Below are 57,671 nucleotides of genomic sequence, written 5' to 3' on the forward strand. Positions count from 1 at the left end.
CTTCACTTTTCAAAGTTACGAAACTATTTTTCCGATATATGCATTACTTTCCGATTTTATGCGTTACTTTTCCCCAGTTATGTGCCACTTTTGAATTTTATGCGCCACTTGTTGGTCTGACGGCACTCTGGTCAAAATAGGAATTTCCCCTTCCTACATCAATGTCGAAACAGGCTTCATTGCCTCAAAAGGGTTCCGGCAGGATTTACAGTACAAAATACTGCGGCATGCAGTCGGCCCGAAGAGGTTATCCATCGTGGTGTAGGCCGATCCGCAAAAAGGGCACTCAACATGCCATTCCCCGGTTTCGCTGATCCATTCAGGTGGCGGGGCAATACCGAATTCTTTTAGCTGGATTCTTCCCCTTTTTGTAACCCTATCAGAGGTCCATGGCGGATGATAGATAAACTGGACTTCTACTTTCTCAAAGATACCGAGCTTTCCTAGTTCGGCTTCTACATTCTTCCGAATAATGTCCAGCGCGGGGCAGCCCATAAAAGTTGGCAGAAGCTCCACCATGATTGCATTTTCTTCCACCTTCAAATGCTCAACCATACCCAAATCAACAATTGAAATAGAGTCTATTTCAGGGTCCTTCACATTATGAAGCGCTTCTAAAGCTGCTTTTTCCAATACTTGAATTTGCTCCATATTCATCATCCCTTAAAAAAACTTACCAGCTTGCAGCCGGATCTACGTTATACACTTCGCTTAAAGTGGATAAAGCGGCATCAAGGTCAGCTGTATGTTCCCCTTTGCGGCCATTTCCATTTTTCATCGCAAAATCAGACTCAGATACCGATAGATTTACAGATTCAAAGACAGGCTTCATCATAAAGAGCCAGCGCTGTATTAATCTCTCTTCAGCTTCAATCAGACCTTGCTCTGCTATTTCATTCCCGAGCGGTCCTAACGTAAGCACTCCTTCAAATTCGCCAAGAACCTTTTTGATTGCAGCTTCCATTCTCGGCCTTGCTTCACCGCCTGCCTGCATGAGCTGAACAAACCAGGTTTTCCAATGAAGGAGATGATAGTAAAGCTCCATATTTACCTTTAATGCCACATCGGCTAACGGCTGATATAATGAAGTTTTCAATGAGTCCATTCGGACCTTCTTGGCCTGTACGTAAAAATAGTTTCTTACAACAGCGAAAGCCCAGTCGTATTGAGCTGTGGATAAGTAATGCCCCGGGCCATTTACCATTTCCAGCAAAACGGCATTTTTACGTTCGGACGCTTCCCGTCCATGGGCAAGGCTGTCTACATTTCCTTCTCCTAGATCCTCAAGGAGCTGATAAAACATCGCGGCGTGGCCCATAGTGTCCTGGCTGATTGATGAGAAAGCCACATCCTCCTCAATATGCGGGGCAAGGCCAAGCCATTCAGAACCGCGGTAGGCAAGGATGAAGTCATCATCAGCAAGCTGGTACAATATAGATGTCAGAGCTGATTTCATAGCGGGATTGAGTGGCGTATTCTCTTGTTTATTCACTTTTCTTCATCCCTCCCCATGATAGGATTTCCTTTTCGTCCAGCATTTCCTGTTCATAGTGGCGCCACTTCTTTTTCAAGTAGCCGTACCCTTTTGTAGTCCGATATTCTTTATTATCCAGCCGCATGAGTGATTGCTTTTCCTCCGGGGTCATTTTCCTTACATCGGACCGTTTAACAACCCAAATGTCTGCGACCGGTTCTCTCCTCATAAAATTTTCCTGTGCCATGACGAGGGCAAGCTCCCGATTTGGCGCCAGCAGCGAAAATTGATACTGCAGAGGAGAGGTATCTGTTCTTTTGCTGAACACTTCAAATTCCTGATAAAATCCTTCGCTTCCCAAAGCGTTCCCTCCAATCTGATCCGGTTATTTTGCTGTATTAAGAGCATCGCGCACCCATTCGTTTGTATCATAAGCAGTTTGGCGCAGACCGAGGCGCTCCTTTGATTTCGGTCCATTATTTTTAATAATGTCCTTAAATTTGTTCCAGTCCGGCTGTTTATAGACCCAAAGATTCTGTTGCTGATCGAAATGCATCGTTTCATCAGGAACGCTTAGGCCGAGCGAGAGAACACGCGGAATATACTTTGTAAAGAAATCCTGCCTTAGTTCTTCGTTCGTCTTTGTCCGGATTTTATATTTGATAGTTGTATCCTGCTTGGAGGTGCCTGTTGTGGTAGCATCTCCCGGTCCAAAGAACATTAGCAAAGCCTCCCACCAGCGATTTACAGCATCCTGGACCATGGCTCTTTGCTCATTGGTCCCTTCTGCTAACGCCATGATAATCGCTTCTCCATGCTGGGCATGGAATACTTCCTCAGCACAAATTCTTTTGAGTGCACGGGCATAAGGGCCATAAGAGGCATTAAGCATATTGGTCTGAGTAATGATGGCTGCACCGTCAACCAGCCACCCAATCAATCCAGCATCTCCCCATGTAGGCGCCTCCATATGAAAGACGTTGTGGAACTTAAGCCTGCCGCTGAATAGATCCTGCATGATGTCCTCACGCGTCTTACCGAGCGGCTTCATTAAGTCCTCTGCGACACGCAGCAGCAGCTGTCCATGACCCATCTCATCCTGTACCTTTGCCATAATTCCAAGCTTGCGTTTTAAAGAGGGAGCTTTCGGCACCCATTCTTTTTCCGGCAGTGCCCCCATAATTTCACTGATTCCGTGCATGGAAATCAACTTAATTAAGGTCATCCGGTAATCTTCAGGCATCCAGTCATCCGCTTCAATTTTTTCGCCTGCCTCGATGCGCCTCATAAAATGCTCATATTTTTGTTCCTCAGTCCATTGCTGATAAGAAATTACTTCAGACAAAAGGTTCACCCCCTGTTTTGTTGCCAATCTAACAAATCCTATTAAATAACTGCATTTTCCTTCGTTCGATTCACTACCCTTACAGCTTTCCCTTCCGACCTTGGCAAGGTTTTTGGCGGATGGACTTCAAGCTGAATGGTTATGAAAAAATGCTGCTTCAAAGCATGCTGAATCTTCCTTTTTATCGAATCTGCGTCAATGATTTCCTTGAAGATCCTTCGCTCCATTCTGCATGAAGCTCCAATGATTTGAGGCTTCCATTTTGCAGTAAATGAATCTGGTAATGAGGGGCAAGTTCCGGAATCTGCAAAAGACAATGCTCTATTTCGGATGGAAATATTTTCACACCATTTACATTCAGCATATCGTCAATCCGGCCTTTTACCCTGCTCATGCGAATCGTAGTTCTTCCGCAGCTGCACCTCTCTTTTGAAAGGGAGGCAATATCACCTGTTCGGTAGCGAATCACAGGAAAGGCTTCCTTTGTTAAGCTGGTGAAAACCAATTCACCCTCCTCACCGTTTGGAAGCGGTTTCATATTTACTGGATCAATAACCTCGGCTAAAAAATGATCTTCGGCTATATGCAATCCATCCTGCGCATCGTGGCACTCCATGGATACTCCTGGTCCCAACACTTCACTTAGCCCATAAATATCGCATGCTTTAATGCCCAGTTTTTTTTCTAACGTAAGCCGCATCTCCTCCGACCATGGTTCGGCACCAAAAATGCCGTACTTTAAAGAAGTTTTTGAAGGATCTAAACCCTTTTCTTCCATTTTTTCAGCCAAATTCAATATATACGACGGTGTACCGCAAATAACCTCAGGCTCAAAGTCCTGTATCAGCATAATCTGCCTGTCAGTATTACCGCCAGATACAGGGACAGTGGCCATTCCAAGCAGTTCACTCCCATAATGGAGCCCCAGCCCTCCGGTAAACAATCCATATCCGTAAGCATTATGCAAGATCTGTCCCGGCTGGCCTCCACCGATCGCAATCGCTCTGGCAACAAGATTCCCCCACATCTCGGTATCATTGCGTGTATACCCAACAACAGTCGGCTTACCGCTTGTTCCAGAGGAAGCATGAACCCGGACAATATCCTTCTTTTCCACGGCAAAAAGCCCGAATGGGTAATGTTCACGCAAATCTGCTTTAACGGTAAACGGCAGCTTCCAAATATCCTCCAGGCTGTTAATATTCTCAGGTCCAATATTACTTTCCAAAAACTTTTTCCGATAAAAAGGTACTTTGTTAAATACTCTCTCCGCTGTCTCCTTGAGCCGGTTCAACTGCAATTCCTCTATAAAATCGCGGCTTTCCGTTTCAATATCATGCAGGATCAAGCCAAAACCTCCCAGAAAATTATCATTTTAAGATAACACTTTTATATAACGTTTATATATCGTTATATATAATAAGTGTCATATATTTAACACAAAGATACCGTGTAAATAGGAAAAAGTCAACTTATTTTCAGAAAATTTACTAATTTATTTTTTCAGTTAACGGAGCAATTCTCTGAGCGAAAAGCAAAAAAAAGCCTACAAGAACGTAACGGGTTCCGTTTCAAGGTGCTTTCGAAAAATCATATTAATTAATACTTGTTTTTTAAAGAAAAGAGGGTGTCCCAAAAGTAGCTTTGGGCACCCTCTTTTTTCCAAGACAATAGCTCTATAAAATTGGCCTGTTGGTTTCGCTCCAGGGACTCAGCGAACGCGGGCGGTCCGACGCTCCTTGGTGCATCAAATTTTATTGCCATTCCTTCAACTTCCTTATAATATTATTCTTCCAAAGTGAAATAAAAGTCTCTTCTCCTTTTGCTGTTTTTTGTTTCTGCCATTCGTTATAACTTGCGACAGTGATGAGAAGCGAGCCGGCAATTAAGAGATAAGCCCACCAAGGGAGGTTGCCCCAATATGGTCTTGTCTGAAGCAGTACGTTTAGCAAAAGTACTCCTGAACCGACAAAGAAATATGCTTTTATTCGGAAGAAAGTCCCTGCCAGCATGGAAAGCAGCGAAAGCGTGCCGACAATTAGCGCATCATAAACAGTGTTGCTTGCAAGCCCATCCTGTACGAGCAGCAATGAAACAATGCTGAGAACAGCCCATTGCAGCCTATTTGTAAGCTTGCCATATCTGCCTTTGAGAATTTTTCTTGTAAATATAATCAGGGCAATCCATGGCAGCACATAAAGCTCCCTTGTTATTAGCGCAGAAATTTCAATATTGCTCAGTAATGTATAATATGGTTCCAACAGGACAACACCTGTAAGCAATTCCGCCACCCAGGAATAATTAGAAGATATTCTTTTGTGCTGCCAATAAATAAGCATACTAATTAATAAGCCTGGAATTACTTTAGCCCATAAAGAAACTACCGGGAAAAGATAGATTGAAAGGATAAATAAAAAGGCTATAAATGTATAGCTGTCTGCCTGTTTCCTATTGCCTTCGAATGATACAGTCCGGTTGTAAATGGTTTTGCCGATAATAGCTAGGGTTAGACCAAATCCAGCTGCTGTAAGAGTCTTAACCTCAGGTGAGATTTGATTGATGTACAGGAATTTCATTGTGCTAATGTATATTAAAAACAGCGGAAATCCTGACAATATATCTAATTTCAATCTGTGTAAGTAAGCAACTAAGCCAGCTGCATATAAAACAGAAACGACATACGGAACCCACCCAAATGGATAAGCTGAAAGTAATGCCAAAATGCCGACTATAGACCAAGGAATAAGAAAAAAGATACTTCTCTGTTTATCGGCTTTGTCTGCATTAATCCAAAATGCAAAAATAATACAGCTTACCAGCAAGGATGCAAATTCACTGTACTCACCATCCCAAATATGATACATTCCAGTCAAAATCGCCATGAAAAGTGCAAGGAACGCGCTATATAAGAAGCTTTTCACTTTCCACTCTTTTCGGGAAACTCTCGAACTGATCCAATAAACGGCCAAAGCGCCAAGAAAATTCAAAAGGCTATTTTCTCTATATATGAAGAGGGTCAGTAACAATCCGAAAGGCAGGTATACATGTCCCACCCATGATAAGCCATTTGCCAGTACTGAATCTCTTTTCACAAAGAAATATGCATTAGCAAGCAGGATGAATGCACCTAGCGGGAACTGAATCCAAGTGAAATATTCATAATTAACCCCCTTAAGCTTTAAACTGTTAATGATAGAGAAATAGGCAAGCAAAGAAACCGCTGCCGCAATAAACGGTACCCATTTTTGTTTGATCGCATAATATAGTGCCAGATACATAGCCACACCGCCTATTAGCACTGCTGGCCTCATCCAAGCACCATCGATTGGCAATACAATTGCTGTGAATATTGAAATTGAATAAAAGCCCTGTGCGATGAAAAAAGCATGGCTGGCAGCGGGTTTCTTCTTTATTTTTAAAACATAAGTGAATAGCAAGAGAATAGCACTTGCCAAAACCGTATTCATTGCCATTCCCAGTGAATAATGATAAAAACGATTGTTACCCCGCAATTCTTCTCCAAAGAACATAAAAGAGAACCCGATAGTTAATGGGATGGCCCATGGTGCTGCATCCGTATAGAAGCTTCTTTTTTCAACATTATTAATCAGAAACATAACAAAGCTAAAGATTAAAAGCATGGTTCCGGCTGCCATCCAATCCAACAGGCCTATAGCGACCAATATGGAAAACACCATAATACAATTCCCAACATCGCGTGAGCTTGACTCGATGACTTTTAGCATTTGATGCTTCACTAAATATCCCATGCTAATAAAAAGCGCAAAACCGATAAAGAAAACTGGAAGAATAAAATTCTTAAAATCAATTGCCCGATCCACCATGAGCATAAACTCAAATAGTGCAGAAGCTATAAAAATTGGAGCAAAGTACGCAAAAAGCACGTTAGCCATCACTTTTGCCAAATAAATAAACTGTACCGCAATAATAATATACGCCAAAAGCAATGCAGCGGACGGTTCATTCATCCTAAGAAGTATGCCTTCAACCGAAATATAGAGAAACGCTAGGATTGAGACAATTGAACTCGTGACCCTAAACACTTTTTCCCAAGAATCATGCTGATCCATTACCCTCGGCACTAACAGAAAACCTGTTCCAACCAGCGCATAGAATACCGGACCAGCCACAACTAAAACGGAATGCTCAATAAGCTGGTAGGCACCATAAACAATCAATAAACTGAAAACAAAGTGGAATTCCTTTTTACCAGTAACAAAGACCATTGATAAATAGATAACTGCAGTTACCAAAATATTTACGCTGTAAAAAACATGGCTATTATAGAAAGCGAGCATCAAAACTGTAGACAGCACCAGATTAATTTGTGCAAAACAAACAAGCTCTTTTGAAAACAGCTTTAAGTCTGCACGGTTTTTAATTTTATGATAGAAAGCTGCAAGCAAAGCGTTAAAAAGCATGAGGCCTAAATAGAAGCCATCTTTTTCAAGCTTGAATGCTGCCAATGTATATCCCGCACTCGTACTAAGGGCAATATAAGCTAACCAGACAAATAGACGTGAACTTAACTTTTTTGCAAGAATGCTGTATATCGGCACAATTAGAGAACTTCCTGCCGCTCCAAGTATGTATCGTCCTTCTCCATAAAAAGAAAAAAACGGTCCAAGCAATTCAAACCATCCAACAGATAAAATATAGATCGGCATGAATAAGCTGCCGAGAACAATAAAGGCAAATGATGTTCTCTCAATTTTTAATACCTTCTTTGAAATATAGGAAATGCCATAAAAAAGCAGCGAAACAAAAGCAATCGAACCGCTCTTCATCCAGTTGGACATTGTATTCCAGTTGCTGGTAGCAACAAACAGCCCGCCAATCAAGAGAAGAATCACTCCGATATTTAATAGCCAGGAGATGTTTCTTTCCCTGACTTCTTCTGGTGATAACCTCTTTTTTGGTTTAACCGCCTGCTGGACAGGCTGCTTTTTATTTTGTTTAATGACAACAGCCTGTGTATGCTCATGCTCCTGCCTCTTTTCGTTAAGGTCAGAGTAATATTTGTTATAAGCATCCATTGTTATTTCAAAATGTTCATCTGTTATATAGTCTTTTTCTTTAAGTTTTGCCAATTCAAATTGGAAAATGCTTTTATGGTATTTTTCAGTTTGATAATCCATTCCATCACCTCTTTTAAATATAGAAATTATCGGAAATGCAATTATTTTATACTTTTGGTGTAATTTTACACATAATTAATCTAATAATCAATCCCCTTTTTGGTAAAATTTAAAAGTTTATCCTGCATAATCTACTTATCGTATTTTTATATCAGATACAGGCAACTTGACTAACCGACAGAAATGAAAATAGCCGGGTCGGAAACTTATTTATTTAAATGCAGGAAATTAAGGAATGAAAAGGAAATTTCCCCTTACTTCCGAGCATTGTTATTCAACTGTTAATGATTAAACCCTTGGAAAATGCACATTTCTTAGGTTATTTACCCTATTAAAAAAGGCCTATTATTATATCCGATAAATTTCTGAATAACAATTCTATCCGAAAAATATTTTTTACATTATATTATTCTAGAAATTTATTAATTTTTACGGAGGAATCACCTTTGAAAAGACTGCAACTATTATTATTAACTTCTGTTCTATTATTCGGTTTTTTCCCTGGAGTAAGCTATGCAGCTCCAAACGAGGAAGAACTGGCTGCATTTTTACAGGAAATAAATTGGACTGAAGAAGGTCTAATTGACCACCTTGAATATTTCTGGGATGTAAGTTTAGAAGATTTTGAAACGATGGAAGATTTAATTGAGTTCCTGGGTGAGCCAATTACTGAAGAAAATCTGCAGCAGCTCTTGGCTGACTATGGTTTCGAGAATGAGGAAGAATTAACAGCAATGCTTGTTGAAAATGGAGAAATGGAAGCAAATGAAAATGTTCGTGACGTTTTCAAATATATTGACGCTTTGGATTCGACAACTTCTTTTCTGACATATACAGGTACAGAAATTAATGCAGAAACTCTTCAGCAGCTGCTTGAAGACTACGGCCTTACTATGGAAGAACTTAACGCTCTCCTTGAGGAAAACGAAGATGCTTTGGAAAACTATGAGTATATTGAAGACCTGGATATCATGGTTTCCATTTATCTAGGTGCAGATGAAATGCCAGGTGAAGATGAGCTGACTCAAATGCTTGCAGATATCAGTCTTACTGACGAAGAACTTGAAGCATTAATGACACACTTTATGACTTTGGATTTTGAATATTCAGCCCTTCTTGACAAAATGATGAACCTGGAAAGCCGCTTAATGGCGTTTGGCGATTTTGAAAGTGCTGAGGAACTGAACGAAGAACAAATTGCTGAACTTATTAGCATTATGCAGGAAATGATGGATCTGTTCCAGCTAGATGCAGAGTTTTATCTCGTTAAAGGCAATGAAAAAATTCATTTAACAACAGAGGAAATGATGGTATTAGAAGAGACAAATGGCTTTGACTTATTGATCGAGCTGTTCAATACACAAGGCGAATTTCTTGCTGATATGATCATTACAGCTGATATGTTCAGTTCAGAGCTGATTGAAGATACAGTAGGCGATTTAAACCAGGCTGAAACGGTTATTAAAAAACAGGAACCAGTTAAAGCCAAGTCTGCTCCGAAGAGTGTAAAAACAGTTAAAGGCGGCAAGCTGCCAAATACTGCCGGCAATTATGCTGAAGGCATTCTTGCCGGAATGGGTCTAATTGTATTAGGAGCGTTCATTTTCCGCAAACGAAAAGTGAAATCTGTGTGAACAATAAGACTATATTAAAGACCGTTCTTGGGTCAACAGTTATTATTATAGGAATTTGGCTTGTATTTTCAAATATACAGCCCTTTTTCTATGCTGAACAAACTACAGCCCAAATTGATCAGAAACCTATAGAGCAACAAAATCATCAGCATATGTCAAAGGCAGAGAAAACTGATGGATCCACCTTGTATCCGGTAAGACCTGCAACAGGGGAAGAGATCGGCGAACTGTCAATACCAAAAATATCAGCAAGCCTCCCGATTTTCCATGGTACCAACGAAGATGAACTGGAAAAAGGGGTCGGTCATTTTGCGGGAAGTGTACTCCCTGGCGAAGCTGACAACTCTGTCCTTTCCGGCCACCGGGATACCGTATTCCAAAAGCTTGGCGAAGTAACAGTAGGCGATTTGCTGGTAGTCAACACGTCTGAAGGCAAGTTTACCTACAAAGTCCGCAAAGTAAGAATAGTTGATGCAGACGACAGAACAGTCATCGTACCTAAGCAGAGAGCAACACTGACTGTTACAACTTGTTATCCGTTTAATTATGTTGGGGATGCACCACAGCGATATGTACTTGTCGGCGATTTAGTGAGAAAATAAAAAAGCCCGCTTATTATGCGGGCTTTTAAATGAGAAGGCCATTTAAGGGTCTTCTTTTTTATTGAGTAATTGTCACTAATTTGACGTCTGCAAAGTCAAAGCGGTGGTAATTATCATCAGAGTCAGTAACTTCAACGAATCCTTCGAGATCCTTAATCTTTCCAATAACCTCGGATTTATTTTCTGCTTCAACCAATTCAGTAACTGTTACGTCTTTTTCGAATGTGTAAATAATCTTAAACGAATTCATTTGTGTAAAACTCTCCTTTCGCAATATTTTTTCCCGATAATACAGAGTTTAAACTAGCAATTTTTTGAAGTGAAAATTCAAATTCAGTCTTTTAACTTAGAAACCCTGCAATAAAAAGAAAACTTTACAACCCAGCAAAAAGAAAGTGAGTGCTAGCACTACGCTATCCGACAAATATCAACCTCTATCAACAATCTTATAACTGACTTCGTCTAATTCACTGATAAAAGGACAAGCTTCTCCTAGTGTAAATAAACTTAAACGGTGCATGGCTCTTGTACAAGCAGTATAAAAAAGCTTCCTTTCTCTTTCTTTCTTATAAACGGAAGCATTGTAGATAACGACAGCATCAAATTCAATCCCTTTAGCCAGATACGATGGAATGATTACTATACCGCTTTCATAGGATACTGTGCCTTTTTCTATTAGCCTTACGTCCAGTTTATCTTTTAAATTATTATAAACTTCAAGGCTTTCCTTTGTCGTTTTAGAAATGACCGCAACGGTTTTATGGCCATCCTTTTGCAATGCTTCTACCTCTTTAACCAGTTCAAGGTTAAGCACTTTCTCACTGCCGACTTTTATCAGTATAGGCATTTCTCCACTCCTGTTAAAGGCTTCTATCTTTTCCCCATCTGGTATCAAACCTCTTGTAAATTCGACAATTTGTTTGGTTGAGCGGTAACTCTTCATAAGTATAAAAGTCTCTTTTTCGTCTTCCTCAATAGTCTTATAAATGGATGAATTTTCTGCCTGCTGCAAGTAAATAGCCTGATTGATATCTCCAAGCAGCGTCATCTTACTGTAGGGGAAAAGTTCACAGATATATGCAAACTGGAAGGCTGAATAATCCTGTGCTTCATCAATAAACACATGCCTGATAGAAGTATTTGATTTCTTGCCTTCTATTTTATCCTGCAAATACAAATATGGCGTGGCGTCTTCATAAGGCATTTCAGAGTTTCTAATCTTTTCAATTGTTTGTTTGCTAATCTTATCCCATTTCTCAGATGCCCCGCCTATAAAGTGCTCATACAAACCTTCATAAATGGCTGGAATGTCTAAGAATTTATATTGTTTTATTTTCTTCTTTACTGGCTTAAATTTCTTGCTAACAACCCATTTAGCGAGATATTTTTCCTCCATCTTATGATCATCAAACGTATAGTCCTCTTTCCCTTGTTTTCTTTGGCGTTGTCTAAAAGCTTCCAAATAATCTTCCTTTTCCAAGTAACCAATTGCTTCAACTACCCAGTCTTTTTTCCGCTCCTGCTTTTCCTGGCGCCTAATCTCGTTCATCAGCCAATCCTGCAGCAGCTGGATGCGATTGGGAATAGGATATGAGGGATCAAGAGAATAAAATTGCTCGGAGATTTGCATGCTGGATATCAGTGTATTTCCTTTTAGGACGATATCAAGAAATCGCATTCCTTTTTTTGATAAAAGCCGCAAATATTGGTCAATCTTTTCTTTAAAATCCAAATCTGATTTATAGGCAATGCCCATCATTCTGGTACGAATAGCCTGATTTTCTGAAGAAGTTAGGATTTCCTCCAGCTGGGAGAATGGGTCTTCCACTTGAAAATCCGCTCCAAGCCGTTGGTTCAAATATTCCTGAAATGTCGTTTGCCTCATATTTTCTTCTCCCAGCTCCGGAAGAACGGTTGCAACATAACTGTTGAAAAGCGGATTTGGGGAAAAAAGCATAATATTTTCAGAGTTAAGTGTTTCTCTGTATCTATAAAGCAAAAATGCTGCACGCTGAAGCGCTGCGGATGTTTTGCCGCTGCCAGCAACACCCTGCACCACAAGGATTTTGCTGCGTTCATTTCGGATAATAGCATTTTGTTCTTTTTGAATGGTAGCTACAATGCTCTTCATCTGTGAATTAGCCTGGTTTCCAAGTACCTCCTGAAGCATTTGGTCACCAATGGTTACTCCTGTATCAAACAGACCTTCTATTAAACCATTGCGTATGATAAATTGCCGTTTTAATGTCATCTCACCACAAATAGTACCGGTGGGTGTGCGATACTTGGCAGCCCCAGGGGAGTAATCATAATAAAGGCTTGAAATTGGAGCTCGCCAATCGTATATAATAAAATTTTCATCGTTCTCGTCCATAAGAGAAGCAATACCTAAATAAATCGGCTCTGGTTCCAGTTCAGCTTCTTCTTTAAAATCTATTCTGCCAAAATACGGGGATTTTTCCAGCCGGTCAAGCACTTTTAGCTGATTGTCCAAATGACCTTTGCTTCTTTCCCGTTCGGAGAGCAATTCTGCCTGCTGCTTAATACTTGTAAAAGTTTCGATAACATCATCTGGTTCATCAAGGTTGACTGTAACGTCATCCCAAAAAGTTTGCCGTAATTCCAATGCCTGAGAGCCAACATTTTGAGTCTTTTCCAAGTATGAACCCTTTTTGTCCTGAATTAAATTAATTACTGAATCTACTCTTTTTTGTTCTGCAGACTTGGTTTGCATTTCATTCATAAAACCACTCCCCAAAAAAATTGCGGTCATTAATTTGACAATCAAACGCTAATGTGATAATGTTATATTAGATAATTATATACTCAACCAAAATTAAGTATTAGACCTCGGTTTTCATTTTAACATGTTTCCTGCCCTCTTCACAATCAATTTCCTGTAAAAATTGTATTATATGCGCTTTTAAAATGCGATGCGCATTTTTCAATACTAATATTTTTTGTTTACATAATTATATTATTAGCCACTCGGTACTATTCCAAAAAAGGAGTCCATCATTTAATCTGGACTCCTTTCTTGATTCTTATTCACCTAAGTCTACATTATGGTAAACCCGTTGAACATCTTCCAGATTTCTAGGGCATCAATCAGCTTTTCAAATTGTGCTTGTGCATCAGAATCCAGTGTTACCTCATTTTGAGGAAGCATCGTTAATTCTGCAACCGTAAACTCTGTAATACCTTCTTCTTTAAAGGCTTCCTGAATAGCATGAAATTGATCCGGTTCCGCGTAGACGATTACAGTACCATCTTCTTCTAAAATATCACGGGCGTCTACGTCTTCTTCCATTAGGATTTCAAGCACTTCCTCTTCGGATTTGCCTTCAAGGCCAATTACAGCAGTTGAGTCGAACATATATGCTACTGAACCGCTCACTCCCATATTCCCGCCATTTTTACCAAATGCAGCACGTACATTGGAAGCAGTGCGGTTTACGTTGTTTGTCAGCGCATCAACAATGATCATGGAACCGCTTGGCCCGAATCCTTCGTAGCGAAGGTCGTCATAATTTTCTTCTGCTCCGCCTTTGGCTTTTTCAATCGCACGATCAATGATATTTCTTGGCACATTATATGTTTTTGCACGTTCAAGTACAAATTTTAAAGCCTGGTTCGCTTCGGGATCAGGCTCGCCCTGTTTGGCAACTACATAAATTTCAAGTGCGAACTTGGAATAAACACGACTTGTATTAGCATCCTTTGAAGCTTTTTTTTCTTTAATATTGTTCCATTTACGGCCCATGTGTCCCACTCTCTTTCAACTTTGGATCTATAAATAATTAATTATATGTAATGGAGTCCTTCTTCCACTGAAGAACTCATACCCCCTTATTATACATTAAGTGATGGGACTTTTTCGAGTATATACTTTATTTCCATTTAATCAAGGGAACCCCCCGTTCGCTGAGCTTCTTGAATAGAAATCAACAAGCAAGTTTAGTAGAGCCAAAAGAAAAAAACCAATACAATATGTATTGACTTTATCCTTTTGGCAAATTTTTGGCTTAAATAAATGCAGCTGGCAATGTTTTCGATTGGTTTCTTTTCAAGTATAGACACAATATAAAGAAAACTCCGGCACTTGATCCCCTTAGTATCGTTGATACGAGCATCGCTATATCGATGCTCGTTTGCTCCAGGAGATAGACGCCGAATTGCGGAGCAACAAAGGCAACCAGTGCGAGCAAAATATTATAATTGGAAATAAAGACACTCCTCTTCTCTTCCTCAGTTACCTCAAGTAACTGGTTAAACAGGATAAGAACTGTACCAGACACAAACAGCCCGCTAAAGCCGTTCACTAAAACAAGATAGATCATATTCGGAGAAAGGATTGTTAAAACAGGTGCGCTTGCCATTCCAGCAGAGACAAGGACCATCATTTTTGCATTGCTATGTTTATCAGCCATTCTCCCCCACCATTTGTAGCTGACAATTTGCGCGAGTTGGTTTGCTACAGTAAATAAACTGATCCACAGTGCTGTTGCTCCTGCATACTTAATCTGATAGATGCTAAATAATGACCAAGCCATCTGCCAGCCAAAGTTAAAAAAGAGGCTGCAAAGTAAAAAGTATAGAAAAGGCTTATGCTTGAAAACCTCCAGCCCCAATGATAATCGCTTTTTCTCACTCTTCTTTTCCTTCTTCTCTTCCTTATGCTTCAGCAAGTAGTAAACCTCTATTAAGCCGAAAAGAAACGCTGAGATAAACAACACTTGAAAAGGGAATGGATTTATTTTATCAAATTGCTGGAGAAGAAGGCCTATCAAAAGTGTTGAAAACATACCCACAATCGTAAGAATTTTATTTCGTTGGCTAAAAAATCCGCTTCTCCGGTCATCAGGGATCAGATCGCCTATAAAACTCTGCCAGCTCAAATTTGCGAAGGACCCCGGCAGATTCATAAAGCCAACAAGAAGAACAAAAGCCCAGCTTCTATATTCAGCCGGTAAATACATAACGAAAAACATTAGGAATAAAAAGAGCCTTGCCGCCAAGAAAGAATACGCTGTGAATCTTTTCTTCTCTTCCAGTCGATTCATTATCAGGGATCCTATCACCATAGCAAACATGCCTATAAACTGCGGTAAAGAACTGATCAGCCCTATTTGAAAATTTGTTGCCCCAAGCACACTGATGGCAAACAGCGGAAAATAATTATTACTAATATTTAATACAATGGTTGTAGCAATTCCATTTCGGATACTGAGCTTCTCATTCTGCTTTGTTTCACATAGCGGCAGTGCCATCGGTCATCTTCCTTCACGATATAGATCATTCTATTTCGACACACTAAATATTCTTAAGTAATCATAATCCCATACCCCTTTTTTGGCAATACTTTTTTTGAAATATTTTCAAAATAAAAACCTCTATTAAAGAGGTTTGCAATGTGCATGATTATTTAGACTGCCTTAGATGAAGTTTTCCCTTCTATCATGAGAATGGCTTCTTCATTCTTAGCTATCTTTGTTAACTGAGCATCAAGCCGCTGGTGAATTTGAGTAATTTCTTCACTTAACATTTGCTTTAAAGTGGTTTCTTTAATAATCTCCAAAAAATCCTTCATTTCTTCTCTTTGGAAAGAATCCAGTTTTTCAACTATTTCCTTTATGTCTGTAAGATCGATCTGGTTAACCATTACTCGGTGTTCAATGCTATCAACTTTTTCTAGACGGTCCAATCTGTGTTCAAGTATCTTTACGTTTTTATCGATTTGGATCAGTTGATTCTTAATCTCTTTGTTGCTTTCCAGCAGCTGCTTCAATAACTCCTCCATAATATCTCTCCTCGTCTTTTGTTAGACCAATTTTATCACCTTAGTTCTTTTAAATGCTGTGAATATTTCGTTACAAATGTATTGAAATGGAAAATAACAAAAAAGAGACACAAAAGTGCCTCTATTTCGCCTTTATTAATGCTTCTAATACTTTTTGAACCCCAAATCCCTCTTTAAAAGATACAAGCTTTGCAGAATCACCTTTGATTGCTTTGAGCAACTCTCCGGCTAGGCTATTTTTATCAGCTGCTTCTAGTGAGATGATTTCCCCGTTGTCTTCAGCCGTACTCTGGGAAAGAATGCCCCAATTCACCATATCCAATGTTCCTTTGTCACCGAAGACTTTAAATGAAAGATGCTCTTTCTGCCCAATATCAGCTATTCCGTTAAAGAGAACAGGAATATTCCCCGGGAGCTTCATAGAACTGATAAAGCTTGTTTCGCACAAATGTTCATCCTCAGGATATTCAACAAAAGAATGAATATCGCCCATCTCCCCAAATACTTCGTGTATCAATTGAATAAAGTGGGGAGCTACTTCCCGGATAAAACCTCCCTGCTCTCTGCTTGAAATCCATTCATTTTTCTGCCAAGAACGGGGCCAATGGGTAAAATGCAAATGAAGTTCAACTTTTTTGATTTTTCCCAGCTCTCCACTCTGTATCTTTTCTTTAAATACCTGAAAGGCCTGGCTATATACCATAGGAAAGTTCATGGCATGGATAATATCGGCGCGTTCAGCTGCTTCATACATTTCCTTCGCTTCCGCAACCGAATTTGCAAGCGGCTTTTCACATAGCAAATTTTTGCTGCTTCTAATTATATCCATCGCAATTGCATGATGGAACTTAGGAGGAACCCCTAAGTAGATGAGATTAATCGTCTCATCTTGAAGCAGGTCCAAATGATCCGTATACATCGTTGCAGCCGGAAGCTCAACCTTAAATTTGTTTAAACGTTCTGCGTTTCGATCACATAGAGCCGCAATTTCGATTTCTTCATACTGCTGAAATTGGCGCAAAATCCTTTCCCCTATCGCTCCCATTCCTATTAAACCAACTCTAACTTTCAAAATCCTTCACCTGCTTATATAGATTCATAGAACATAGAAGAATTATACAATTTATTTGAAAAATGCTAAAGTTATATATTTTTGTAATTTTAATTAACCGTTTTTTAGTAAGCAAAAATTAACTCTTTTCCCTTTATTTTAAAAACATGTTTAAGAATTGCCAAAAATAGAGATAACTACCCTTGACCCCATACAGAAACATCACAGCCGATTAAATAAATTTGAAAATCTCCAGCAGGCTTGCTGGAGATTTTTTGTTTTAATTATACTGGCCAATAAATGGATAGAAAAGTATAGAATGGGAACCATAAATATAACAATACTTGGAGGTGTCATCATTGAACCTGGATAAAGATATGCAATTTGAAATCAAAAGCTGTTTTGCTCCGAATCTTTACCGTTCTCAAACCTTGAAAATTCTCGAAGTAACACCAAGCAGTGTTGTGATTCAAATGGACAGATCAAGCGGGCGCGGTGTTTTTCCTGCAGAAAATTTCCACTATTGGATAAAAAGGGGGTCACTCATTAAACTGAATGACCATCATAGGAGAACATCCTAGAACACTGGTTTATGACTAGTGTTCTTTAATTTAATCTCTTTTTTAAAAGATAGCTGTTTTTAAATAAATTTGTTTAAAAAAGTAACAAAGTTTGCGAAAACAGCCCTATTTTAATATAGCACGTGAGTTGATTCAGGAAAGGTACTGCTTTTTTCAAAGCAGATAGCTGCAACTTTGTTTAGCAGGCCGCTTTCTAGTTAGAGTAAATTAACTAAATTGTGAGCTTTATGAAGAACTTCCCAAAACTTGAGAACAAAATGGTAAAATTGCGAAGAAACCTCTAAAACTTACGAACAATTTCAGTAATTTAGCGAAGAAATCATTAAAATTAGCGAATAAACTATGGCTAGCTTTAATTTAAAGATTGAAGGAGGATGTCCTTGTTAAAAACGCCAGGTTTTCATCAAAATGGTCGACTCTAGTGAAAGAACCTGCCTCCATTCTATCTTTCACAGGCAAAATTATCTTTATCTCGATCATGTTTTGAGTCATAAGCAGGATGTGTAGATGGAACTCCATTCGGATACACCTTTCTCAACTCTGTGCAGTTTTTGTAAGACTCTGATTGATTTTCTGATGACGATGAAGCACTGTTGCTGGACGAGCTGCTGTCAGCCTCTGAGCCGCTTGAGATATTGCCGGTTCCAGAACCTGACGATGAACCACCCGCACTGCTGCTACCCGAAGAATCCAAATCCCCCCTGGTTGTTCCTTCATTCCCAAATGCCCAGAGACCTTTATTTGCTTCCCTCGCTACCCTGCCAAACTTCCTGAAATATTCACTGTATTTAACATCCGGGTTATAGGTTGATGGTTCAGCAAACCCGTTCAGCACTAAATGGGCGTTGAACATTTTGGTCCGCATTTCACTCTCATCCATATCATCTGAAGGGATTTCTAGCCAAATAATTCTTAACAGGCGGCCATATCGGTCTGTATCAGAGACGTCCTTTTGCATCCAAACTTTTTTACCCATTAACTTTGATGAGGTATATTGGCTGGCCTCTTTACCATATTCTTCAACTTTTGTTGTCGACTCAGGTGTGTTGATTCCAATCAGGCGCACTTTTCTTCCATCAGATGTTTCAACCGTATCCCCATCGACCACTCTCCCAACAGTCACCAGCTCAAGACCTAAGGTGGCAGCAATCTTTTCTTCTTCTTTCTGCTGCCTCTCAGCTTCTTCTTGCTTCTTCTTTTCTGCTTTCTCAGCCTCTAGCTTTGCTTTCTCTTCGGCCTGTTCTTTTGCTTCCTCTTCTTTAGTCTTCTTTTCTGCAAGCTTATCTTCCTCTGCCTGCTGTTTCTCTTCGATTTCCCGCGGCTCTTCTTTTGCAAATTCTTCCTGTTTAGTATCTTCTTCAATGTCCTGGTCTGTTACAGTTTCAGTGGTTTCAGAAAATGCAACAGCCAAGGTTATTGAGAGAAGAATTCCCGCAGCCATGATCCAGCCTGATTTATTAAAATTGGTTTTAAATCTGCGGTACTTTCTGTTTAACAGCAATCCAATTAAAAAGACTGCCAGCCCAATAAACGCTGCTGGAGCAACTATTCCTAATAACAGCATGAATAATATAACAATAGTGAAAAAGACACCTCTTAGAACCTTCACTCTTTCTATTCTCTCCCCTTTTAAAAATTCTTCATTAAGTGTATCGTATATAAACAATCACCTTTAACCTATTTTTATCCAAAAATTAAATAACACCAACTCCTTTAAGAATTGGTGCTACCAATTATATTTTATAGGGTTATTGCTTTTTCCCAAAAATTTGTTCCTGCAGCCTTCTCCCGGTTGGAGTTGCAGCTAATCCGCCTTCTGCTGTTTCCCGTAATGCAGATGGCATAGTTTGGCCGATCTGGAACATGGCATGAATAACTTCATCGCAAGGAATGCGGCTTGTGATTCCAGCAAGTGCCATATCTGCTGCTGTCATAGCATTGGAAGCACCCATGGCATTTCGTTTCACACAGGGAACCTCTACAAGTCCGGCAACTGGGTCACAAACCAGACCGAGCATGTTTTTCAATGTGATCGCCATCGCTTCTGCGGCCTGGCTTGGTGTACCTCCTGCCATTTCCACAATAGATGCAGCTGCCATACCGCTAGCCGATCCTACTTCAGCTTGGCATCCTCCAGCCGCCCCGGATATGGAAGCATTGTTTGCAACTACAAAGCCGAAAGCCGCTGAAGTGAAGAGGAATTCAATCATTTCCTTGCGGGTTGGATTTAAAACCTCCTTTACCGCGAACAAGGTACCAGGCACAACGCCGGCAGAGCCAGCTGTTGGGGTAGCACAGATCGTTCCCATTGCAGCGTTCACTTCATTGGTCGCGACCGCTTTGCTGACGGCATCAAGCAAAATATTGCCTGATAATGCTTTTCCGCTTTTAATATATTTTTGAAGAAGAACAGCATCTCCGCCTGTTAATCCGGTTACAGACGTCACACCGTTCAAGCCGCGCTCAACCGCCTGCTCCATTACTGTCAGGTTACGGTCCATCTTTTCAAAAATTTCTTCACGTGTCCGGCCGGTAACTTCTATTTCTTGTTGAATCATAATTTCGGCAATTTTAACACCTTTATTTTCTGCGAGCTTGACAAGCTCGGCAACATTTCTAAACAACATTAGTATTTCCCTCCTGGTGCACAGCGTCTTAACCTTTTAGTCAACCATTCTAATAATTTGCGTAATATTTGGAAGCCCTTCCAGCTCGGCCATCACGTCTTCGTCAATCTTCTGGTCCACCTCAATGACCATGATCGCCATTTTCCCTTTTTCTTTGCGGGAAACTTCCATATGTCCAATGTTGATTTGATGCTTTGATAAGATATTTGTTACAGCGGAAATTACGCCGAACTGATCGTTATGAACGACTAAGATAGCAGGATGTTCACCTGTCAATTTTAGTTCAAATGAATTTAGCTCTGTTATTTCAATCGTTCCGCCACCAATGGAGATTCCAACAAGCTCCAGATCTCTGTCCCCTTCAGAAAGCTTAATTCTTACTGTATTAGGATGGTCTGTTACTGTGTCTTCCACTGTAAAGATCACATCAATACCCGCCTCTTCTGCTAATTGCAGTGCAGAAGGGATGCGCTCATCAAAAGTATCAAAATCCAAAATTCCGCCAACAATGGCCACGTCTGTGCCATGGCCTTTATAAGTTTTAGCGAATGACCCGTATAAAGAAATCTCTGCTTTGGAAGGCTGCTTTCCAAAGAGTGTCCGGGCAACCCGGCCGATGCGTGCAGCTCCAGCTGTATGTGAACTTGAAGGACCGATCATAACCGGACCGATTATATCAAATGCAGATCTGTATTTCATTTTATATGCCCCTTTACTCTAATGGTCGTAATCTATCTTTTTTAGCGGCAAGAGAAAATTGTAACACAAAGGTTCAAGATTTTAATACATTTTCTCACTATGTTTATATTGATTATAGTCAGCAAGGGAAGGATTGACTTATTTATGTTCAATAACTGCTTCTGGATGCAGCTCATTAATGGTTCTGATTTTCTGTAAATAATTATAAATCGTAAATTTAGAAACTCCCAGTACAGAGGCTACATAGTCTGTTGCCCCCTTAATCAGGAAAGTCCCTTTATCTTCAAGCTGGCGAACACACTCAACCTTTTCATCAAGTGTCATGAGCGAAGGCGCCTTTTTAAATCCTTGAAGTACTTGCTCTACCATCTCGTGGATCACGTCCTGGACAGAATTATAGAAGTTTTCTGATTTAGAATGGGTGTCATCAAAGCTGATGAACTCTTCAATTTCACCGCTAAATTGCATCAGTAAACTTATATCGTAATTCAGGCACAGTGCGCCAATTATCTTATTTTCATCATCACGAAGAAAAATCGTGGATGATTTCATAACATTTCCCTTTTTTGATTGCGTTTTATAATTTGCTATATCATTTACATCATTTTCATGCTTGGCTAATTCATTTAACACGAGATCAGTAATAGGAGAACCGATTTTCCGGTCTGTTACATTCCCGGCAATATGAATAAGCGATTTTTTTAAGTCGCTGAAATCGTGGACAGCCACTTCACAGCGGGAACCAAACATTTTTACAAGCATATCAGCAGTCCGGATCGCCAAGTCGAATACAGGCTTATGGCATTCCTTCAATTTCTGTCACTTCCTTCTGTAATCGCTTTCATTATTATACTACTCTATATTTCTTAATAATTGAATCATAACATAAAAAATAAATTAATTAAAATAAAATTTTAATAGCTACAAAAAAATTGTAAACAATCATACATATCGTTAATAGATTTTATACTTGTACAGAAAAATGCCACATCGCCATGCGGATGTGGCATTTACTGCTTATACGTTTCTTAATACTAAGTATAACCTATTTACACGCTCGCTCTTTTCTTCTTCAGATGCAAGGTCGAACTTTTTTAATAGATGAAAAACTTCATTTAATAAATCCTGTGTATGTTCTTCCTGGAAGAAGGATTGAAATAATGGTTTCATATCCTCTGGGAGAAAATCTGCCTGCTGTTCATATTTTTTCTGTACGTCTTCTGGTGAATGGTCTAACTTACATTCGCTCATTGGTATCCCTCCTGAAAATAGAACTGTTCTAATTGCATTTTACTATGTTAGGGCCCATTATTCTAATTTACCTTCCTGCACCCTGGTTAAAACATAAAGCTTCTGCATAGATTCTTCAAATTTTTCGAATATAATAGAAGTAATAGATCTGAAATGAGTGAGTTCTTTGAAGAATCTTTCCTTAAAATTAGGATTATTGTTTTTCCTAATCCTTTTCGGGCTTGAAACCTTTACGTTTTTCTTTTTACATAGCACACTTGTTGAATCTCGTGTGGAAGAAGAATTGATTGCTCTCCAGACAAGGGGCAACTCTCATCGTGCAATCCTTGAAAGACATTTTGATAACGATACCATTTCCCATGTAGCCTTAATGGAGTCTGAAGCAAATACTGATGTGGTCATTACAAATATAAATAAGAACATTCTTGGTTCATCTGTAAAAAGCTCCTCCATTCAAGAATATATTGATAGGCTCATTCCTACAGTTCCCAGAGAAGGGCAAACGATCGGTGATAATTGGACGGAAGATGATTATATTTCTACCGTAAGCCCCATTGAACAGGAAGGCCAGCTTATCGGCCATGTTTATATGTTTCAGGATACAGCATGGATTCAAGCCCTCATTTCCCGTTTAAATGAGCAGTTTTTGCTTGCAGGGTTCATTGCTGTTATCTTTACCATTACGATCATTATTTTTCTATCAAAAGCACTGGCAAAACCTTTAATAAAAATGAAAGAAGCAACTTCGCAAATCAGTAAGGGGGATTTTTCTGTTTCCCTTCCCAAAACAGGTAATGATGAACTTGGGGATTTAGCAAAATCGATACAGTTATTAGCCAATGATTTAAGCTACTTAAAAGAGGAACGCAGCGAGTTTTTATCAAGCATTTCACATGAACTTCGCACTCCTCTCACCTACATTAAAGGCTATGCGGATATCGTCCAAAAACGAAATCTTACTCCAGAAGAAAGAAATCAATATTTATCGATTATCCTGGAAGAAACAAACCGCCTTTCAGATATGGTCAAAAATCTATTTGATTTGGCGAAAATTGATAAAAATTCTTTTGATATTCACAAAACACCGATTGACCTCAAGGATTTTATGAGAAAAATTAAAGCAAAATTTACACCTGCCTTTATGGATAAAAGGATGATACTCGAAGTAAATTGCCCGGAAGCTATCCAATTAAATGCTGATGCATCCAGACTTGAACAAATCATCTTTAATCTTTTGGATAACAGTATTAAATATTCTTCACCGGATGGAAAAACAGCCATCACTGTAAGCAGGCACAAAAAGAATATCATTATTAGGATAAAAGATAACGGAAAAGGAATTCCGGAACATGAACTGCCTTATATTTTTAATCGCTTCTACAGAGTGGATAAATCACGCACAAGAGCCCTTGGTGGAACGGGGCTCGGCCTCGCCATTGTAAAAGAGCTTATTCATGCCCATGGAGGGACCATCACTGTAAAAAGCAGAGAAAATATAGGAACTGAATTTGAAATGGTTTTTAAGGGAGACAATGTTTGATGAAAACAATACTGCTGGTAGATGATGAAACAAGAATGCTTGATTTGATTTCTTTATATTTAACACCGCGCGGCTACAATTGCATTAAATCCACATCAGGCGCAGATGCTTTGCTTTATCTGGATTCCCATTCTGCAGATCTCCATTCTTCTGGATGTGATGATGCCTGAAATGGATGGCTGGATAGTATGCCGGGAGATCAAAAAGTTTTGGGATATTCCAATCATTATGCTGACTGCCAAAAGCGAGAAACCTGATATTGTCAAAGGCCTAAACATTGGAGCAGATGATTACATTTTGAAACCGTTTGATGAAGATGAGTTGGTCGCAAGAATTGAAGCGGTCCTCAGGAGAAGTCAATCAGACGGAAAAACATTAACCTTTATGGGATTAATATTAAAAGAGGATTCATTTGAACTGCTTTTCAAAAACAAAGAAATCCCTTTAACCCCAAAAGAATTTTCAATGCTAAAGCTTTTTCTCGCTAACCCGAACAAAGTTTTTTCAAGAGAGCATTTGATTGGTTCCGTTTGGGGATATGGTGTGTCTATTGAAGATCGCACTATCGATTCACATGTCCGCAATTTACGTGAAAAATTGCGGAAAGCCGGCTTCCCGGCTGATGATTATCTACTGACTGTCTGGGGAGTCGGCTACAAATGGACCGGGAAGGCATAATGAATGTTTTCTGATGTTCTCGAATGGATTTCCGGACAGCCTTTATTAGCAGCACTTTTTAGTATTATGATGAATGTAGGGGTCAGCATTTCAGGGGTTCTCCCAAGTGCCTTTATAACGGTCGGCACTATTGCCGTATTTGACATGAAATGGGGTTTATTCATTTTAATTATTGGTGAAGCTGCTGGAGCGGTCGTAAGCTTCGTTCTATACCGTAAAGGGATCTTCAGGCTATTCTCCATTTTTCCGAAGATCGAAAATAAAGATAACAAATTTTTGCTTAAACTTAGAAATGCTGAGGGCACTACCGCCTTTTTTATCGTTATTTTACTAAGAATCTTGCCCTTCGTTCCATCTGGAGCTGTAACGCTGACTGGAGCATTCAGCAAAATGGATTTGCTTTCATTCAGCCTGGCCAGCACACTTGGGAAGATTCCCGCTTTATTTATTGAGGCATACACAATCACAAAAGCACTTAAATTAAAAACTGAAATGCAAATTGGGATCATTCTATTAATTGCCGTAATGTTTTTGCTTTATTTCATATGGAAAAGGAGAGTTAACTAAAGGACAGTTTAAAGCTGTTCTTTTTATTTTGACACCCCCTATATTTTGTCATGATGACAAGCCGTGTAGTGATAAACATAGGAAGAGTGTAAATTTTTTGGTATTAGGGGGATTAAAATGATACTTAAATCGATGGATTTAAGCCTTATGGCTGAACACTTAAACATTCATAAAACCGTTATCGAAAAGTTAAAGCTGTTTTTCTGCTCCGTGGAAAATCCTGAAATGCGGCAGGTCATTTATGAACAAATTGTCATTATGGACAATCATGTCAGGGTTATGATTAGCCTAATGGACCCACAGGTCAACGAGAGCATAGGTGTAGAAGCTTTAACTGAAGTAAAACCCGTCCCAATTGACTGTAAATCTCCAGTTACTCAGCTAACCCAGAAAAATATTGCCATTGAAGGACGCCATACTGCCAGGTCAATGGCACTTGATAACTTTACTTCAGCCTTATCTATGAAAGCTGAAAACATTAAAAATATTCATGTTCAAATGGCTCTCCAGCAGGTCAGGATTCAGGATAAATATTCAAATATTATAAAAGAAAAAGGGTGGGAGCATGTGCCGGATGCATCACAAGAAGAACAGGTTGAGGCAATGAACGCCTTTAAAAAGAAATATTCTAAATAAAACCCATTAAAAAACAGCATCTCTTCTCTCTTTATGCAGAGTGTTGATGCTGTTTCCTTTTCCATTTATATTTTCTTCGTTGCCGAACGTAAATTTTCAATTCCATACCTTTTTACAAATTTATGGAAAGCCTCTCTTTTCTTGCCGTTTTGCTGATATATTCCTATTAGTTTATCAATGGCAGAATATAACTGGTCAGGAATCAGGCCTTCCATATAGAGGGTTCCTGCTTCGGCGTCCCTGCCTTTTGATTTACCTCCAATATATAAATCATAGGTATCTTTCATCTTCATAATTCCAATATCATTCATGAGAGGTTCCCCGCAGCCAACCGGACATCCAGTATAGGCAGGCTTTAGTGTAAAGGGTACAGGTCTGCCTGCAATTCGCTTATTAATTTCCTTCGCCACAGGCATCCCTTCCTCCTCTTCACCTTTGCAAAAATTACAGGTTCTCAGGCTTTTCACATAGCTTCCAACAGGATAGCAATGTAAACCCGCCTGTTCAAACTCTTTAATGATCTCTTCTTTCCTTTCAGCATCAATTTCTATATAGAGCTGCTGAAAGGTAGTCAGCTCAAGTTCATCGTTTTCGTCCATATATTTTGTCAAAATTATAAGCTGTTTAGCGGTAAGCTTTGCTCCAAAATTTATGCCGCCGTTTACTGCGAGCTTTACTTTTTCTTTCATTTCGGCCATAAAAACTCCCCTTTGCTTCTTACTATAGATGAATCTATAATCCTCCTTTTATTATACAATACCCCTCTATAGTATAAAAGTTCATTATCTTTATTTTTTGCCTCATTTTAAAAAGAACTTACCCTATTAAAGGTGTAAGCTCTTTTATGACCTATTAATTATTATTTAGCAGGAGAAAGCTCCGTTTCTGTTACCCACATATGATTTGTAACTTCTTCCCCATCTGTTGTAGTAAAATCGACCATATAGACGGTCATTTCCTCCGCAGAATCGATTTCGGCTGCTGCGCCTTCCATGCCCTCCATATGGCTTGCATTTACTTTAACCTCGTCACCTTCTGCAAATGGCTCCTCTCCAGCATTGGCAATTTCCTGATGGACAACCCATTTATGATTTTCTACTCTTTCTCCGCCAGTGGTTGGTGTATAGGAAATAGTATAAACTGTTGTATCATAAGCACCAACGATGGTTGCCTCAGCGCCCTCCATGCCTTCCATATGTCCATGTGTTATGATCGCTTTACTGCCGACTTCATATTTTGGATTCTCACTTACTTTTAATCCTTCAGGGACTTCGCCTGAGCCTGAGTGATCCATACTAGAATGGTCTCCAGAATGATTGGTGCTTTCTTCAGAAGTTGTATTGTTTTCAGCAGTTTCTTCAGGACTTGCTTCCTCCCCATTTCCTCCGCACGCTGATAACAATAACACAATTGACAATGAAACAAACCCTGTGGCTAATTTCTTTCCTTTGATCATTCCAAAATCCTCCTTTTTATTTTGAACATATTATTACAAGAAATTGTGCAGAAAATAAGGAGCAACTAATGCAAATATCCAAATAATTATTACCTGAAAGAACAGATGTATGTATTTGTATAATACTCAAATACAAATAGGTTCATAAACACTTATAAAAAAACCCTTGCTTATGAGCAAGGGGCGGAATAATCAATTCATTATACTGATTCCATTAGGAGTACTTCCCACTTTAACAGTATCTACTACAATATTTTCTCTAGATCTATTAAATACTCCAGTAAATAATGGTATCCAGAATACCCAGTAATAACATTAGGGCACCGGTAACCTTTTGGACTCCTGATCCAAGCTTTCTCCCCTTTTTCTTCATCAGCTTCCCGCCAAGTCCAAGATACCAAATTAAGAAAATAGCCATAATCAGCGGGAGTGAAGTCCCAATTGCAAAAATTGCTGGAAGAACTGGTCCATAACTGACTGCCATTGCCATTGGCATAAGTGTGATAAAAAATAAGACGAACATTGTAGGACAGAAACCCAGCGTAAAGCTGACACCCATGAAAAAAGCACCGAGGGGGCCCTTTTTTTGCAACTTCTCCGGAATACTTCCGAATGTAAAACTTTTGTGAAATTTAATAACACCAAATAAAAATAAACCTATTAAAATAAATAACGGCCCGACAATTTTTCTAAACCATGGAAAATAAGCAGTTAAAGATGTCCTAATTTCCATCCCGAGGATCCATACAAGTAACCCAAGGCCAGTAAAAACAACGATTTTGCCAAGAATAAAAAACAGAACCTCAGCCCAAGCTGTCCTTTTTTGAATAGATTGATTTCCGAAAATAGTAATCGCCCCAAGGTTTCCTGTAAATTGACATGGCGCTAAAGCTCCTACTACCCCTAAAATAAACGCTGAAAACAGAGGAACCCCCTTAGTGTTCAGACCTAAACTAATCAATGGCTGGCTTATATAATTGCTGATTTGGCTAAAAATTTCATACATCGCTACCTGCTCCTAATTGCTTCAGATTATTAACATGAAGTTTTTCTATTTAATTTGTAACATGAAACTATGAAGAAATTAAGGAGAATAGTAAAAACGACATAAAAAAACAGACTCCTTGACAGGATGCCTGTTTTCATATCATCTTTGGTTTATTAAGATGCCATTTTACGGCATGCTTCTGCACATTTAAAGCATGCTTCTGCACATTTTTGGCAATGGTCGTGATCATGCTTTTTGCATTCATTTCCGCATGCTTCACAAATATCTGCACAAAGGCCGCAAATCTGCTTTGCAAACGGACTATTTGATTGCATTGATTTTGCAGCGAACTCACATATATCAGCACATTCCCTGTCCATTCGAATACAATCTGCCATCATTTTTAAATCTTCTTCGTCAAAACATGCATCATAACATACATTACATGCCTCCATACATTCAAGACAAGCTTGGATACATTGTTCATATGACTGGCTATACATTTTATCACCCTTCCTTTATATCTTCTACATCATTTATCTACCCTGGCGTTGATAGAGTAAACTGCATATTTTTTGCATATTTATCAGCTTAAAAATTTTCGATTATTATGGGCTGTTCACAAAGAAAAACGGAATATGAGAGGTCCCACATTCCGTTCATCTTTGTTTACTTAAGAACTCCTTTTTCTACTAACAGTTCCCAATTGCTGCCGCTATCTTTTGTAAAATAAACATTCCCATTAAAAGAGGCAAAAGTCATCTCCTGTTCATTCTGAGGGTTTTGAGCGAAATACATAACTGCATCCTCTTTCATCTGGGGCAAAGTAATATCCTTTTCAGTTTTATCAGAGAGAGAACGCTTAATTAGTTTGGTGTTTCCATCATAACTTCCATAAACCAGGCTGTCATTTGTAAAAAATACTGATGTACCTTGTCCGGTTACAGTAATTTTTTCAAAATTTTCTCCTTTATCGTTAGAAAGATAAATGCCCTGCTGTCCCGCAGCTGCCAAATAGTCTGGTTTTTGCGGATGTACGGCAACGCTGATCAATGTATCTTCAAGTCCATTGGCTTGTACTTCTTGCCATGTTTTAGCGTGGTCTTCACTTAAATAAAACTTTTCTGTTTGCATCTTGGAGTTCTTATGTGGATTCATGACAAATATTACTGGATTTTCATAGCCAATTCCCATGACATGAAAATCTGTTTCTCCTTCAAGATCCAGCATTTCAAGTGTTTGTCCGTTATCAGCGCTTTTTTGGATACCTAAAGGGTTTGGGAGATTGGAATCATGCCCGGGGTGTCCGCTTGTATAAAAGCCGTCTTTTGTGGCATTAAAACCCATATAATCATTGTTTTGCTCTTTTGTTTTATACCATTTGCCGTTTTCATATACTTTTAAGCCATCATGAGCAGCAAAGAAAGGTGCTCCTTGATTACCCACATAACCAACCCCATGGATGTGATCGATTTTCCCATCAAACGGTTCAAAAAAATCATTGTTTGCAATGGCCTCTATTTGCTCAACAGCTGTATTTTGGTTTTCTACTTGTTCTTTCTGCCCAATCGCCTGCTCCTCGACTGTATTTTCTTCTTTTGAAACTTTCGGTTCTTCGGTTTGGCCGCACGCGCTTAGCCCTAATGTAAGTCCAGCAGCAATGATCCATAAATTCTTCAACTTTTTCACTCCAACATCCTATTTTTTCAGCTTGTTAGTCTTTTAAGTGTCTAAAATAACAGGTTGCTAAAGGAATAGCAAGGAGAATTGCCACTTTAAAAGCTTAAAAGCTGTATTCTTATAAGTAGAGGTTACTAAAAACTTATGCAAAAAGTGTGCACGAAAAATGATAAATCAACGAAATTTACATATATCAACGGATTTTTCAATATATCAACGAATCGGAAAATCAGATATTTATTTCTAAAGCTCTGTCAAACTACCTGCCGATTTCCTCGGGCGGTTCGGGGTCTCCCATTGACACGCTCCTTCCCAGGGCTTTGAATAAACACCGCACGAAGAAAATGCGAATGCATTTTCGTGGGTCCCGCTCCTTCCGCTCCAATTAACAGGATACTAAAATCAACAAAGTGCTTTATCAAAGCCCAAAAATAAAATAAGAGCGGAGATTTTCTCCGCTCTTGCTTTTATTTCTGTATGCCAAGCCCATTTCGCTCTTCTTTATATGGCTCTTCTTTTTTAACATAAGAGAAGTCATTTCGATTGACTGGTACAAACCCTTCTGGCTGGTAAAAGCGCAGCAAGTCTTTGTATACAATGTTATCAGACATTTCGAGTTCTTTTTTCGCCTGGTCTGACATTGGTGTACATGCGCTCGCTTCAGCAATTTCCCCTGTTTCAGTATAGTAGCATGTTTCTTCCACTTGAGTAAATTCAGGTGATATGAAATCTCCGTTTCGGAAAGGCACGACTTCACGATGCTTATCAGATAATAGGTCTGAACCCATTTCTAAATAATCCTTTGTATCGATACCCAGCAAGTGCAGTAAGGTTGGACGCACATCCACCTGTCCGCCGAAATTATGGTTAACCCCTCCATCAACGCCAGGTGCATGAATAAATACCGGCACCCTCTGCAGCTGTGCATATTCAAAAGGAGTGATTTCTTTTCCGACTATCTCTGCCATTGCCTCATTGTGGTTTTCCGATATTCCGTAGTGATCACCATACATGACAACAATTGTATTCTCATATAAGCCTGATTCTTTTAAGTCAGTAAAGAATTGCTCTAGAGCCTGATCCATATAGTTGGCAGACTGGAAATAATGATTGACAACATTATTATCTGTTTCAGCTGCAGGAAAGTCTGTATCCCATTCATCCATCTTAAACGGAAAGTGGTTTGAAAGTGTGATAAATTTTGTATAGAATGGCTGCGGCAGGCTTGTCAGCAGCGGCATAGATTCCTTGAAAAACGGCTTATCTTTTAAGCCATAATTTTTTGTATTTTCATCACTCATATTGTAATACTCTGCGTCAAAGAATTTGTCATATCCCATTGTTTTATACATTTCGTTCCGATTCCAAAAGGTTTTGTAGTTTCCATGGAAGGAAGCAGAAGTATAGCCTCGGGATTTTAAGATAGCAGGTGTACCTTGAAAAGTATTTTGCGCTTTCGTTACGTAAACAGCGCCCTGTGACATTGGATATAATGAAGTATCCATGATGAACTCAGCATCAGATGTCTTTCCCTGGCCAGTCTGGTTAATGAGGTTATCGAAATAAAACGTTTTTCCATCATGGGCAAGGGAGTTTAGGAATGGCGTAACTTCTTTTCCATTTAGTTTGTAATCAATGATAAAGGTCTGGAGTGATTCCATGGAAATAAAAATAACATTCTTTCCTTCCGCCTTTCCAAAGAACTCAGGATTTGGCGGAGCATACTTGGCTTTCACGTAGTTTTCCACTTCAGTTACATCATTATTATCCGCTAGCGCTCTCTGACTCGCAGATTTGGCATTTTGGACAATATCGTAAATCGTAAAGTTGTACGCACCAAGATACTTAACTAAATAATTGCGGTCAAATGAGCGGGTCAAGAGTTCCGGACGATCACTTTCAGCAATTTCGAGATTGATGAAAAAAACAATGATTCCAGCTGTTATTACAGCCAGAGCAGGTTTTCTGCTAACTTTCCTTCCAGGTTTGTACCATTTCTTTACTGCAAGGAAAATCAGCAAAAGTGTATCGGTAAAATAAAGAATATCTAATGGAGACATTAATGAAAGAGCACTGTCCCCAAGCTGTCCGCCATTCACTTTTGCCTGCATTAAGACTGGCACAGTAATAAAGTCGTTAAAGAATCGGTAATATACGACATTAGCATACAGCAAAAAGGATAAAAAGAAGTTTAAGCCAATTAACATCCCGGACTGAAACTTTCCTTTAAAAACCAAAGCAAGTCCTAGGAATACAAGAGTAGAACTTAATGGATTCAGAAACAGCAAAAACCTTTGGACATCATTGTTAATTCCCAAATTAAATTCAATTCGATAGGCAATATACGTTTTTAGCCAAAACAGAATTACAGCCAGAAAGAATACAGCCAGGCTGCTTTTCGCCAGCTTTTTAGGCGATATTAAAAGCTTTCCCATAATGTTTCACCTCTTAAATAGTAAACATGCGAAAAACTTAGCGGCAGCTAAGTTTTTTTATTTTTTACGTAAAAATATGTAAAGCTAACATTAATTATTGGTGAATGAATGTAAAATAATATAGCACAGTTTCAGCCTAATGAAAACAAAAATCCCCGCTATATCTTTCGCCTTTTTCTTGCAAAATCCAACAAACTAGGAATAGCGCCACAAAATATTTCACTTTAAACGAATTGAATCTGGTGGTAAAATAAATTTTCCTTTCATAATATTACTTCTTTGCGAGTAATGATTTTAAAAGGGTACAAGCTAAAATTAATTACAAATGATTGGAGAATCATGATGAAAGAGCGTTTTTTATTTTTTACAATTGGGCTTCTAATTCTTACGATGGGAGTTGCCCTAATCATTAAGTCGAATCTTGGTGCTTCCGCATGGGATGCATTAGCTGTCGGTGAATCTCAAATCTTCAACTTAACGGTTGGAACCTTTGTTTTTATAAATGGAATTGTGCTGATCTTTCTCAATGCTTTTTTAATGAAGAAAAAGCCAGAGGTGCTTGCTGCGATTTCAATCCTTATTATTGGGGCTCTTATCGACTTTTGGCTGCTGATTATCTTTAAGGATTTATCTCCGGCAACATTGGCAGGACAATCCTTTGCCTTATTATTAGGCATACTTGGAATGGGAGTCGGTGTTGCCATCTATTTGCAGGCAAAATTCCCTGCAAGCCCAATGGATACACTGATGGTAGCCATTCACACCCGGTTTGGATTAAATTTAAGAAACTCCCGGATTATCAGTGAAAGTTTCGCCCTCCTGCTTGCTTTTTTATTTAGAGGAGCTATTGGCGTTGGAACTATTGTGGTAACACTGACACTTGGATTGGTTGTGCAATTCTTTTATCCGAGATTTGAAAAGATGCTTGAAAAAATGCAGGCACCTAAAAAGCCGATTATTACTGAATAGAAAAAACAGCCTGGTTCTGATCCCCAGGCTGTTTTTATCTTTTTAACACCTTAAAATCTTTCCACTCTTGCGGCAGCAGCTCCTGATACTTAGTATGCAAATACCGGTCATCTATTAAGACAATGATTCCTGAATCAGTTTCAGAACGAATAAGCCTGCCTCCAGCCTGCAGAACCTTATTCATTCCAGGATAAGTGTACGCATAATCATACCCATTCTTTTTTTGCTGGTGAAAATATTTTTTCATCAAATCATGTTCTAAACCAATTTGAGGCAAACCAACCCCAACCACAAACACACCATTTAGCCTGTCCCCCTGGAGATCAACTCCTTCTGAAAAAATTCCGCCCATAACCGCGAATCCCAGTAGTGTTTTTTCTGCATTTGGTACAAATGCTGCAAGGAAGGCTTCCCTTTCCTCCTCATCCATACCTGTCCTTTGTATGATTGTCCTAAAGGGCAAATCTTCATCCAGAAACCGGCGAAAAACCTCCTCCATATACTGATAGGATGGAAAGAAAATTAAGTAATTGCCTGTATTCTCTTTAAGCATCTTCTTAATAGTATTAACAATGGGTTCAATAGACTCACCACGATCACGAAACCTTGTTGACAGAGGTTGAATGTATACCTCTGTCTGTTCTATGGAGAAAGGAGACGGAATAGATAAGGTATAATCATCCTCTATAAACCCAAGCACGTCCTTAAAAAAGTTAAACGGCTTTAATGTAGCCGAAAAAAAGATAGTCGACTTAAATCCTTTTCTTGCCTGGTTCAATAGGTGTGAAGGATCCAGGCAGAACAATTTGATCCGGAAATCATTTCGCTGTTTTTGCATATAGGTTATAAACCTTTCATCATAAAGCTGGCTGATCCGGATAAAGCTTTGGACGGCAAAGTATGTATCCAGTAATTCATCTTCGGCTTCATACTTGTTCCGGGTAAGATATCTTTCAGCACATGCTGAAAATACTTGGAGCTCTTGAAGGAGCTCATCTGGATAATCCTTCTCTACGATGACCTGGTGATCACCGGTCTTTTTTTTCAGCGCAATAAATGCTTGATTCGCCCGTTTAGCACTTTGCTGAATATTCTCGTCTCTCCCTTTAAAGCTCCTGCTCAATTGCAAAAAGGAAGACTTATCCAATGATGATGAATACATTTCCCTTGCACGGTTGACTAGGTTATGAGCTTCATCTATTAAAAGAACGGTTTTCTTTTTTTCCTCTTCAATAAAGCGTTTAAGAGAGACTCTTGGATCGAAAATATAATTATAATCACAAATAATGAAGTCTCCCGCATTAGCAGCATCCAATGAGAATTCAAAGGGACATACTCTGTGCTTAAGCGCATATTTTTCAACTGTTTTTCTATCTATCAGGTTTTCATTTGCCAGAAGGTCGAGAATAGCACCATTGATCCGATCATAATATCCATTGGCAAATTCACAGTACTCCTTTTGGCAATTGGTTTCTTCCTTAAAGCATATTTTGTCCTTAGCGGTAATAGTTAGCGTTTTATGATTCAATCCGCTTTGTTTCAACAATTTTATAGCTTCTTCAGCAGCTTGGCGTGTGATTGTTTTTGCAGTTAAATAATAGATTCGCTGGATTTCTCCTTCCCCAATTGCTTTTATAGCTGGAAAAAGAGCCGAAATGGTTTTTCCGATTCCTGTAGGAGCGTTGGCATACAAGCTTTTTCCTTCTGCTATCGTTTTATAGACAGCACCCGCAAATTTCCTTTGCCCTTCGCGATAGTTAGGAAAAGGAAAGCTTAAATCTTGGATGCTTTTCATCATATTCTTTTTGTGCAGCATCCTCATTTCCGCGTAAGGAGAGTAGGATTTCAATAGTTCCTGTATAAATTGTTCTAGTTTTTCAAATGAAAAACTCTGCCTAAATCTCTTCTCTTCATTTGTATCACTCTGAACATAAGTCAATTGGACGGTCATCTTTTTTAAATGATGATCCCTGGCATACATAAATGCATAGCACTTGGCCTGAGCCCAATGTACAGGATATGTATCCTCGTTTATATCAATTATTGGTCGGGAAACAGACTTAATTTCATCTATAATTCGTTCATTGTTTCTGAGGAGAAGTCCGTCACAGCGGCCCTCCAAAATAAATTCCAGATTTCTATAAAAAAGAGCGGCTAAAAGATGCACTTCCTTTTGGTCGTCTTCTCCATATCGTTTCTGAATGCGCTGATGTACCCTGGTTCCCTCAGAAAGGGACACTGCCGAGCGAAAGCCTGTTTCAATGCTGCCGCTTCTATAGACATATTCAACTAGCGACCTAACAGATAGTTTCACTTTATCTTGCATTGATTCAGCTCCTTATATTAAATCATGACCTTATTATAGCACATACGTTCTATACGAGATAATATTTGCAAAATGCGGAAATGACGATTTACACTTTAATAGAGTAGAACGTAAAAAGGAGTGTGAGCAGTATTGTTCAAATTAGGGCAATAGCGAACAAATGTTGAAAAAAATTATACTTTGGACGATGTCTGTATGTGCTGTTTTATTCCTCGGTGTTCTAGCCTATTTTGCTTCTATGGAGATGATTTCTGACAAAGTAATGACTGAAGTGGCTGGCAGCATTACAGAAGGTGATATTGAGATGCTTTCGAAGGATCCTTCCGTGAAAGAGTTAATTAAAAATCATTCAAAGGCAATTTCTACTTTGGATTTAGATAAGACCTCTTTGCCAATCACTACAAAAGAAGAAGCTGTTAAAAAGATTTCTCAAGACTTCTCAGTAAAGGAAATTCGCCAGGTAGCTTCAAAAGTAAAAGACGGGCTGACCCCTGAAGAGCAAAAGGAAATATACTCTCTTTTGACTAATAGATTAACAGAAGAAGAACTCACTGCTTTAAAAATTATTGCCATACAAGAAATGCAGAAATAACCAATGGTCGGCTAGGATTTGATAAATCCTACTAAAGAACTGTTTATTATTTATTCTGAAAATTTGGGTTATTTGACCAAGCAAGATTGATCCCTCCTCATAAATTATTAGTGAAGGAGGGATCAATAATGTATCAATTGGCATTATTATATTTAGCTTGTATGCTGGCTGGTTATGGTTTGACAATGGTACCTGTTACTGCAGTCATTACTTCAGGTATTACTAGTTTCTTCACTATTGTCGGCGGCCTGGCCATGCTTGTTTTCGGTCTAGCCATTCTTTATCTTGGCGTAAAGGCATTGCTCGGAAGATAAGACTATATTTAATGAAGCATCGGTAAATGCCGATGCTTTTCCCTTTCCTCTTTGCCTTTCTTACTCAGCGCAAAGTCACATTGCTTTTTAACCGTTCTGCCCAATGTTATAATGATTCAAAAACTCATGGAGGATTATATTTTGCAATCTTTAAAAGACATCGGGCAAGAAGTACTAAATCAAAAGTTTGAGATTACGAAACAATTCAATGAGCTTTTAGAGGCATGTTATGTTAAGCGCTTAAAAGCTTCACAGCGTGATTTAGATGCAGTAAATGAATGGAGGTCACGGCTCATTGGTTTCTTGGGAGAAGCAATTATGGCGAGGAGTTCCGAAACAGTTGCAGAAAAAGTCGCTGAGTGGGCTAAGGTGACCGGTGAAAGTGCAGTTGAAAGCCAGCTTCCGTTGGATAAAGCCTTAAATACGATTAGCGTTTACCGTTCTCTAACTTGGAAAGTGATTAAAGAATATGTAAAAACTTATTCTGTTGATCCGATAGAGCTAATCGAGATATCAGATATTATTGACCCTATATTAGATAACGCAGCTTCCATGTTTAGCTCTTCCTACGTAAATGACCATAAACGCTCTTTGGATTTAGCAAAAGAAGCAATTCAGGAACTTTCCGTACCTGTTATTGCACTAACCAAGGATGTAGCAATTTTGCCATTGATTGGTGAGCTCGATACATACCGTTCAAAGGTTTTGATTGAAAAGTCATTGCAAAAATGCGCAGAGCTAAAGGTTAATACGCTGATTATTGATATGTCCGGCGTTGCAATTATCGATACAATGGTAGGACATGAAATCTTCCAGGTCGTAAAGGCATTAAATCTGATTGGCGTGAAAACCATTCTAACAGGTCTAAGGCCCGAAATTGCCCAATCTGTGGTTCAATTAGGGGTAAGTTTTGCAAATATACAAGTAATGAGCAATCTTCAAGCCGTTATTTTGCAAATGTCTAAGGAAAATAGCATATAAAAAAAGCCAGGCAGCACACAAAGTCCGTGCAGCCTGGCTTTTATTCCGCAGAGAACCCTTGAGGTGAAGCGAGTTCAATTCCATTCACAAAAAAAGTCTCCGCAATCCCATGCCGCAAACGGCTCTCAAACTTTTGCTTTGCTTCAAAATGGGCAACAGGGACTTCGATAAGAAAATCCATGGCTTTATTCCGAAAATCTACAAAACGAATATCTGGCGCTGGTTTCAGCAAAACACCTTCTGCATTAGAAATTTCCCGTTCTACTACTTCGTGGAGCAGTCCTTCCACTTTTTCTGTATCCGTTCCATAGGCAATACTTATTAATACCTGAGCCATCATTTCCGATCCCGTTCGGTTTTTAATAATTTGTTCAATAAAATATTGATTGGGAACGATCAGCGTCCCTTCTTTTGCTGTCCGAATAATTGTCGACCTTAAACGAATACTCTCAACTTTTCCTATCTTATTGTTGATTTCAATCATTTCTCCGATTTCAACCGGCCTTTCGAACAAAATAATAATGCCTGATATAAAGTTACCGGCGACATTCCTCATACCGAAACCAATACCAATACCAAGAACGCCTAATATAGCAGCTGCAGCGCTTAAATCCAGCCCTACAGTCGTCAAGCTTATCCCAAGAGCCGCAATCATTACCGTATAATAGACCATACGGTTAAATGAGTACCCCAGTCCCCTGTCTACACCGTAAAATTCATAAACAGAGGTTAACACATATTTGGTTAATACCATAACTAACCGATGAGCAAGCGAAACAGTTAAGAAGGCTACGATGAGTAATTTGAGCGTAACTTCTACTTCACCTGCTGTGAACAAAATGTAAGAAAGCCACCTCTCTCTTGAAAAATAAAACAGAAAGAGAATAATAATCCCATAAAAAGCAGCCCAATTTACCAATGAGGCAACTCCTTGCAGGATGCGCTCGTTCTGGACTGACTTCTTTTCCCCCGTCTTATTCAATACGATGTTTATCATCCATTTTGCAGCCAAAATTATGGCAGTAAAGGAGAGAAATAGTGAAGCTTCCTGTATAGTTACATTTTTTATAAATAATATAGACCCATTCAATTCTTCCATTTTACACTCACCTGTTTAATTGCTAATGTTTGTCTATTCCTTCTTTTATGGCTTATTAAACAAAGACCACCAAAACCAGCCATGTGTTTAACATTGATAAAAAAAAGGAAAGGTGAATATTAAATACGTATAGTAAGGTTGGGGTATCTGAATGTGGATTAACAAACCATTTTTTAAATATGCAACAGGCATTATTTTAGTTTTAACCATCATTTTTCTGTTAGGAAAAATTGATTACTTCCTGTGGCCAATTCGTGCATTGATTGCCACTATCTTTTTTCCTATCCTAATTGCTGGTCTCTTCTATTATATTTTAAGACCGCTTGTTAGGCTTGCTTCCAATATCATTCCAAAAACAGCAAGTATACTACTGGTTTTTGCAGTGGTAGCTGGATTGATATACTTAGGGAGCAGTTTTGCAGGATCCTTGATAGGCAATCAAATTACCGAATTAACCGGGAATCTGCCTGAAAAAGTGAAGGATGTATCCAAAGAAACAGAAGAAGTGGTTGAAGAAAACAATATGGGAATGTTCTCATACAATAATCTTGAGAACAAAGCGGTTTCCTATTTTAAATCAATTTTATCAGGCGCAGGCGAAAATATAATGAATATCTTCAGTACGATTACCAGCATCGCTACAGTACTCGTCGTTGTACCTTTTATATTATTTTACTTTTTAAAGGATGATCATAAGCTTAGGCCCTTCCTTTTAAAATATTTGCCGGATAAACACGAGCATGAAGGAAACAAAATTCTTACCGATGTCGATAAAACCTTATTTTCTTATGTTCTTGGACAGTTTATTATCGCGGTTGTTGATGGGACTCTTATGTACATTGGTTTCCTGATAATTGGTCTTGATTACGCTTTAATCCTGGCCATTTTTGCGATGTTTTTGACAGTCGTTCCCTTTCTCGGGCCCATTTTGGGAGTCATCCCTGCCATTTTTGTCGGTATGATGCAAAGCCCATCAATGGTCCTTAAAATCTTGGGAGTACTTGTTGTTGTACAGCAGCTGGAAGGAAACCTGGTATCTCCTTATGTAATGGGTCATCGGCTGAACCTGCATCCTTTAACTGTTATTATTTTGCTGCTAGTGGCAGGATCCCTGTATGGCTTCATCGGTATTCTCATAGCTATACCTTTATATTCAGTAATTAAGGTGCTGGTCAAAGACTTCAAGAGATTCTATAAATTAAGAACAAGAGAAAGCTTTTTATCGGAGGAATAGTCTGCTGTTTTCTTAGGGCTGCCAGATCTGCAGCTCTTTTTTTTACGCAGTTAAATGATTCTTTATAATTTAAACAGTATAATAGGAAATGTGGAAATATTTTGAGAGGAGTTTTATCATGGCATACCCAAGCACAAAAGAAACAATAAATTTATTAAAAGAAATTGTTTCTATACCCAGTCCTTCCGGAAATACGAATGAAGTAATTACATATGTGGAAAAGTTTTTAAATGAGCTGAATGTCAAAACCAACAGAAATCGGAAAGGCGGTCTGATTGCAACTATGCCGGGCAAAGATGATGCCAATCATCGGATGCTTACAGCACATGTCGATACACTTGGTGCAATCGTAAAAGAAATTAAACCGAGCGGACGACTTAAAATTGATTTGATAGGCGGTTTCAAGTACAACTCTATTGAAGGCGAATATTGTGAAATTGAAACGTCCTCCGGCAAAAAACTAACTGGCACAATCCTTATGCACCAGACCTCAGTCCATGTATACAAGGATGCCGGAAAGGCAGAAAGAAATCAGGATAATATGGAAGTCCGCATCGATGAAAAGGTTCATAATGCAGAGGATGCCCGGGCTCTTGGCATTGAGGTCGGGGACTTTGTTTCCTTCGATCCTCGTGTGCAAACGACACCTTCTGGATTTATTAAATCCCGTCACCTTGATGACAAAGCCAGTGTCGCCATCCTTCTCCAGCTTATTAAACAGCTAAAGTCGGAAAACCTGGAGCTGCCATATACAACACACTTCCTTATTTCTAATAATGAAGAAATCGGCTACGGCGGCAACTCAAATATCACGCCTGAAACGGTAGAGTATTTGGCAGTCGATATGGGTGCTATGGGTGATGGCCAATCCACAGATGAATATACGGTTTCCATATGTGTAAAAGACGCTAGCGGCCCATACCACTATGAATTAAGAAAGCGGCTTGTTCAGCTGGCACAAGACCATCAAATTGGCTACAAACTCGATATCTATCCTTTCTACGGTTCAGATGCATCAGCTGCCATCCGAGCTGGACATGATATTGTACACGGATTGATTGGACCCGGAATTGACTCTTCCCATGCTTTCGAGCGTACACATGAAGATTCAATTGAAAATACAGCCAAATTGCTGTACCACTATGTACAATCAGAGATGGTACTATAATGCTATTCTAAAAAAAACTGCACCTCCAATTGTTAGATGTGTCTAACTATTGGGGTGCAGTTTATCTTTATGGCGTTTTTTCTATTTTTGGCGGTCTCTTCCCTCTTTGCAGCTCCCAGATGGAAAGGCCGAAATCTATTTGCAAATGAGGATTATCCTTAAAATGCTTCCAGTCCCCTCCCCATTCAAAACCGAGGTCCTTGGCAATCCCGACAACCTCCATCCAATCTGCTTTTGAATTCCCATTCCCATCATATTGCATGTCCCAAATCACCTGACCATCAACAGTCAGCAACGCAAAATCAATGGCCAGCCCAAAGTTATGGTACGACTCGCCGCCCTTTGCATGCGTAACGATGCTGCCTTCTTCTGAACGCCCCTTTTCATAAAGTGCGTCCTGTTCTTGGATACTTCTAAAATCCTGGGTGATCACCACATTGATGCCATTATCCGCAGCCTTAGCAATCAGCTCATCCTTCTTATCTGCAACCAAAGGATGCAAGGCAGTCGGGGGCGGCACATCTTTTAAATATGGATCTTCTGCTTGCTGTATATATTGATAGAAAATAAGTCCGACTGTTGTAATTACTAATAAAAACAGAATAAAGCTCCCTAGCTGTTTATAAAACAAAGTTTTGTGTCCTTTCTTTGCTGGATCTTAAAACAAATAACATTCTTATTTTAACAAGATTCTTGGTTAAGTTCACTTGTAGGGTTTCGGACTGGTACGACCCACTTTTCGTGTCGGTTCTGACCATTTATGCATCGCTTCAAGCTGTTTTGCGCCAAAGACCATCGTTTCTATCACCTATCTTTCTGGTTAAAAAAGTTTATAAGCTGTTTCGAGCTGTTTTCCGTCATAGCTTTTATTTCATCAACAACCAAGAATTATAACTTTAATAACCTAAAAGAAAATATAAAAATACGCCGGCATGAACCGGCGCATTTCTTCATTAATATTATTATTGATTCTCCATCCATTCTGGTTTACCAAAGCCTTTGAACTGTTCATCAATGACTTTTTCAAATTCTGCTGACTCAACAGACTCTTTTAGGTCTTTAGCAAATTGGGCATCTTCATTTTTCGTATCAATGACCACACGATTGCGATATTGATCTGGCATGTTTTCAAGTTGCAGTGCATCAAGCAGATCCATTTTTGCAGCTAAGGCAAAGTTCCCTGGAACAGCTGACAGGTCAACACTATCTACCGCACGAGGGAGCTGGGCAGCTTCGATCGGTTTAAATTGCAGGTTTTTTACATTGTTTTCTACATCTTTCTCAGAAACAGTAAGCGGATCTGCATCAGGATTTAATGTAATTAGCCCTGATTCCTCGAGAATCAAGAAAGCGCGTGCTGCATTTGTTGGATCGTTTGGAATGGCAATCGCTGCTCCGTCTTCAATTTCTTCGAGTGAATCAAACTTTTTAGAATAGATTCCCATCGGCGCGGTTGGAACCACAACTACCTCTGATAACTCGATGTTATGTTCTTTTGCGAAGTTTTCCATGTACACTTTATGCTGGAATAGGTTTGCATCCAGATCTCCTTTTGAAAGGGCCAGGTTTGGCTGAATATAATCACTGAATTCAACTACTTTCACTGTATAACCTTTATCTTCAAGTACTGGTTTAATTGCCTTGCTAACCATGTCACTATACGGTCCTGATGTAGCCCCGATGGTAACTTCCTTTTTATCGCTGGCTGCTTCTGAAGATGATTCTTTGCTGCCGCATGCTGCCAATAAGCCCAATGAGAGTACAAGCATGAATAGTAATCCAATTTTTTTCATTTCCATTTTCCCCCTGTTGTGTTTTTTAGACGATCGTCTATAGGTGCGATTCATTTAGTGGAGGTTTCAGGCTATCGCCGATATTTCACCGCCCCCACTTTTTTTCTATCTTTTATCAACTAATCTTGCAATCCGGTCTCCAGCAAATTGGAATATTTGGACCAGGCAAATTAGAATAATAACGGTTGTAAACATAACTGTATTATCATATCGGTAATATCCAAAACGGATGGCCAGGTCACCCACACCACCGCCGCCGACAATGCCGGCCATCGCTGAATATGCGACAAGGCTAATGACTGTGATTGTAATTCCCTGGACAATTCCAGGTTTTGCTTCAGGGACAAGGACGTCCCTTATAATCATCCACGGTGATGCTCCCACAGCTACAGCTGCTTCAATTACACCTTTATCGATCTCCCGTAAAGACTGCTCAACCATTCTTGCGAAAAATGGAATGGCCGCTACTGAAAGTGAAACAGATGCTGCAGTCGGCCCAATCGTTGTTCCAGTAATCAAATTGGCTAAAGGCAAAAGCGCAATGAGCAATATAATAAAGGGAATGGATCTTACCATATTTACGATAAAGCCAACTATATTCTTAAAAGCGGTATTTTCCAGGAATAGCCCTTTATCTGTTACAAATAGCAGCACGCCAGTCGGCATCCCCACAAAAATGGCTACTACTATTGAAATGCCAACCATATAGACTGTTTCAAAAAAAGCTTTATTGAGTTCAGGCAATATGCTTATTAAACTATCAAGCTGCATCGCGGATCACCTCCAGATTTCTTGTTCGTTCAGTTATATAATGGATGGCACGTTCAATCTCGAGCGGAGCACCTGTCAGTTCCATTACAAAGATTCCAAGCGGAGTTTCCTGTATATACTCAATTTTCCCGTGAAGGATATTGCCTTTAACTTTAAATTGCTGAAACACATCTGAGATGACGGATTCCTCTGCGATACTGCCCTGGAAATATATTTTAATAATCTTTCCTTTTCGTTCCTTTAAAAGCTTTTCCGGCAAATCAAATTGAAGGATACTGTTAATAAAATCTTTTGTCAGCGGCTGCTGAGGATTTGAGAAAAGATCGTACACTTTTCCTTCCTCGATAACTTTTCCATCCTGCATGACGGCCATCCGATCACAAATGTCTTTAACAACCTCCATCTCATGGGTGATTAATACAATGGTTAAGCCAAGCTCTTTATTAATTTTCTTCAAAAGCGACAGGATCGATTTCGTTGTGCTCGGGTCCAACGCAGATGTTGCCTCATCGCATAGGAGGACGGATGGATTGTTAGCCAATGCCCGGGCAATTCCAACCCTTTGTTTTTGACCTCCGCTTAACTGTGAAGGATAGACATCCCTCTTATCCGTTAAACCCACCATATCGAGCAATTCTTTCACTCTTGCATCTATTTCACTCTTCGTCTTGTGTGCTGCTTTTAAAGCAAAAGCTATATTTTCATAGACTGTTTTCGAACTAACCAGGTGAAAATGCTGAAAAATCATACCTATTTTTAATCGCGCCTGGCGCAGCTCTTTTTTTCCTAATGAGGTTAAAGATAGTCCATCAATTTTTATTTCCCCTGAAGACGGCGTTTCCAGCAAATTTAAACATCTGATCAACGAGCTTTTACCCGCACCGCTGTATCCTACAATTCCGAAAATTTCTCCTTTATCCACTGTAAGTGACACATGGTCAACACCTGTTACTCTCCCTTTTTTTGTTTCATATACTTTTACCAGATCCTTTATTTCTATCATGCAGATCCCCCCGTTCATTCTCCCCTTTTTTAAATAAAAAACCTCTTTCCATTCGGAAAGAGGCATCGCGTATCTATTACGACTTATCTTTCAGAATGAAATCATTCTGCAGGAAGTGGCACCGTTCCGAATTGGAGGTTGCCGGACGTCATAGGGCCTGATCCCTCAGTCACTCTTGATAAGTTAGCTATTAAGTTGATAGTGAAAATATTATATCTATACAAAAGAATTGTCAATAAGCGTTTTATACTCAAATAATTAACGGAAACGCTTTCATTGTTGCGGCAGTAAGAAAAATTTTTTTTGAGGAAATATTTATAATTGTTTATTTTGTTTTAATAGTCGTGCTATGGGTAAATAAAAAGCAATAGATAATGAAGGAGGAATCTTATATGAATCGTGACCAAACAAATGGGAATGCAGACCAACTAAAAGGCGAACTGAAAAAGCAATACGGTAAATTTACAAATAATGAATCAAAAGAAGCTGAAGGCAATATGGACAAAATGAAGGGCGAAGCCAAAGAAAAATGGGGAGATGCCAAAGAAGCCCTCTCCAAAACTTTTAATGATTCAAGAAACTAAAAAAAGGTAACCAACGCCGGTCTAGACGTTGGTTACCTTTTTGCATTTCTATGTTTGATACATAAAAAATTTGGTAATAGATTAGAAAGTTGTTCTTGCACCCAAATAGCGTGGCTTCCAGTAGGTATTATTCATATCACTGATTTCTACACCTCGTGAAGAACCTGCATGGATAAACTTGTTATTTCCAAGATAAATTCCGGCATGGGATGGACCTGCTTTATACGTTTCAAAGAAGACAAGATCCCCTGGTCTTGGTGATGAAACTGACCTCGTAGCGCTCCAAATGGATGCTACTGTACGAGGAATCGAGATTCCCACATTGCTATATACATAGTTTAGGTAGCCACTGCAATCAAATCCTGACGGAGTGCTTCCTGCCCATACGTATGGGACACCCATATATTTCTTAGCTTCCGCTATAAGCTCGTCAACCTGTGATGCAGTCTGAGCCGCTACTTTTGTTTCTGTTGTCTGACTTACAGCTGCACCTGAAACCTTTAGCTTTTGACCTGCATAAATAAGATCAGAAGAAAGATTATTCATTCCCTTTAATTGTGAAACCGATAAGTTATGGCGAGATGCAATTCCTGAAAGAGTGTCGCCTCTTTGGATTGTATAGACCCTGCTGCTTCCTGCAGAAGCCGTTGCTGCAGGTGAAGAAACACTTTGAGATGTGCCTTTTACCTTAAGCTTTTGGCCTGGATAAATAGTAGCGCTGCTTAGTCCGTTCAAACTCTTAAGAGTGCTGACGGAAAGGCCATATGTTCTTGCAATTTCCCATAAAGTATCGCCTGATTTCACTGTATAGCTGACTGCTCCACTGCTTGATGTATCAGTTGAAGCCTCATGACTGTGCGGTGCCAACAAAGATAAAGACTGTCCCGTATAAATAGTTGAACCAGAAATATTATTCCATTTCTTTAATTCTTCCACTGACAAACTATTATTAATGGAAATTCTCCACAATGTATCGCCTGACTGAACTTTATATCTATTTTCATGAGCACTTGCTTCACCATTGAACGTTGTAAACAATAAACCAGCTGTCGCAGCCATTGTAAGTAGTTGTTTTTTCAAGTTGTACACTCCTTAAATTTCTTTGACAACCTAATATTAGTAATAAATCTAGTATAATCCTACCTGAAAATATTGGAGTGGATGGAAAAACTATCATCCTACTCCTTAACCTCCCTCTAAAACCTAAACCAACCAATTTAATATAGTTACTTTTTACTAGAAAATATTAGAAATCTGAACTATTCATGGAAAAACAAGTGAAATCCACCCTAAATTATTAGAATGTTTTTAATAGACTTTTTACTAGAAAATACCCCCAAAAAACAAAAAAGGATTTCAAACTATAGCTGTTTATCCTACTTTTTATAAATAATATAAATAAAAAAGCCGGTCTAAGGACCAGCTTTACATTAACGATCTGTTTTTCTCCAAACTCTTTTGTTTTCGATTCTGTTTGTATATCCCATGGAGTCGAGCCTCTCTAAAAAAGGAATCATATATTTTCTGGAAAGTCCCAGGACTTTCTTCGCATCTCCAACATCAAATTCTGTACTTGTATCTTTTTTTAGTATATCCACTGCTTCCCTGAAATGATCCCCATGCCAATAGAATTGGCCATCAAGTGGCACGATTGTTCCCTGCTCTTCTAAAAAACGCTTAAAATCACCTTTTAGAACTTCTGGAATCCCAGCAGTAAGGTAATAGTCATCAAAATGCTTTACTTTTAAACCATCCTTTTTCAAATCAGCCAAAAGATTCTCACTGCGTTTTTTCCAGTTTTGTGGGATGTGCGGCTGGAAGTCAGCATTTTGCAAGTATTGCCCTTTTCTTCTGTAAATACTACCTTCGATTCCAAGGCTAATCACAAATTCAACAAGCATTTTCGGATAGGCTTTCTGCATAACTTGCAGTAATTCTGCTTTATTTAACCCATGCTTCATCGGGTGTTCATGGTGAAACTCATGCAAACGGTCATATATTTCTTCCTCAATGGATTCTTTTAAAGCAGAGAGTGTAAATTCTTTGCTGTTTATACTAAGGAAGTCTGCATCTGTAAGTACTTCTTTTACTGTCACTTCATCTAGGGAAGTTCTTGTCATTATTTCGAAAAGCGACAGACTCTTACCTTCCCTTAACGCAGCCATAATTCTATCTTTAGGGCTTCCCTCTTTTTTCTTGCTTAATTCTTCTATGGTATCTAACCCGAAACGATATTTCTCGCCATTGGGATCAATGACCCAGCCGCCTCCGATTGTCTCCTGGGGACTTGGCCTTCTCAAAATAAACCGGTCTCCCCTTTTGGTTACAATCTCCTCGTCCAATCGCAGCTGGCAGAGAATTTCCCCATCACTATCGTTTAATTCATTACGATCGAAAAATACGATTCTGCCCATTACTTCAGATGTCCCGATATGGCATTTAATGGGCATTCGCTGTTTTATTATATGTTCAAGATCTTCAACCATTCTAACAGCAACATCAATGGTTTTCGTTACGCTAAAATGTTCAGAAGAAACAAGCACCTCACCACGCTCAATGTCTTCCTTAGATACCCCCGAAAGGTTAATTGCAGCCCTTTGCCCTGCAAAGGCGGCATTTGCAGCCTGATGGTGCACCTGGAGCTGCCGAGCCCTTACCTCAAGTCCTTTTGGCAGTATTTTAAGAGGCTGTCCTTCTTCAATCCGCCCTTCATAAACTGTTCCCCTTACAACCGTTCCTTGTCCCTTTACAGTGAATACCTGATCAATCGGCAGACGGAAAGCCCCATTGGCATCCCGGGTGTCCTGTTCCTTCAAAGTATGTACGATTAATTGCTTTAGCCCATCAATTCCATTAAGGGACAAACTATCTGTTAAAACAAACGGAACACGTTCAAACACTGTTCCTTTAAGTTCCTCGATTATTTCTTCTCTTACAAGGTCTATAAATTCTTCGTCTACTCGATCAATCTTCGTAATAGCGACAATCCCATTTCTGATCCCAAGAAAATCAAGAATCTCAAGGTGTTCTTTTGTTTGCGGCATTACCCCTTCATCAGCAGCTACTACTAGTACGACTAAGTCTATTCCCGCCACACCGGCGATCATCTGCCGTATAAAGCGTTCATGCCCGGGTACATCCACTACAGATATTTGAATTTCTTCATCTTCATATAAAGGTGCAAACCCGAGTTCAATGGATATTTGCCGTTCTTTTTCTTCTTTTAGCCTATCAGTATCTACATTTGTTAAAGCTTTAGTTAAAGTTGTTTTTCCATGGTCGATATGTCCTGCCATGCCTATAGTAAAATATCTCTTCTTCAAATCTGCCACCTACTTCTATTTACATTCTTTTTAACTGTATCCTGAAAAAAAGAATCTTTCAACAAGCCTGCTATTGCAAACTTTGTTTTTTTAAACAAGTAGTGAAGAGAGGTTGATTTCCGCTCCAGGATACTCAGCGAACCGCGGGACCCTGAATATGCATACTCGAATAATCACCGCACGAAGGAAATGGGAATGCATTTTCGAGGACCTCGCACCTTACGCTCCAATCAACCAACCTTTTTATCAATGTTTTTTATTAATAGTTCTATTCAAAAACAACAATCTTTTAGAAAACAGCCTTCAATAAACAGGTGTTATAAAGACAAGAAAGCCCCTACTGCACCACTGTATTCCCCATTCTGAACAAATACTGGATTTAGGCCAAGCATGTTGGTGCAATACTCTATGCGACTATTAAGCTTCAGATTGTTTTTGAGAGTATTTCCAATATAAACGATGTCATTAATTCGATGCTGGGATGCTGCCTGCATGCTTAAAAGTACAATGGTTTCTGCAATCATATTGGTTAAGCTTGCTATTTTGTCTTCATTACTTACATCTTCATTAATCCGGATTTTCCCAAAATTGCTTGCAGTAAGGCTCCCGTCTATTGGAGGTTTGGAAGGGTGGTAGATATCTTTAACCAGCAAATCAGCGGCCGCAGCTTCTCCATTTCTAGCAAAAGAAACCAAATCTGAAAAGTGGGTTATACCCGTAAGGAGTTTCCCAAGCCCCAAAAATGTGCCTCCGCCGATACCGCTCCCTAATATTCGGGTATATTTTCTGGCCTTACATAGATAAATGGACGTACCGGTTCCAATATTAATCAGCAAATACTTTTCCTTCATTATCCCCTCCTGCTTCATCAAGAAAGCAGCGCCATCACAGTTTGCCTTAAATTCAGAAACTGTGATGGCATTCGGAAAGTAATTCATTTTAAGAAATTCTGATTGGCCGCCTGTCAATGCAACGGATGCGCCAGCTGCAGTCACTTTCAGCCAACTCATAGAACTCTGCAAGTCATCCATTGAATAGGTCTTATAGTGAAAGCGTCCGCTTTCTTCATAAATCATCTTCAGTAGTGTTCCGCCCGCATCTATCCCTACTTTAGCAGTATTCATGAGGATTTCTCCTTTCTTGCAATTTCTCTATCTTTCAATTTGAACGGCACCAGCAGCATAATAAACAGCAATATCGCAGCCCCTTCAAGTGAAAATATGTAAAAAGGGTAAGGACCAAAATAATCTAATAAAGTAGCATTATCCGGTTTATAGGAAAGGAACATATAGTTACCGTCTGTTAGTTTGTTTGCCAAGATAGCAACAGCCGCACTTATATTTAAAAATAGGATAGACATGAGCAACCCTTTACCTGTGGGCCTATAATGATGGACAAACACAAAATAAAGGCAAGTCCATATAATTAAATTATGTGTAATGAAAAATTGAAAATAACGAAAGTGAGGAAAGCCTAAAAAAAGCTCTGGAGTTAGAATAGCCATTAGAGCACCGACAATGCCAATGAAATAAACAATTTGGAAAACCACTTTAGATTTAGTTGCTAATAAAATCAAACAGAGAATTAGACTAATCGAACAGAGATGGAGCGGCAAAGCGAAGGAAACATCCCAATAGCCGCCTTTGTAAAGCCATATATGATAAAAGAGTTCCATAGTAAAAAGCAAGAAAAACATTGTCTTCCTGACCTGGCCGTCAATGTGCCGAAGGCGACCTCTAAATATAAACATAATGCCAGAAACGACAACAAATAAGAAAATCATTAAAAGATGAGAAGCTGTAAAAGCAATAAAAGGGAAAGTATTATAATCATGAGAAAATACTCCGGACATAATAACTCTCCCCCTTCAGAACGGCTTATCTTTTAATTTTGATAAGTATTTCTATATTCCTTCTTTTAAAACAAATATCATAAAAAATATTTATTACTGCGCTGGATAAAAATTATTTACTGATTAAACCAAAGCGGATCGTCATTATCAACTTCGCCATTATAATTGATAAGTATTTCTTCTCCCGCTTTTATATCCTTATAGGCAAAAAAGTCAAAAGTGTGGTTATCAAAATTAATATCATAAACAGCATTTGGCTTATAGGAATGGTTAAAAAGCATCCCATACCCTAAAAGAATAGCACTGTGTTTCGCTCCGTATTCGAAGGCATAATCAGCAAGAGCGGTTTTTTCTATATGCTGATGCTCTTCATTGGGGTAAGGCAGGACTGGTGCTTCATGGATTAGTTCTCCCTTTTTAATATCACGTGTTGCAAATACTCCTCTGTTATGTTCGCCGTCACTAAGCGTAGATGTTTTGATTTCAATCATTTTGTTACCTGCTCATTCTCGTCTAAGACGTGTTTTTATTTTGCTCTTTCGCAAGGATAGTTGTTTTTCAACTTTTCATCGTGTCAGTTGATTCCCTGCACTTGCTTTCCGCGGGGAGGTATGTGAGCCCCTCGGCGTTTTCTCCTTTTGGGGTCTCTCACTTCCCTCTCTTTCCGCAGAATCATGAATAACATCCTGAATAAACACCGCAAGAAGGACATGCGGGTGCATTAATGAGGAGTCAAGTTCTCTTCGCTACAATCAACTCAGTATAATATTTTTACTAATTATCAACAAACCTACGAAAACAACCCTTTTATTTTTATGTTAGACAGTTATGTCTAAATAAATAACTATTAAAAGTATCAGGTAGATCATCTCTTATTTTGCGATAAGTTTATATTCTTCAAATTCCAGCTTTTTGGTGGTTTCAAGCTGTATTAATTTAGGAGAAGCTAGTTGAATCTTTTGTGAGAACAATGGGCCGTCGTATACAAAAGTATGATACTCTCCAGATTCACCCATCGGGCAGGCAGCTTCATTTTGGATATCACGCATAAAGGCAGTATTAAGTTCTCTGCCCAGCCAGGAAGAATCCAGTACATCCTCACGAACACGAATTACTTTGGCTTTATAACCGGATTCCACAAAAGTTTCTAATGCCTCTATACTATCTTTTGCCTCCATCCAAAGAGGATAAACAGCTTTTACTCCTGATTTCGCTGCTACCTTTTCGCCCCATTCACGATGTCCGTCCAAGTACAAGTCACCATAGGCAATGCCTGTAAGTTCAAATTTATCTTTTAATCTTTTTAATTCACTAACGTAACGTTCGGTGTAATTTTCATAAGAACAAGCAATGAATTCAACAGGTATAGATAAAGAATTAGCCTGGAGAGTAATCAATTCAGTCTTTTCTCCATGGCCAAAAGTTCTGCCGATCTCTGCTGGAACTGTTGTTATTAGACATGTGACTTCAACACCCTGCTTTACTAAAGCCTCTAAAGCTAAACAGCTGTCTTTGCCGCCGCTCCACGATAAAGCTACTCTCTTAACCAACTTTCATCACCTTCCTTTCCTTCAAAATTTGCAATTAGGGGCTAGCTATCTTTCTCTTTTCAACTAATTTAAAAATTGAAACTCCGTTCTGCTGCCTGTCTGACTCGCTGTTACTTCAAGGCGGGCGTCGATTCTTTCCTTTAATTCCGGAACATGGGAAATAATGCCAACAAGTCTGCCGCTGCTTTGAATATCTATTAAAGCCTCAATTGCCTGATCCAATGATTCAGGATCAAGTGTGCCAAATCCTTCATCAATGAACATCGTCTCAAGAGAAACCCCTCCGGCATACTGCTGGACTACATCAGCCAAGCCAAGCGCAAGAGCTAGTGCTGCTTTAAAACTTTCTCCCCCTGATAATGTTTTGACATGCCTTTCCTGGCCTGTATACTGATCGAACACAAGCAGTTCAAGACCGCTTTGCGCATTTCCCTTGGAACGGTCCGTTTTTCTCAGCAATTGGTACCGGCCGCTTGTCATCCGGGTTAATCGCCCATTTGCTTCTCTGAGTATATCGTCCAGAAATGCAGCAAGTACAAACCTCTCAAAAGTAACTCTGTATGTGTTCTGTCCTTTTGAAATTTCATATAAATGCCCCATCATTTTATAACGTTCTTCAAGGGATTTCATTTTTTCATTAATTTCTGTTATTTTTTGTAACGTTTCTTCATTGTGCTTCTTTTTCATATACAGATTTGTATATTGATCCTGAAGCTGTTTTAGCTGGTCATCTGTTTCCTTTAAAAATGCTTGCAGATTTACTATATCTGGCTTTTCAACACCCTCTAAAAGCTGCAAAAGCTCCGAATACCGGTCATTTACTGACCGTGCTTCTTCACGATATTCCCGAACATCTACTTCCAGCGTACGAATCTCATGTTCGGATTTTTTTGCATTTCGGTATTCTCCATATACTTCAAATCCTTGATCCTTCATTCGCTGAACAAAGTTCTGTCTTTCGACTGTTAGCTTTTCCTCAAGCTTAACAGTTTGCTTTTCAATCGTCTCCATTTTTGCCTGTTCAGCCATATAAGCTGCCTTTGAATCCTGATATTTCTGTTGCGCAATTTCCAGTTTTTTATTAAAAGTCTCCAGTTTATCGACAGCAGCTTTCAGATTGGCCTGGTAAGCTTCAATGGACCGAAGATTTTCCGGAATTGTTTCAGTCATCCTTGTCAAGTTGCCTTTCTTTTCAGCATGGAGAATAGCTGTATCGTTTATATGACTTTGCAGCCGGTCTATTTCTGCAGCCAGCACTTCCTTATGTTGATGAGATTTTTCCAATTCTAAGGTGCAAGCTTCAAGTCTTGCGCTCTTTTTCTTTAAATCATCCTGAATGTTTAAGAGATCCTTTCTTTGTGCAAGAAGAGTACCCTTAATAACCGACAGCTCTTCCTCTTCCAATTCTGGCTGCTGTTTTTGCATGAGATTAAATAATTCACCCAAAGCATTTTCAATAGATTTTACGTTTGATTGAGATTCATAGAACGATGACTCTGCTTTCGCTTTATCTGCTTCGATTTCGGCAGCCTGCCGTTTTGCTGCCTTTAAATCTTTTTCATCAGGAATATCCGTTTGCGATGCAGCCGGATTAGGATGATGACCTGAGCCGCAAACCGGACAGGCTTCACCATTTTGCAGCTGATTTGCCAAGATGGATGCTTGTCCATGGAGCCATTTACGCTCCAACTCCTCAACAAGCCTTCTGGCATCTTCCAGTCTGGATGCTGCCTGTTCAAAGTAGCTTTTCTTTTTTTCGAATACTTCGAGAGCTAGCATATACTCGCCCTGCTGTTCTTCATATTTATGAAGCCGTTCTATTTCTTCAGTCATTTTTTCCAGCCGCCGGTCATTCTCCATAAGCTTAAAATGACACTTTTCAATATCCTGTTTTTCCTCAGCCAATACTTGAATTTTATGATCAGAGGCTTTAAACGCTTCATCTTTATGCTTTTTTTGAAGACGGAGATTTTCCAGTTTTTCTTCAAGCAAACGAACTTGCTTTTCTACTTCCGCATAAGAATGGATATCCTCTTTCATGTTTTGCAGCCGGTTAACATTCTCCCCAGCTTGCTTTCTTGCATCTTCACGTTTCTTTTCAGCTTCCCATCTTTCTTCGTTTTCCGCTAACAGCCCGGCTAAAGATGTAATGCTTTTCTTAAGTGCAGTAAGCTCCTCATTTGAAACGTCCAAATCCTTCTTTATTTCGTGGCAAAGCTGCTCCTGCTGGCTAAGCAAAGCTGCTTTCTGGGCAAGGGAAATAAGTCTTTCCTTCGCCGTAAATTGTTCTTTTAACCCTTCCAGCTCTTCTTTCCTTCGTTTCAAATCTTCTTTTGCCTTCAGCTGTTTAACTATGGTTTCAGCTTCATACAGTTTTTGCTGCAGATAGTCTCTTTTTTCTTTCTGCTTCTTGCCTGCATCGGTTAATTCCTCTAACCCTTCCGCCATATGCATAATTTCTGCCTTTACAAGAGGCATCAAAATTGTGTCATTTACACTGCCAGCTTCCAAATATGCCTTAAGCTCCTCATTAAAAACTGCCTGCACCTGTAGTAAAAACTGATCACGAAGCTTTACTTGATCTTCAACTGTTCTTTTTAACTCAGAAGCATATTCTTTAAGCTTTTCTTCAATCCGCTTATAAATCTGAGTGTGAAATAGCCGCTGAAGGATTACTTCCTTTTCCTTGCTCTCCGAGGTAAGAAGTTTCCTGAATTCACCCTGAGGGATCATCAGGATTTGCCTGAATTGGTTGCTGTCAATAATCATGATTTCCTTTATTTTTTCATCGACATCCCTGACATTGGCCGCAAGAAGCTGCCGCCTTCCATTTTCATCATAAATGTAGAGTTCTGCTTTGGCACTCACTGTGGTTGTCCCATCGCCACGTTCTTTTTTCTTTTCCTGCTGAGGCGATCTGGTAATGTAATATGTTTTATTTCTTAATGTAAATTCTAGAGAAACTTCAGTCAGTGTTTCATTTTTGGCAAACTGGCTTCTAAGTTCTGGCCCGCTGCGGTCCTCACCACTTGCTTTTCCGTAAATCGCATAGCTGATCCCATCAAATATGGTCGTTTTTCCGGAACCAGTCTTTCCCGAAATAACAAACATCGTCCGGTTTCCAAGCTCTGTAAAGTCAATGTGCTCACTGTCTGCATAAGGGCCGAACGCTTGCATCTTTAATTTTAATGGCCTCATTTCAGCGCCTCCTCCCTCAGCACTTTTTCAATCACATCAGTCATTGCCTGTTGTTTATCATTTGTAAATTCGGAAGTAGTCATCTGCTCGTAAAATTGCTTGAAAAGCTCAAGCTCTGACTTTTTCTCTTCCTTCATAGAAATGAAGGAGCTTTTTTTCTTCATATCTGTAATAGAAATCTTCCGTTCAAGGTGAAGTACGTTTGGATATACCTGCCTAAGCTTATTGATCGGATCCAGTAAAGCTCCTTCATCCAAAAGGGTGATTTTTAGATAGTCATCCAGATTCTGTTTTTCATAGAATGATGGATCCATCAGCTCATCTAGATGGCCTTCGATTTCTCTTAAATCTTTTTTAGGCTGTAAGGATCGGGTACGAAGATCAAAATCACCATTTTCTTTCATTTCAATAATGGAGATCGACTTTTCCTGTTTCGCCTCAGAAAAAGAATACTTTAAAAGTGAGCCAGAATAACGGATTCTGTCATGTTTGATGGCATCCGGGCTATGCAAATGCCCAAGTGCTGTATACGAAAAAGGATCGAAGCAATTAGAATGAACACAGCCTGAACCACCGACAGAAAGAGTCCTCTCCGAATCGCTCGTCGCCCCTCCAAGTACAAAGGCATGCCCAACTAAAACATTGGGTTCATTTGGATTCAGAGATTCTTCAATTTTCCCGACAATCGCCTTCATGGCATCATCATGTGAATGGACTCTGTCGTCATCAAGCAAATGCCTGACCATCCCTGGTTCTGCATAAGGTACAAGATAAAAGTTAACACCCTTTATATGTATTGGCCTAAAATCATTTACCAGCTTTCCTGATAAATAGAATTGGCTCTGTCTGTACCACGAACTGCCAAAGGAAAGCCTTTCGGCGCTGTCATGATTTCCGCCAATTGCTACTACTGGCGTTTTAAGTTCTACATTTATTTTAAAAAGAATTTCATTTAATAATTCAACAGCATCAGTTGGAGGTACAGACCGGTCATATAAATCTCCAGAGATAACAACCGCATCCGGCTTTTCTTCTTCAACCACTTCAATAAATTGATTTAAAAAATGGCGCTGATCTTCTGTCATGTATACCCCATGAACCAGTTTACCTAAATGCCAATCCGCAGTATGGATAAATTTCATATCAATCACCCTCTTTTCCTACCATGATTCAATATATACAATGTTACCATTATAGCAAAACAAAAATTGAAGTACTTCTGCAAAATAAGGAAACCAACATAAGAGAACGTTCGTTCCTATTATATCAGGAAAATTTTTCTATAGATAGATTTTCAGGAAAAATAATAAGAGCCTATAAATAGGCTCTTATATCTTTCTTCATTATATATGATTCTCCTGGAACAACCTTTAACCCCGCGGAGCAGATTCATTCACTGTGCTACTCGTTACCTTTTCCCGCTCTTTTAATTTGGGGAAATTAATAAGAATGGCGATTACACCAGTGACTCCAATCAATATTGGATAAATGGAGTAAGGCATAATGCTTACCGGCGAAATAGCTGCGAGACCCGAAGCAGCCAGCATCTGTCCGCCATATGGAATAAATCCTTGTACGAAACAAGAGAAAATATCTAATATACTTGCAGATTTACGCGGGTCTATATCATATTGATCCGCTATATTTTTAGCCAGGGGGCCTGCAATGATAATTGAAATGGTATTATTTGCAGTAGATAGATTGGTAAGTGAAACAAGCGATGCAATACCAAATTCAGCACCCCTTCGAGAGTTTATTTTGCTTGTAACTATGTGCAGCAAATAATCAATTCCCCCGTTATAGCGAATAATCTCAACAACACCGCCAATTAGGATAGCTATGATTGCAAGAGTTTGCATTCCTGCCATCCCTTCTGCAATCATCTGTAAGAAGGAAACCAGCGTGTAGCTTCCGTCAGCAATCCCAATCAGCCCTGCCAGCAAGACCCCGCCGCTTAAAACAAGAATAACATTTATTCCTAACAAAGCAGCAGAAAGTACCCCCAAATATGGAACCACTTTAAGCAAGCTATAATCCTGGCTTGTTACAGCACTTTCCTGACCAGCTGTTAAGAACCCTAGAATTATAGCAGTTGCCAGAGCTGCAGGCAGCACAATTAAAAAATTCACACGAAACTTATCCTTCATTTTCGTCCCTTGGGTCCGGACTGCTGCAATAGTAGTATCAGAAATCACGGAAAGATTATCGCCAAACATGGCACCGCCAATAACAGCAGCCATTGCCAAAGCTACGGATATATCGGTTTCAGCAGCCAGCGCAACACCTATTGGAGCAAGCGCAACAACTGTACCTGTTGAAGTGCCCATTGATAGAGAAATAAAGCAGGCGATAATAAAAATCCCAACCATAAGCAGATTCTGCGGCACATAGGATAATGCCAAGTTGACTGTCGAATCAACAGCCCCCATTCCTTTAGCCGTTCCCGAAAATGCACCTGCCAGTAAAAAAATTATAGCCATCAAAACAATATTGGGATTTCCTGCCCCTTTCGTGAATATATCAACCTTTTCCATAAATGGCGTCTTCCTGTTCATGGATAGGGCAATTCCTGCTGTTATGGCCACAGCCACAATAATCGGAACTTTTTTAAAATCACCTGTTACAAGGCCGCTCCCAATAAAAATCAGAAGGAATGCCAAAAGCGGGAGTAAAGCCCACGGGTTACCTTTTTTGTTTGTTTTCATACTATT

49 protein-coding genes, 3 pseudogenes and 1 riboswitch are annotated in these 57,671 nt (G+C 39.3%); of the genes and pseudogenes, 14 read left to right on the plus strand and 38 right to left on the minus strand.

Going from position 1 to position 57,671, the window contains the following annotated elements; genetic code table 11:
- Positions 1 to 153: 153 nt before the first annotated feature.
- The 6 genes and pseudogenes from paaD to AC3ZVC_RS18945 all read right to left on the minus strand — a co-directional run bounded on the left by paaD (position 154) and on the right by AC3ZVC_RS18945 (position 7,978).
- Positions 154 to 651: a 1,2-phenylacetyl-CoA epoxidase subunit PaaD gene (gene paaD, locus AC3ZVC_RS18920; RefSeq protein WP_490064737.1), complete on the minus strand. Its 498-nt coding sequence runs from the start codon at positions 649 to 651 to the stop codon at positions 154 to 156.
- A 22-nt stretch (positions 652 to 673) separates the two neighbouring features.
- Entirely contained in the window at positions 674 to 1,492 is an 819-nt protein-coding gene (gene paaC / locus AC3ZVC_RS18925) for a 1,2-phenylacetyl-CoA epoxidase subunit PaaC (RefSeq protein WP_490064738.1), read from the minus strand.
- Positions 1,485 to 1,835 carry a 1,2-phenylacetyl-CoA epoxidase subunit PaaB gene (gene paaB, locus AC3ZVC_RS18930; RefSeq protein WP_214725191.1) on the minus strand — a complete coding sequence of 117 codons (351 nt, stop codon included), beginning with the start codon at positions 1,833 to 1,835 and terminating at the stop codon, positions 1,485 to 1,487. The genes paaC and paaB overlap by 8 nt, the downstream gene beginning before the upstream one ends.
- Before the next feature lie 24 nt (positions 1,836 to 1,859).
- On the minus strand, positions 1,860 to 2,762 hold the full coding sequence (paaA, locus tag AC3ZVC_RS18935; RefSeq protein ID WP_490068964.1) for a 1,2-phenylacetyl-CoA epoxidase subunit PaaA: 903 nt from the start codon (positions 2,760 to 2,762) through the stop codon (positions 1,860 to 1,862).
- Between the two features lie 98 nt (positions 2,763 to 2,860).
- Positions 2,861 to 4,167, minus strand: a pseudogene (locus AC3ZVC_RS18940) (phenylacetate--CoA ligase family protein).
- A 406-nt stretch (positions 4,168 to 4,573) separates the two neighbouring features.
- Positions 4,574 to 7,978: a hypothetical protein gene (locus tag AC3ZVC_RS18945; protein ID WP_490064739.1), complete on the minus strand. Its 3,405-nt coding sequence runs from the start codon at positions 7,976 to 7,978 to the stop codon at positions 4,574 to 4,576.
- A gap of 446 nt (positions 7,979 to 8,424) precedes the next feature.
- Here AC3ZVC_RS18945 and AC3ZVC_RS18950 point away from each other — a divergent pair, with 446 nt between their 5' ends.
- Positions 8,425 to 9,612, plus strand: a complete 1,188-nt coding sequence (locus tag AC3ZVC_RS18950; RefSeq protein ID WP_490064740.1) for a processed acidic surface protein — start codon at positions 8,425 to 8,427, stop codon at positions 9,610 to 9,612.
- A complete protein-coding gene (locus AC3ZVC_RS18955) occupies positions 9,609 to 10,214 on the plus strand; it encodes a class D sortase (RefSeq protein ID WP_490064741.1) in 606 nt (201 codons plus the stop codon). Before AC3ZVC_RS18950 ends, AC3ZVC_RS18955 begins: the two co-directional genes overlap by 4 nt.
- A gap of 58 nt (positions 10,215 to 10,272) precedes the next feature.
- Here the strand turns inward: AC3ZVC_RS18955 and AC3ZVC_RS18960 are convergent, their stop codons facing one another.
- The 6 genes and pseudogenes from AC3ZVC_RS18960 to AC3ZVC_RS18985 form a co-directional block, all read right to left on the minus strand.
- On the minus strand, positions 10,273 to 10,464 hold the full coding sequence (locus AC3ZVC_RS18960; protein ID WP_490064742.1) for a hypothetical protein: 192 nt from the start codon (positions 10,462 to 10,464) through the stop codon (positions 10,273 to 10,275).
- Between the two features lie 177 nt (positions 10,465 to 10,641).
- Positions 10,642 to 12,957, minus strand: coding sequence for an RNA polymerase recycling motor HelD (gene helD / locus AC3ZVC_RS18965; RefSeq protein WP_490064743.1), 2,316 nt, complete (start codon positions 12,955 to 12,957; stop codon positions 10,642 to 10,644).
- Positions 12,958 to 13,258: 301 nt separating this feature from the next.
- A pseudogene (locus tag AC3ZVC_RS18970) lies at positions 13,259 to 13,977 on the minus strand (YebC/PmpR family DNA-binding transcriptional regulator).
- 262 nt (positions 13,978 to 14,239) lie between these two features.
- Complete coding sequence (locus AC3ZVC_RS18975) at positions 14,240 to 15,484, minus strand: MFS transporter (protein WP_490064744.1); 1,245 nt, start codon at positions 15,482 to 15,484, stop codon at positions 14,240 to 14,242.
- Positions 15,485 to 15,639: 155 nt separating this feature from the next.
- Positions 15,640 to 16,014 carry a hypothetical protein gene (locus AC3ZVC_RS18980; protein ID WP_490064745.1) on the minus strand — a complete coding sequence of 125 codons (375 nt, stop codon included), beginning with the start codon at positions 16,012 to 16,014 and terminating at the stop codon, positions 15,640 to 15,642.
- A 121-nt stretch (positions 16,015 to 16,135) separates the two neighbouring features.
- Positions 16,136 to 17,086 (minus strand): Gfo/Idh/MocA family protein, encoded by a 951-nt coding sequence (locus tag AC3ZVC_RS18985; protein ID WP_490064746.1) that lies wholly within the window; start codon positions 17,084 to 17,086, stop codon positions 16,136 to 16,138.
- A 329-nt stretch (positions 17,087 to 17,415) separates the two neighbouring features.
- On the opposite strand from AC3ZVC_RS18985, the gene AC3ZVC_RS18990 reads away from it, so the two are divergent.
- Positions 17,416 to 17,646: a hypothetical protein gene (locus tag AC3ZVC_RS18990; RefSeq protein WP_490064747.1), complete on the plus strand. Its 231-nt coding sequence runs from the start codon at positions 17,416 to 17,418 to the stop codon at positions 17,644 to 17,646.
- Between the two features lie 442 nt (positions 17,647 to 18,088).
- Here AC3ZVC_RS18990 and AC3ZVC_RS18995 read toward each other — a convergent pair whose 3' ends face one another.
- From AC3ZVC_RS18995 to AC3ZVC_RS19015, 5 genes are all read right to left on the minus strand, one after another.
- The gene (locus AC3ZVC_RS18995) at positions 18,089 to 19,255 is read right to left on the minus strand and encodes a thermonuclease family protein (RefSeq protein WP_490064748.1); all 1,167 of its coding nucleotides are present in this window, start codon (positions 19,253 to 19,255) and stop codon (positions 18,089 to 18,091) included.
- A 139-nt stretch (positions 19,256 to 19,394) separates the two neighbouring features.
- Positions 19,395 to 20,270, minus strand: a complete 876-nt coding sequence (sdaAA, locus tag AC3ZVC_RS19000) for an L-serine ammonia-lyase, iron-sulfur-dependent, subunit alpha (protein WP_490068965.1) — start codon at positions 20,268 to 20,270, stop codon at positions 19,395 to 19,397.
- A gap of 39 nt (positions 20,271 to 20,309) precedes the next feature.
- Positions 20,310 to 20,972 carry an L-serine ammonia-lyase, iron-sulfur-dependent subunit beta gene (gene sdaAB, locus AC3ZVC_RS19005; RefSeq protein WP_490064749.1) on the minus strand — a complete coding sequence of 221 codons (663 nt, stop codon included), beginning with the start codon at positions 20,970 to 20,972 and terminating at the stop codon, positions 20,310 to 20,312.
- 138 nt (positions 20,973 to 21,110) lie between these two features.
- Positions 21,111 to 21,785 (minus strand): helix-turn-helix transcriptional regulator, encoded by a 675-nt coding sequence (locus AC3ZVC_RS19010; RefSeq protein WP_490064750.1) that lies wholly within the window; start codon positions 21,783 to 21,785, stop codon positions 21,111 to 21,113.
- A gap of 204 nt (positions 21,786 to 21,989) precedes the next feature.
- Positions 21,990 to 22,223, minus strand: coding sequence for a hypothetical protein (locus tag AC3ZVC_RS19015; protein ID WP_490064751.1), 234 nt, complete (start codon positions 22,221 to 22,223; stop codon positions 21,990 to 21,992).
- Between the two features lie 166 nt (positions 22,224 to 22,389).
- Here AC3ZVC_RS19015 and AC3ZVC_RS19020 point away from each other — a divergent pair, with 166 nt between their 5' ends.
- The 4 genes and pseudogenes from AC3ZVC_RS19020 (at position 22,390) to AC3ZVC_RS19035 (ending at position 25,644) form a co-directional block, all read left to right on the plus strand.
- Positions 22,390 to 23,763 carry a sensor histidine kinase gene (locus AC3ZVC_RS19020; RefSeq protein WP_490064752.1) on the plus strand — a complete coding sequence of 458 codons (1,374 nt, stop codon included), beginning with the start codon at positions 22,390 to 22,392 and terminating at the stop codon, positions 23,761 to 23,763.
- Positions 23,763 to 24,441: pseudogene (locus AC3ZVC_RS19025) on the plus strand (response regulator transcription factor). The gene AC3ZVC_RS19020 and the pseudogene AC3ZVC_RS19025 overlap by 1 nt, the downstream one beginning before the upstream one ends.
- 3 nt (positions 24,442 to 24,444) lie before the next feature.
- Positions 24,445 to 25,008, plus strand: a complete 564-nt coding sequence (locus tag AC3ZVC_RS19030) for a TVP38/TMEM64 family protein (RefSeq protein WP_490064753.1) — start codon at positions 24,445 to 24,447, stop codon at positions 25,006 to 25,008.
- 117 nt (positions 25,009 to 25,125) lie between these two features.
- A complete protein-coding gene (locus AC3ZVC_RS19035; RefSeq protein ID WP_490064754.1) occupies positions 25,126 to 25,644 on the plus strand; it encodes a hypothetical protein in 519 nt (172 codons plus the stop codon).
- Between the two features lie 65 nt (positions 25,645 to 25,709).
- On the opposite strand, the gene AC3ZVC_RS19040 is transcribed toward AC3ZVC_RS19035, so the two are convergent.
- The 6 genes from AC3ZVC_RS19040 to ltaS form a co-directional block, all read right to left on the minus strand.
- Complete coding sequence (locus AC3ZVC_RS19040; protein WP_490064755.1) at positions 25,710 to 26,342, minus strand: nitrite reductase; 633 nt, start codon at positions 26,340 to 26,342, stop codon at positions 25,710 to 25,712.
- A gap of 161 nt (positions 26,343 to 26,503) precedes the next feature.
- The gene (locus AC3ZVC_RS19045) at positions 26,504 to 27,100 is read right to left on the minus strand and encodes a YdhK family protein (protein ID WP_490064756.1); all 597 of its coding nucleotides are present in this window, start codon (positions 27,098 to 27,100) and stop codon (positions 26,504 to 26,506) included.
- Positions 27,101 to 27,368: 268 nt separating this feature from the next.
- The gene (locus AC3ZVC_RS19050) at positions 27,369 to 28,106 is read right to left on the minus strand and encodes an urease accessory protein UreH domain-containing protein (protein ID WP_490064757.1); all 738 of its coding nucleotides are present in this window, start codon (positions 28,104 to 28,106) and stop codon (positions 27,369 to 27,371) included.
- Positions 28,107 to 28,261: 155 nt separating this feature from the next.
- Complete coding sequence (locus AC3ZVC_RS19055) at positions 28,262 to 28,591, minus strand: four-helix bundle copper-binding protein (protein ID WP_490064758.1); 330 nt, start codon at positions 28,589 to 28,591, stop codon at positions 28,262 to 28,264.
- A 166-nt stretch (positions 28,592 to 28,757) separates the two neighbouring features.
- The gene (locus tag AC3ZVC_RS19060; RefSeq protein WP_490064759.1) at positions 28,758 to 29,777 is read right to left on the minus strand and encodes a F510_1955 family glycosylhydrolase; all 1,020 of its coding nucleotides are present in this window, start codon (positions 29,775 to 29,777) and stop codon (positions 28,758 to 28,760) included.
- Positions 29,778 to 30,235: 458 nt separating this feature from the next.
- Complete coding sequence (ltaS, locus tag AC3ZVC_RS19065; protein WP_490064760.1) at positions 30,236 to 32,203, minus strand: lipoteichoic acid synthase; 1,968 nt, start codon at positions 32,201 to 32,203, stop codon at positions 30,236 to 30,238.
- Between the two features lie 342 nt (positions 32,204 to 32,545).
- Between ltaS and AC3ZVC_RS19070 the strand changes: the two genes are divergently transcribed.
- Positions 32,546 to 33,172, plus strand: a complete 627-nt coding sequence (locus AC3ZVC_RS19070; RefSeq protein WP_490064761.1) for a YczE/YyaS/YitT family protein — start codon at positions 32,546 to 32,548, stop codon at positions 33,170 to 33,172.
- A 34-nt stretch (positions 33,173 to 33,206) separates the two neighbouring features.
- On the opposite strand, the gene AC3ZVC_RS19075 is transcribed toward AC3ZVC_RS19070, so the two are convergent.
- Positions 33,207 to 35,498, minus strand: coding sequence for an ATP-dependent DNA helicase (locus AC3ZVC_RS19075; RefSeq protein ID WP_490064762.1), 2,292 nt, complete (start codon positions 35,496 to 35,498; stop codon positions 33,207 to 33,209).
- 160 nt (positions 35,499 to 35,658) lie between these two features.
- Here AC3ZVC_RS19075 and AC3ZVC_RS19080 point away from each other — a divergent pair, with 160 nt between their 5' ends.
- From AC3ZVC_RS19080 to AC3ZVC_RS19090, 3 genes are all read left to right on the plus strand, one after another.
- Positions 35,659 to 36,090, plus strand: a complete 432-nt coding sequence (locus tag AC3ZVC_RS19080) for a hypothetical protein (RefSeq protein ID WP_490064763.1) — start codon at positions 35,659 to 35,661, stop codon at positions 36,088 to 36,090.
- A gap of 128 nt (positions 36,091 to 36,218) precedes the next feature.
- The gene (locus AC3ZVC_RS19085; RefSeq protein ID WP_110066801.1) at positions 36,219 to 36,404 is read left to right on the plus strand and encodes a hypothetical protein; all 186 of its coding nucleotides are present in this window, start codon (positions 36,219 to 36,221) and stop codon (positions 36,402 to 36,404) included.
- Positions 36,405 to 36,545: 141 nt separating this feature from the next.
- Positions 36,546 to 37,385, plus strand: a complete 840-nt coding sequence (locus AC3ZVC_RS19090) for an STAS domain-containing protein (protein WP_490064765.1) — start codon at positions 36,546 to 36,548, stop codon at positions 37,383 to 37,385.
- Between the two features lie 40 nt (positions 37,386 to 37,425).
- Here the strand turns inward: AC3ZVC_RS19090 and AC3ZVC_RS19095 are convergent, their stop codons facing one another.
- Positions 37,426 to 38,484: a mechanosensitive ion channel family protein gene (locus AC3ZVC_RS19095; protein WP_490064766.1), complete on the minus strand. Its 1,059-nt coding sequence runs from the start codon at positions 38,482 to 38,484 to the stop codon at positions 37,426 to 37,428.
- A 151-nt stretch (positions 38,485 to 38,635) separates the two neighbouring features.
- Here AC3ZVC_RS19095 and AC3ZVC_RS19100 point away from each other — a divergent pair, with 151 nt between their 5' ends.
- Both AC3ZVC_RS19100 and AC3ZVC_RS19105 read left to right on the plus strand, forming a co-directional pair.
- A complete protein-coding gene (locus AC3ZVC_RS19100) occupies positions 38,636 to 39,718 on the plus strand; it encodes an AI-2E family transporter (protein WP_490064767.1) in 1,083 nt (360 codons plus the stop codon).
- 118 nt (positions 39,719 to 39,836) lie between these two features.
- The gene (locus AC3ZVC_RS19105; protein WP_490064768.1) at positions 39,837 to 40,886 is read left to right on the plus strand and encodes a M42 family metallopeptidase; all 1,050 of its coding nucleotides are present in this window, start codon (positions 39,837 to 39,839) and stop codon (positions 40,884 to 40,886) included.
- Between the two features lie 67 nt (positions 40,887 to 40,953).
- On the opposite strand, the gene AC3ZVC_RS19110 is transcribed toward AC3ZVC_RS19105, so the two are convergent.
- The 4 genes from AC3ZVC_RS19110 to AC3ZVC_RS19125 form a co-directional block, all read right to left on the minus strand.
- On the minus strand, positions 40,954 to 41,517 hold the full coding sequence (locus AC3ZVC_RS19110; RefSeq protein WP_490064769.1) for a M15 family metallopeptidase: 564 nt from the start codon (positions 41,515 to 41,517) through the stop codon (positions 40,954 to 40,956).
- 331 nt (positions 41,518 to 41,848) lie between these two features.
- Positions 41,849 to 42,679, minus strand: coding sequence for a MetQ/NlpA family ABC transporter substrate-binding protein (locus AC3ZVC_RS19115; protein WP_490064770.1), 831 nt, complete (start codon positions 42,677 to 42,679; stop codon positions 41,849 to 41,851).
- A 105-nt stretch (positions 42,680 to 42,784) separates the two neighbouring features.
- Positions 42,785 to 43,450: a methionine ABC transporter permease gene (locus AC3ZVC_RS19120; RefSeq protein WP_490064771.1), complete on the minus strand. Its 666-nt coding sequence runs from the start codon at positions 43,448 to 43,450 to the stop codon at positions 42,785 to 42,787.
- Positions 43,440 to 44,453 (minus strand): methionine ABC transporter ATP-binding protein, encoded by a 1,014-nt coding sequence (locus AC3ZVC_RS19125; RefSeq protein WP_490064772.1) that lies wholly within the window; start codon positions 44,451 to 44,453, stop codon positions 43,440 to 43,442. The genes AC3ZVC_RS19120 and AC3ZVC_RS19125 overlap by 11 nt, the downstream gene beginning before the upstream one ends.
- Positions 44,454 to 44,533: 80 nt before the next feature.
- A riboswitch (SAM riboswitch) is annotated at positions 44,534 to 44,638 on the minus strand.
- A gap of 207 nt (positions 44,639 to 44,845) precedes the next feature.
- On the opposite strand from AC3ZVC_RS19125, the gene AC3ZVC_RS19130 reads away from it, so the two are divergent.
- The gene (locus AC3ZVC_RS19130; protein WP_490064773.1) at positions 44,846 to 45,037 is read left to right on the plus strand and encodes a CsbD family protein; all 192 of its coding nucleotides are present in this window, start codon (positions 44,846 to 44,848) and stop codon (positions 45,035 to 45,037) included.
- 81 nt (positions 45,038 to 45,118) lie between these two features.
- On the opposite strand, the gene AC3ZVC_RS19135 is transcribed toward AC3ZVC_RS19130, so the two are convergent.
- From AC3ZVC_RS19135 to AC3ZVC_RS19175, 9 genes are all read right to left on the minus strand, one after another.
- The gene (locus AC3ZVC_RS19135; protein WP_490064774.1) at positions 45,119 to 46,117 is read right to left on the minus strand and encodes a C40 family peptidase; all 999 of its coding nucleotides are present in this window, start codon (positions 46,115 to 46,117) and stop codon (positions 45,119 to 45,121) included.
- A gap of 350 nt (positions 46,118 to 46,467) precedes the next feature.
- Positions 46,468 to 48,333: a selenocysteine-specific translation elongation factor gene (selB, locus tag AC3ZVC_RS19140; protein WP_490068966.1), complete on the minus strand. Its 1,866-nt coding sequence runs from the start codon at positions 48,331 to 48,333 to the stop codon at positions 46,468 to 46,470.
- Positions 48,334 to 48,677: 344 nt separating this feature from the next.
- On the minus strand, positions 48,678 to 49,484 hold the full coding sequence (gene coaW, locus AC3ZVC_RS19145) for a type II pantothenate kinase (protein WP_490064775.1): 807 nt from the start codon (positions 49,482 to 49,484) through the stop codon (positions 48,678 to 48,680).
- Positions 49,481 to 50,212 carry a YwaF family protein gene (locus AC3ZVC_RS19150; RefSeq protein ID WP_490064776.1) on the minus strand — a complete coding sequence of 244 codons (732 nt, stop codon included), beginning with the start codon at positions 50,210 to 50,212 and terminating at the stop codon, positions 49,481 to 49,483. The genes coaW and AC3ZVC_RS19150 overlap by 4 nt, the downstream gene beginning before the upstream one ends.
- Before the next feature lie 116 nt (positions 50,213 to 50,328).
- Positions 50,329 to 50,703, minus strand: a complete 375-nt coding sequence (locus tag AC3ZVC_RS19155; RefSeq protein ID WP_110066814.1) for an SET domain-containing protein — start codon at positions 50,701 to 50,703, stop codon at positions 50,329 to 50,331.
- Between the two features lie 381 nt (positions 50,704 to 51,084).
- The gene (locus AC3ZVC_RS19160; RefSeq protein WP_490064777.1) at positions 51,085 to 51,762 is read right to left on the minus strand and encodes a Dph6-related ATP pyrophosphatase; all 678 of its coding nucleotides are present in this window, start codon (positions 51,760 to 51,762) and stop codon (positions 51,085 to 51,087) included.
- Positions 51,763 to 51,825: 63 nt separating this feature from the next.
- The gene (locus AC3ZVC_RS19165; protein ID WP_490064778.1) at positions 51,826 to 54,960 is read right to left on the minus strand and encodes an AAA family ATPase; all 3,135 of its coding nucleotides are present in this window, start codon (positions 54,958 to 54,960) and stop codon (positions 51,826 to 51,828) included.
- Positions 54,957 to 56,102: an exonuclease SbcCD subunit D gene (locus AC3ZVC_RS19170; protein ID WP_490064779.1), complete on the minus strand. Its 1,146-nt coding sequence runs from the start codon at positions 56,100 to 56,102 to the stop codon at positions 54,957 to 54,959. Before AC3ZVC_RS19170 ends, AC3ZVC_RS19165 begins: the two co-directional genes overlap by 4 nt.
- 228 nt (positions 56,103 to 56,330) lie before the next feature.
- A complete protein-coding gene (locus AC3ZVC_RS19175; RefSeq protein WP_490064780.1) occupies positions 56,331 to 57,665 on the minus strand; it encodes a Na+/H+ antiporter NhaC family protein in 1,335 nt (444 codons plus the stop codon).
- Positions 57,666 to 57,671: the final 6 nt, after the last annotated feature.

This window comes from Cytobacillus sp. C11.1 (assembly GCF_058145115.1).

What these genes read in the sequence shown, in the direction of transcription:
- paaD (WP_490064737.1), bottom strand. Translation starts at nt 651, where the DNA reads ATGGAGCAAATTCAAGTATTGGAAAAAGCAGCTTTAGAAGCGCTTCAT.
- paaA (WP_490068964.1), bottom strand. Translation starts at nt 2,762, where the DNA reads ATGAGGCGCATCGAGGCAGGCGAAAAAATTGAAGCGGATGACTGGATG.
- AC3ZVC_RS18945 (WP_490064739.1), bottom strand. Translation starts at nt 7,978, where the DNA reads ATGGATTATCAAACTGAAAAATACCATAAAAGCATTTTCCAATTTGAA.
- AC3ZVC_RS18960 (WP_490064742.1), bottom strand. Translation starts at nt 10,464, where the DNA reads ATGAATTCGTTTAAGATTATTTACACATTCGAAAAAGACGTAACAGTT.
- helD (WP_490064743.1), bottom strand. Translation starts at nt 12,957, where the DNA reads ATGAATGAAATGCAAACCAAGTCTGCAGAACAAAAAAGAGTAGATTCA.
- AC3ZVC_RS18975 (WP_490064744.1), bottom strand. Translation starts at nt 15,484, where the DNA reads ATGGCACTGCCGCTATGTGAAACAAAGCAGAATGAGAAGCTCAGTATC.
- AC3ZVC_RS18980 (WP_490064745.1), bottom strand. Translation starts at nt 16,014, where the DNA reads ATGGAGGAGTTATTGAAGCAGCTGCTGGAAAGCAACAAAGAGATTAAG.
- sdaAB (WP_490064749.1), bottom strand. Translation starts at nt 20,972, where the DNA reads ATGAAATACAGATCTGCATTTGATATAATCGGTCCGGTTATGATCGGT.
- AC3ZVC_RS19015 (WP_490064751.1), bottom strand. Translation starts at nt 22,223, where the DNA reads ATGAGCGAATGTAAGTTAGACCATTCACCAGAAGACGTACAGAAAAAA.
- AC3ZVC_RS19030 (WP_490064753.1), top strand. Translation starts at nt 24,445, where the DNA reads ATGTTTTCTGATGTTCTCGAATGGATTTCCGGACAGCCTTTATTAGCA.
- AC3ZVC_RS19035 (WP_490064754.1), top strand. Translation starts at nt 25,126, where the DNA reads ATGATACTTAAATCGATGGATTTAAGCCTTATGGCTGAACACTTAAAC.
- AC3ZVC_RS19040 (WP_490064755.1), bottom strand. Translation starts at nt 26,342, where the DNA reads ATGGCCGAAATGAAAGAAAAAGTAAAGCTCGCAGTAAACGGCGGCATA.
- AC3ZVC_RS19045 (WP_490064756.1), bottom strand. Translation starts at nt 27,100, where the DNA reads ATGATCAAAGGAAAGAAATTAGCCACAGGGTTTGTTTCATTGTCAATT.
- AC3ZVC_RS19050 (WP_490064757.1), bottom strand. Translation starts at nt 28,106, where the DNA reads ATGTATGAAATTTTTAGCCAAATCAGCAATTATATAAGCCAGCCATTG.
- AC3ZVC_RS19055 (WP_490064758.1), bottom strand. Translation starts at nt 28,591, where the DNA reads ATGTATAGCCAGTCATATGAACAATGTATCCAAGCTTGTCTTGAATGT.
- ltaS (WP_490064760.1), bottom strand. Translation starts at nt 32,203, where the DNA reads ATGGGAAAGCTTTTAATATCGCCTAAAAAGCTGGCGAAAAGCAGCCTG.
- AC3ZVC_RS19070 (WP_490064761.1), top strand. Translation starts at nt 32,546, where the DNA reads ATGAAAGAGCGTTTTTTATTTTTTACAATTGGGCTTCTAATTCTTACG.
- AC3ZVC_RS19075 (WP_490064762.1), bottom strand. Translation starts at nt 35,498, where the DNA reads ATGCAAGATAAAGTGAAACTATCTGTTAGGTCGCTAGTTGAATATGTC.
- AC3ZVC_RS19080 (WP_490064763.1), top strand. Translation starts at nt 35,659, where the DNA reads ATGTTGAAAAAAATTATACTTTGGACGATGTCTGTATGTGCTGTTTTA.
- AC3ZVC_RS19085 (WP_110066801.1), top strand. Translation starts at nt 36,219, where the DNA reads ATGTATCAATTGGCATTATTATATTTAGCTTGTATGCTGGCTGGTTAT.
- AC3ZVC_RS19095 (WP_490064766.1), bottom strand. Translation starts at nt 38,484, where the DNA reads ATGGAAGAATTGAATGGGTCTATATTATTTATAAAAAATGTAACTATA.
- AC3ZVC_RS19100 (WP_490064767.1), top strand. Translation starts at nt 38,636, where the DNA reads ATGTGGATTAACAAACCATTTTTTAAATATGCAACAGGCATTATTTTA.
- AC3ZVC_RS19105 (WP_490064768.1), top strand. Translation starts at nt 39,837, where the DNA reads ATGGCATACCCAAGCACAAAAGAAACAATAAATTTATTAAAAGAAATT.
- AC3ZVC_RS19115 (WP_490064770.1), bottom strand. Translation starts at nt 42,679, where the DNA reads ATGAAAAAAATTGGATTACTATTCATGCTTGTACTCTCATTGGGCTTA.
- AC3ZVC_RS19120 (WP_490064771.1), bottom strand. Translation starts at nt 43,450, where the DNA reads ATGCAGCTTGATAGTTTAATAAGCATATTGCCTGAACTCAATAAAGCT.
- AC3ZVC_RS19125 (WP_490064772.1), bottom strand. Translation starts at nt 44,453, where the DNA reads ATGATAGAAATAAAGGATCTGGTAAAAGTATATGAAACAAAAAAAGGG.
- AC3ZVC_RS19130 (WP_490064773.1), top strand. Translation starts at nt 44,846, where the DNA reads ATGAATCGTGACCAAACAAATGGGAATGCAGACCAACTAAAAGGCGAA.
- selB (WP_490068966.1), bottom strand. Translation starts at nt 48,333, where the DNA reads ATGGCAGGACATATCGACCATGGAAAAACAACTTTAACTAAAGCTTTA.
- coaW (WP_490064775.1), bottom strand. Translation starts at nt 49,484, where the DNA reads ATGAATACTGCTAAAGTAGGGATAGATGCGGGCGGAACACTACTGAAG.
- AC3ZVC_RS19150 (WP_490064776.1), bottom strand. Translation starts at nt 50,212, where the DNA reads ATGTCCGGAGTATTTTCTCATGATTATAATACTTTCCCTTTTATTGCT.
- AC3ZVC_RS19155 (WP_110066814.1), bottom strand. Translation starts at nt 50,703, where the DNA reads ATGATTGAAATCAAAACATCTACGCTTAGTGACGGCGAACATAACAGA.
- AC3ZVC_RS19165 (WP_490064778.1), bottom strand. Translation starts at nt 54,960, where the DNA reads ATGAGGCCATTAAAATTAAAGATGCAAGCGTTCGGCCCTTATGCAGAC.
- AC3ZVC_RS19170 (WP_490064779.1), bottom strand. Translation starts at nt 56,102, where the DNA reads ATGAAATTTATCCATACTGCGGATTGGCATTTAGGTAAACTGGTTCAT.
- AC3ZVC_RS19175 (WP_490064780.1), bottom strand. Translation starts at nt 57,665, where the DNA reads ATGAAAACAAACAAAAAAGGTAACCCGTGGGCTTTACTCCCGCTTTTG.